General features: G+C 72.3%; 52 protein-coding genes (1 of these 52 cut by a window edge). 34 read left to right on the top strand and 18 right to left on the bottom strand.

Annotated elements, in window-relative coordinates:
- A protein-coding gene (locus N7925_RS05215; protein ID WP_274343188.1) for an amino acid ABC transporter permease crosses the window boundary here: on the top strand, positions 1 to 693 show its 3' portion. Its footprint begins 195 nt before the window's first position; only the last 693 of its 888 coding nucleotides appear in the window; its start codon lies beyond the left edge, outside the window; the stop codon is at positions 691 to 693.
- Positions 694 to 725: 32 nt separating this feature from the next.
- Here N7925_RS05215 and N7925_RS05210 read toward each other — a convergent pair whose 3' ends face one another.
- From N7925_RS05210 to N7925_RS05190, 5 genes are all read right to left on the bottom strand, one after another.
- Complete coding sequence (locus N7925_RS05210; RefSeq protein WP_274343187.1) at positions 726 to 2,321, bottom strand: CocE/NonD family hydrolase; 1,596 nt, start codon at positions 2,319 to 2,321, stop codon at positions 726 to 728.
- Between the two features lie 180 nt (positions 2,322 to 2,501).
- The gene (locus tag N7925_RS05205) at positions 2,502 to 3,710 is read right to left on the bottom strand and encodes a L,D-transpeptidase (protein WP_274343186.1); all 1,209 of its coding nucleotides are present in this window, start codon (positions 3,708 to 3,710) and stop codon (positions 2,502 to 2,504) included.
- Between the two features lie 400 nt (positions 3,711 to 4,110).
- Positions 4,111 to 4,854, bottom strand: coding sequence for a hypothetical protein (locus N7925_RS05200; protein WP_274343185.1), 744 nt, complete (start codon positions 4,852 to 4,854; stop codon positions 4,111 to 4,113).
- Positions 4,855 to 4,968: 114 nt separating this feature from the next.
- Entirely contained in the window at positions 4,969 to 6,045 is a 1,077-nt protein-coding gene (recA, locus tag N7925_RS05195) for a recombinase RecA (RefSeq protein WP_274343184.1), read from the bottom strand.
- Between the two features lie 425 nt (positions 6,046 to 6,470).
- On the bottom strand, positions 6,471 to 7,115 hold the full coding sequence (locus N7925_RS05190) for a response regulator (protein ID WP_018961436.1): 645 nt from the start codon (positions 7,113 to 7,115) through the stop codon (positions 6,471 to 6,473).
- A 288-nt stretch (positions 7,116 to 7,403) separates the two neighbouring features.
- Between N7925_RS05190 and N7925_RS05185 the strand changes: the two genes are divergently transcribed.
- The 6 genes from N7925_RS05185 (at position 7,404) to N7925_RS05160 (ending at position 15,098) form a co-directional block, all read left to right on the top strand.
- Complete coding sequence (locus N7925_RS05185; protein WP_274343183.1) at positions 7,404 to 8,393, top strand: ABC transporter ATP-binding protein; 990 nt, start codon at positions 7,404 to 7,406, stop codon at positions 8,391 to 8,393.
- Positions 8,390 to 9,196 (top strand): ABC transporter permease, encoded by an 807-nt coding sequence (locus N7925_RS05180; protein ID WP_274343182.1) that lies wholly within the window; start codon positions 8,390 to 8,392, stop codon positions 9,194 to 9,196. The genes N7925_RS05185 and N7925_RS05180 overlap by 4 nt, the downstream gene beginning before the upstream one ends.
- A 130-nt stretch (positions 9,197 to 9,326) precedes the next feature.
- On the top strand, positions 9,327 to 11,006 hold the full coding sequence (locus N7925_RS05175) for a sensor histidine kinase (protein ID WP_274343181.1): 1,680 nt from the start codon (positions 9,327 to 9,329) through the stop codon (positions 11,004 to 11,006).
- A gap of 227 nt (positions 11,007 to 11,233) precedes the next feature.
- On the top strand, positions 11,234 to 13,051 hold the full coding sequence (gene ggt / locus N7925_RS05170) for a gamma-glutamyltransferase (RefSeq protein WP_265598313.1): 1,818 nt from the start codon (positions 11,234 to 11,236) through the stop codon (positions 13,049 to 13,051).
- A gap of 136 nt (positions 13,052 to 13,187) precedes the next feature.
- Positions 13,188 to 13,934 carry a glycoside hydrolase family 75 protein gene (locus N7925_RS05165; RefSeq protein ID WP_265598312.1) on the top strand — a complete coding sequence of 249 codons (747 nt, stop codon included), beginning with the start codon at positions 13,188 to 13,190 and terminating at the stop codon, positions 13,932 to 13,934.
- Between the two features lie 48 nt (positions 13,935 to 13,982).
- Complete coding sequence (locus tag N7925_RS05160; protein WP_274343180.1) at positions 13,983 to 15,098, top strand: NADAR family protein; 1,116 nt, start codon at positions 13,983 to 13,985, stop codon at positions 15,096 to 15,098.
- Positions 15,099 to 15,145: 47 nt separating this feature from the next.
- Here the strand turns inward: N7925_RS05160 and map are convergent, their stop codons facing one another.
- Entirely contained in the window at positions 15,146 to 15,913 is a 768-nt protein-coding gene (map, locus tag N7925_RS05155; protein ID WP_265598310.1) for a type I methionyl aminopeptidase, read from the bottom strand.
- 73 nt (positions 15,914 to 15,986) lie between these two features.
- On the opposite strand from map, the gene N7925_RS05150 reads away from it, so the two are divergent.
- From N7925_RS05150 to N7925_RS05115, 8 genes are all read left to right on the top strand, one after another.
- Positions 15,987 to 16,256, top strand: a complete 270-nt coding sequence (locus N7925_RS05150; protein ID WP_018961443.1) for a helix-turn-helix domain-containing protein — start codon at positions 15,987 to 15,989, stop codon at positions 16,254 to 16,256.
- 54 nt (positions 16,257 to 16,310) lie between these two features.
- Positions 16,311 to 16,691: a PPOX class F420-dependent oxidoreductase gene (locus N7925_RS05145; RefSeq protein WP_274343179.1), complete on the top strand. Its 381-nt coding sequence runs from the start codon at positions 16,311 to 16,313 to the stop codon at positions 16,689 to 16,691.
- A gap of 130 nt (positions 16,692 to 16,821) precedes the next feature.
- Positions 16,822 to 18,189 (top strand): hypothetical protein, encoded by a 1,368-nt coding sequence (locus N7925_RS05140; RefSeq protein WP_274343178.1) that lies wholly within the window; start codon positions 16,822 to 16,824, stop codon positions 18,187 to 18,189.
- Between the two features lie 227 nt (positions 18,190 to 18,416).
- Positions 18,417 to 19,259 (top strand): nitrilase-related carbon-nitrogen hydrolase, encoded by an 843-nt coding sequence (locus N7925_RS05135; protein ID WP_274343177.1) that lies wholly within the window; start codon positions 18,417 to 18,419, stop codon positions 19,257 to 19,259.
- Positions 19,256 to 20,539 (top strand): aspartate aminotransferase family protein, encoded by a 1,284-nt coding sequence (locus N7925_RS05130; protein ID WP_265598306.1) that lies wholly within the window; start codon positions 19,256 to 19,258, stop codon positions 20,537 to 20,539. Before N7925_RS05135 ends, N7925_RS05130 begins: the two co-directional genes overlap by 4 nt.
- A gap of 100 nt (positions 20,540 to 20,639) precedes the next feature.
- A complete protein-coding gene (hydA, locus tag N7925_RS05125; protein WP_274343176.1) occupies positions 20,640 to 22,040 on the top strand; it encodes a dihydropyrimidinase in 1,401 nt (466 codons plus the stop codon).
- Positions 22,041 to 22,051: 11 nt separating this feature from the next.
- Complete coding sequence (locus tag N7925_RS05120; protein ID WP_265598304.1) at positions 22,052 to 23,053, top strand: TIGR03842 family LLM class F420-dependent oxidoreductase; 1,002 nt, start codon at positions 22,052 to 22,054, stop codon at positions 23,051 to 23,053.
- Positions 23,054 to 23,146: 93 nt separating this feature from the next.
- Positions 23,147 to 24,727: an NCS1 family nucleobase:cation symporter-1 gene (locus tag N7925_RS05115; protein WP_274343175.1), complete on the top strand. Its 1,581-nt coding sequence runs from the start codon at positions 23,147 to 23,149 to the stop codon at positions 24,725 to 24,727.
- Between the two features lie 70 nt (positions 24,728 to 24,797).
- On the opposite strand, the gene N7925_RS05110 is transcribed toward N7925_RS05115, so the two are convergent.
- The gene (locus N7925_RS05110) at positions 24,798 to 25,559 is read right to left on the bottom strand and encodes a hypothetical protein (protein WP_265598302.1); all 762 of its coding nucleotides are present in this window, start codon (positions 25,557 to 25,559) and stop codon (positions 24,798 to 24,800) included.
- A 224-nt stretch (positions 25,560 to 25,783) separates the two neighbouring features.
- On the opposite strand from N7925_RS05110, the gene N7925_RS05105 reads away from it, so the two are divergent.
- Complete coding sequence (locus N7925_RS05105; protein WP_265598301.1) at positions 25,784 to 26,161, top strand: hypothetical protein; 378 nt, start codon at positions 25,784 to 25,786, stop codon at positions 26,159 to 26,161.
- A gap of 139 nt (positions 26,162 to 26,300) precedes the next feature.
- Positions 26,301 to 27,800, top strand: coding sequence for an amidase (locus N7925_RS05100; protein ID WP_274343174.1), 1,500 nt, complete (start codon positions 26,301 to 26,303; stop codon positions 27,798 to 27,800).
- 10 nt (positions 27,801 to 27,810) lie between these two features.
- Here the strand turns inward: N7925_RS05100 and N7925_RS05095 are convergent, their stop codons facing one another.
- Complete coding sequence (locus N7925_RS05095) at positions 27,811 to 28,782, bottom strand: carboxymuconolactone decarboxylase family protein (RefSeq protein ID WP_274343173.1); 972 nt, start codon at positions 28,780 to 28,782, stop codon at positions 27,811 to 27,813.
- Between the two features lie 167 nt (positions 28,783 to 28,949).
- Here N7925_RS05095 and N7925_RS05090 point away from each other — a divergent pair, with 167 nt between their 5' ends.
- From N7925_RS05090 to N7925_RS05075, 4 genes are all read left to right on the top strand, one after another.
- The gene (locus N7925_RS05090; protein ID WP_274343172.1) at positions 28,950 to 30,113 is read left to right on the top strand and encodes a sensor histidine kinase; all 1,164 of its coding nucleotides are present in this window, start codon (positions 28,950 to 28,952) and stop codon (positions 30,111 to 30,113) included.
- Positions 30,110 to 30,832 (top strand): response regulator, encoded by a 723-nt coding sequence (locus N7925_RS05085; protein WP_274343171.1) that lies wholly within the window; start codon positions 30,110 to 30,112, stop codon positions 30,830 to 30,832. Before N7925_RS05090 ends, N7925_RS05085 begins: the two co-directional genes overlap by 4 nt.
- A gap of 86 nt (positions 30,833 to 30,918) precedes the next feature.
- Positions 30,919 to 33,141: an NADP-dependent isocitrate dehydrogenase gene (locus N7925_RS05080; RefSeq protein WP_274343170.1), complete on the top strand. Its 2,223-nt coding sequence runs from the start codon at positions 30,919 to 30,921 to the stop codon at positions 33,139 to 33,141.
- 123 nt (positions 33,142 to 33,264) lie between these two features.
- Positions 33,265 to 34,878: a molybdopterin-dependent oxidoreductase gene (locus N7925_RS05075; protein ID WP_265598295.1), complete on the top strand. Its 1,614-nt coding sequence runs from the start codon at positions 33,265 to 33,267 to the stop codon at positions 34,876 to 34,878.
- 69 nt (positions 34,879 to 34,947) lie between these two features.
- On the opposite strand, the gene N7925_RS05070 is transcribed toward N7925_RS05075, so the two are convergent.
- The gene (locus N7925_RS05070; RefSeq protein WP_274346398.1) at positions 34,948 to 36,012 is read right to left on the bottom strand and encodes a lipoate--protein ligase family protein; all 1,065 of its coding nucleotides are present in this window, start codon (positions 36,010 to 36,012) and stop codon (positions 34,948 to 34,950) included.
- A gap of 112 nt (positions 36,013 to 36,124) precedes the next feature.
- On the opposite strand from N7925_RS05070, the gene cobF reads away from it, so the two are divergent.
- Complete coding sequence (gene cobF, locus N7925_RS05065; protein ID WP_265598294.1) at positions 36,125 to 36,913, top strand: precorrin-6A synthase (deacetylating); 789 nt, start codon at positions 36,125 to 36,127, stop codon at positions 36,911 to 36,913.
- Positions 36,914 to 37,021: 108 nt separating this feature from the next.
- Here the strand turns inward: cobF and N7925_RS05060 are convergent, their stop codons facing one another.
- Entirely contained in the window at positions 37,022 to 37,219 is a 198-nt protein-coding gene (locus tag N7925_RS05060) for a hypothetical protein (RefSeq protein WP_018961481.1), read from the bottom strand.
- A 330-nt stretch (positions 37,220 to 37,549) separates the two neighbouring features.
- Positions 37,550 to 37,801 (bottom strand): hypothetical protein, encoded by a 252-nt coding sequence (locus N7925_RS05055; RefSeq protein WP_274343169.1) that lies wholly within the window; start codon positions 37,799 to 37,801, stop codon positions 37,550 to 37,552.
- A gap of 343 nt (positions 37,802 to 38,144) precedes the next feature.
- Here N7925_RS05055 and N7925_RS05050 point away from each other — a divergent pair, with 343 nt between their 5' ends.
- Positions 38,145 to 39,713, top strand: a complete 1,569-nt coding sequence (locus tag N7925_RS05050; RefSeq protein WP_274343168.1) for a pyridoxal phosphate-dependent decarboxylase family protein — start codon at positions 38,145 to 38,147, stop codon at positions 39,711 to 39,713.
- 70 nt (positions 39,714 to 39,783) lie between these two features.
- On the top strand, positions 39,784 to 41,175 hold the full coding sequence (locus tag N7925_RS05045) for a lysine N(6)-hydroxylase/L-ornithine N(5)-oxygenase family protein (protein WP_274343167.1): 1,392 nt from the start codon (positions 39,784 to 39,786) through the stop codon (positions 41,173 to 41,175).
- Between the two features lie 76 nt (positions 41,176 to 41,251).
- Here N7925_RS05045 and N7925_RS05040 read toward each other — a convergent pair whose 3' ends face one another.
- Together N7925_RS05040 and N7925_RS05035 are read right to left on the bottom strand one after the other, a co-directional pair.
- A complete protein-coding gene (locus N7925_RS05040; protein ID WP_274343166.1) occupies positions 41,252 to 42,214 on the bottom strand; it encodes an electron transfer flavoprotein subunit alpha/FixB family protein in 963 nt (320 codons plus the stop codon).
- Between the two features lie 60 nt (positions 42,215 to 42,274).
- Positions 42,275 to 43,060, bottom strand: a complete 786-nt coding sequence (locus N7925_RS05035; RefSeq protein ID WP_274343165.1) for an electron transfer flavoprotein subunit beta/FixA family protein — start codon at positions 43,058 to 43,060, stop codon at positions 42,275 to 42,277.
- Positions 43,061 to 43,236: 176 nt separating this feature from the next.
- Between N7925_RS05035 and N7925_RS05030 the strand changes: the two genes are divergently transcribed.
- Positions 43,237 to 44,073 (top strand): TetR family transcriptional regulator, encoded by an 837-nt coding sequence (locus N7925_RS05030; protein ID WP_274346397.1) that lies wholly within the window; start codon positions 43,237 to 43,239, stop codon positions 44,071 to 44,073.
- 137 nt (positions 44,074 to 44,210) lie between these two features.
- Positions 44,211 to 44,579, top strand: a complete 369-nt coding sequence (locus N7925_RS05025) for a Zn-ribbon domain-containing OB-fold protein (protein WP_265603749.1) — start codon at positions 44,211 to 44,213, stop codon at positions 44,577 to 44,579.
- 40 nt (positions 44,580 to 44,619) lie between these two features.
- Here the strand turns inward: N7925_RS05025 and N7925_RS05020 are convergent, their stop codons facing one another.
- Positions 44,620 to 45,315, bottom strand: coding sequence for a type 1 glutamine amidotransferase domain-containing protein (locus tag N7925_RS05020; RefSeq protein ID WP_265598288.1), 696 nt, complete (start codon positions 45,313 to 45,315; stop codon positions 44,620 to 44,622).
- Between the two features lie 333 nt (positions 45,316 to 45,648).
- On the opposite strand from N7925_RS05020, the gene N7925_RS05015 reads away from it, so the two are divergent.
- From N7925_RS05015 to N7925_RS04995, 5 genes are all read left to right on the top strand, one after another.
- Positions 45,649 to 46,494 carry an inositol monophosphatase family protein gene (locus N7925_RS05015; RefSeq protein ID WP_265598287.1) on the top strand — a complete coding sequence of 282 codons (846 nt, stop codon included), beginning with the start codon at positions 45,649 to 45,651 and terminating at the stop codon, positions 46,492 to 46,494.
- Between the two features lie 96 nt (positions 46,495 to 46,590).
- Positions 46,591 to 48,009 (top strand): phytoene desaturase family protein, encoded by a 1,419-nt coding sequence (locus N7925_RS05010; protein WP_274343164.1) that lies wholly within the window; start codon positions 46,591 to 46,593, stop codon positions 48,007 to 48,009.
- Positions 48,010 to 48,054: 45 nt separating this feature from the next.
- Positions 48,055 to 48,588, top strand: a complete 534-nt coding sequence (locus N7925_RS05005; protein ID WP_018955169.1) for an O-acetyl-ADP-ribose deacetylase — start codon at positions 48,055 to 48,057, stop codon at positions 48,586 to 48,588.
- Positions 48,589 to 48,690: 102 nt separating this feature from the next.
- Positions 48,691 to 50,163: an AlkA N-terminal domain-containing protein gene (locus N7925_RS05000; RefSeq protein WP_274343163.1), complete on the top strand. Its 1,473-nt coding sequence runs from the start codon at positions 48,691 to 48,693 to the stop codon at positions 50,161 to 50,163.
- 36 nt (positions 50,164 to 50,199) lie between these two features.
- Positions 50,200 to 50,760 carry a methylated-DNA--[protein]-cysteine S-methyltransferase gene (locus tag N7925_RS04995; RefSeq protein WP_274343162.1) on the top strand — a complete coding sequence of 187 codons (561 nt, stop codon included), beginning with the start codon at positions 50,200 to 50,202 and terminating at the stop codon, positions 50,758 to 50,760.
- A gap of 74 nt (positions 50,761 to 50,834) precedes the next feature.
- On the opposite strand, the gene N7925_RS04990 is transcribed toward N7925_RS04995, so the two are convergent.
- Positions 50,835 to 51,419: a TMEM165/GDT1 family protein gene (locus N7925_RS04990; protein WP_274343161.1), complete on the bottom strand. Its 585-nt coding sequence runs from the start codon at positions 51,417 to 51,419 to the stop codon at positions 50,835 to 50,837.
- A 377-nt stretch (positions 51,420 to 51,796) separates the two neighbouring features.
- Between N7925_RS04990 and N7925_RS04985 the strand changes: the two genes are divergently transcribed.
- Positions 51,797 to 52,201 carry a (2Fe-2S) ferredoxin domain-containing protein gene (locus N7925_RS04985; protein WP_265598282.1) on the top strand — a complete coding sequence of 135 codons (405 nt, stop codon included), beginning with the start codon at positions 51,797 to 51,799 and terminating at the stop codon, positions 52,199 to 52,201.
- 108 nt (positions 52,202 to 52,309) lie between these two features.
- Here N7925_RS04985 and N7925_RS04980 read toward each other — a convergent pair whose 3' ends face one another.
- On the bottom strand, positions 52,310 to 53,038 hold the full coding sequence (locus N7925_RS04980) for an SIR2 family NAD-dependent protein deacylase (protein WP_274343160.1): 729 nt from the start codon (positions 53,036 to 53,038) through the stop codon (positions 52,310 to 52,312).
- Between the two features lie 65 nt (positions 53,039 to 53,103).
- On the opposite strand from N7925_RS04980, the gene N7925_RS04975 reads away from it, so the two are divergent.
- On the top strand, positions 53,104 to 53,304 hold the full coding sequence (locus N7925_RS04975; RefSeq protein ID WP_274343159.1) for a type II toxin-antitoxin system VapB family antitoxin: 201 nt from the start codon (positions 53,104 to 53,106) through the stop codon (positions 53,302 to 53,304).
- A 21-nt stretch (positions 53,305 to 53,325) separates the two neighbouring features.
- Here the strand turns inward: N7925_RS04975 and N7925_RS04970 are convergent, their stop codons facing one another.
- Positions 53,326 to 53,823, bottom strand: coding sequence for an NUDIX domain-containing protein (locus N7925_RS04970; RefSeq protein ID WP_274343158.1), 498 nt, complete (start codon positions 53,821 to 53,823; stop codon positions 53,326 to 53,328).
- A 138-nt stretch (positions 53,824 to 53,961) separates the two neighbouring features.
- On the opposite strand from N7925_RS04970, the gene N7925_RS04965 reads away from it, so the two are divergent.
- Positions 53,962 to 55,080, top strand: coding sequence for a glycerate kinase (locus N7925_RS04965; RefSeq protein WP_274343157.1), 1,119 nt, complete (start codon positions 53,962 to 53,964; stop codon positions 55,078 to 55,080).
- Between the two features lie 304 nt (positions 55,081 to 55,384).
- Here the strand turns inward: N7925_RS04965 and N7925_RS04960 are convergent, their stop codons facing one another.
- A complete protein-coding gene (locus N7925_RS04960; protein WP_265598277.1) occupies positions 55,385 to 56,104 on the bottom strand; it encodes a PucR family transcriptional regulator in 720 nt (239 codons plus the stop codon).
- Positions 56,105 to 56,241 lie beyond the last annotated feature (137 nt).

The following is a 56,241-nucleotide window of genomic DNA, read 5'->3' as shown; positions in this document are numbered from 1 at the left end:
GCGTATACGGGCATCCAGGAACTGCTGCTGCGCGGCCTCGGCAACACCCTCAAGGCGTTCGCGTACGCCGCGGTCCTCTCGCTCGTCCTCGGGGCGGTCCTCGCGGTCGGCCGGCTCTCCGAACACCGGGTGCTGCGCTGGATCTCCACCCTGCTCGTCGAGTTCTTCCGGGCCATGCCGGTGCTGGTGATGATCTTCTTCATCTTCGTGGCGCTGAAGGTCCAGCCGCTGCCCGCCCTGGTCGCCGGACTGACGCTCTACAACGGCTCGGTCCTCGCGGAGGTGTTCCGCACCGGGATCAACTCCGTGGACCGGGGCCAGCGTGAGGCGGCGTACGCGCTCGGCATGCGCAAGACACAGGTCACCACGTTCGTCCTGGCCCCCCAGGCCGTGCGCGCGATGCTGCCGACCATCATCAGTCAGCTGGTGGTCGCACTCAAGGACACCTCACTGGGCTATCTGATCACCTACGAGGAATTCCTCCACGCCGGAAAGCTGATCGCGTCGAATCTCGACTACGATCTTCCCTTCATCCCCGTCGTGATGGTGATCTCTCCGATCTACATCGGGATGTGCATGCTGCTCTCGTGGTTCGCCACCTGGGTGGCCCGCCGTCAGCGGCGCAATCCGAGGACGGAGGCGGTGGGGGTGGCCCCGGCCGAACCGGGAACGCTGCTGCCGGGAGGACAGTAGCCGGGCCCTGCCCGCCCGGCAGCAGTCGGTGATCACTTCTCGCGCAGCGGGACCGAGAGATGACTCGGGTCCGTGCCGGGCGAGGAGAAGGTCAGCTGCGCGCCGGTCGGGTTGTGCTCGATGTACAACGGATCGACGGTGTCGATCACCAGGGCGAGCCGGTGACCGGCCGGGACGTCGTAGGCCGTGGAGTACAGCTCCAGGTCGACGGGGAACGGCCGGCCCGGCGTCTGCCCGTGGAAGGTGTACGGAGCGTTGCTGACCAGCTTGCCGACACCGAGCGGCCCCACGTCGTAGAGATACGCGACGAGGGTGCCGCTCGGTTCTGTGCTGGTGACCGTGGTGTGCAGCACGGACGTGCCCCGGATCCGCTGCTCGGTGGCGTACCGCTCGGACTGCCAGGCGCTCGCGAAGGCGCGCGGCAGCAGGGGTACGGAGACCGTCGGTGGCAGCTTCAGGAACTGGTCCAGCGCGTTGGACAGGATCGTGATGCCACCGTTGGCGCCGGAGTCGACGCCTGCCCACACCTTCTTGGTGCCGTCCAGCGGGATCCGGTTCTTCACGGCCCCGACGGACTTCCAGTCCGGATAGCCCTCGTACCCCCGGTCGGTACGGGACCTGAGCTGGACCGGCAGCTCGGTGTCGATGCCGTTGCGCTCGCCGCGGAGATAGCGGTCGAACCAGCGGCGGGTGCTCGTCCAGGTGTCGTTCGGCAGCCCGAGCAGGCCGGTGGCCTCGGCGGTGGCGTGGTCGCCGGGGCGGAACTCCAGCCGCTTGGGTCCGGTGAGCTTGTCGTAGAACGAGGCGTACTGGTTGGGCGGGAAGATCGTGTCGCCCCAGGCGTTGCCCATCATGATCGCCGCGCCGTTGGCGTTGATCCGGTCCAGATACGTCGCGGGGGAGCGCTTCTTCCCCCAGGCGATCATCTCCGGCTCCTTGTCCAGGTTGGAGCCGAGGAAGTCCTTGAGCGTTTGGTTGAGTTCGTCGCCGGGGCGGCCGGTGACCAGGCCCGCGCCGCCGAGCAGGGCGGCGGCCTGGAGGTGCTGGGTGCGCCCGCTGTAGATCGAGTCGATCAGGTCGGCCCAGCCGCTGAGCGCGGCCACCGCCTTGATCCGCGCGTCGTGCCCCGCCGCCAGCAGGCTGATGCCCGCCCCGTAGGAGACGCCGCCCATGCCGATGCGGTCCGGGTCGGCGGAGGTGTGTTCCAGCGCCCAGTCGATGACGGCGGAGGCGTCCGCGATGTCCGGCGGGCCCGCCACCTCGATCTCCCCGCCCGAGAGCCAGAAGCCGCGTGAGGTGTAACTCACCACGACGTAACCGGAGTCGGCGAGCTTCTGGGCCTGGGCCAGATACTCGATCTGCGGCATGGCCCAGCTCGTCGGGAAGACGATCAGCGGATGCTTCGCCCCGGCCGCGGTCCCGGCGGGCGTGAAGACGTTGCCCTTCAGGGTGACGCCCCCGGAGCCGGGGATGTCGTGGAACGTCAGCCCCTGGGCGGTCGCGCCTGCGGGCACGGTGCCGGGGGCCGCCGTCGCGGCCGGGGCGGCGGCGAGCGCGGCCCCGGCGAGCAGGACGACGGCGGTGGTGATCGAAGCGGTGGTGCGCAGTGCCGGTTTCGGACGTGCCACGGGGTCACTCCTCACGCGTGTCAGTGCAAAGTGACCCGACGGTAACCCCGGTTGTTTACCGCTGGTAACTACCGGGCGCGTTGCGTGAAGGTAACGATTGTTGGACGTGGTGTCAGTAGTGCTCAGGGTCCGGAACGGGCGCTACTGACCCGCTCCGGGCCCGCAGCGGGCGCTACCGGGTCACCTCAGGGCGCTCTTCGCCGCCCAGTCCTCCCACGAGAGGTTCCACGCGCCGTACCCGTTGCCCTCGGCGACCGTGCCCTTGGCCTGCGTGCCGGTCATCTCGAACGGGTCGCCCACCCGCACCTGTCCGTACAGGGCCGCGGCGTCCGCGTCGCTCATCCCGACGCAGCCCGAACTCCGGTTGGCCTGGCCGAAAACGCCCGCGTTCCACGGGGCCGCGTGCACGTACATCCCGGACCAGGTCAGCCGCATCGAGTAGTCGACCATCTTGTCGTAGGCGTCGCCGAGGCCCACCGTCTCGGAGCGCATGTTGATCGTGCCCTCCTTCGACATCAGCACCGCGGTGCCCCGCCAGGAGGCCTTCTCGCCGCCCGGGGTGCCCGCCGACATCGGGATGTCCAGGACTTGCTTCCCGTCCCGGTGCAGGGCGAGCCGGGACCGGTCGAGGTCGACCTTGACCACCTGGGCCGCGCCGATCGTGAACGTCGTCGTGTAGTCGCGGACGAACCAGCCGCCGTCCGCACCCGTGTCGACCCCGTTCAGCTGGGCGTCCAGGGTGACCTTTGTGCCGGGCTTCCAGTACTCCCTGGGCCGCCAGTCGACGCGGTCCTTGCCCGAGTAGTCCTGGAGCCAGCCCCAGGAGCCCTCGGTGTCGTTGGACGTGGAGACCTTCAGGGCCCTCTCGACGGCCGCCTTGTCCTTCACGGGGTGGTCGAAGACGACGGACAGTGGCTGGGCTATGCCCACGGTCGTGTTCTTCCCCGGTGCGAGAAGCAGCTTGTTGACCTTCTCGGCCTCGGCGGTGGCGAACGTGGCCCGGTCGCTGCCGCCGTCCGCGTCCTTGGCCTCGACCGTGTACGCGGTGCCGGGTGCGGCGACCCGATCGGACGTCCAGCTCCGGCCGTCGGCGGATATCTTCCCGGCCAGCGCGCCGCCCTTGCCCGCCGTCACCGACACCGCCTTCAGCTTTCCGTGAGCCAGCGTCACCTTCACCGGTCCGCCCGGGGCCGCCGCCCTGCCCTTGAGGTTCACCGAGACGCTGGTGTCGGGCGCCTTGGCGTCCCCGCCCACCTCGGCGGAGCCCGAGGGGTCTCCCGCGCACGCGGTGAGCGCGGCGGCGAGCAGGGCCGCCGGCCCGGTGAGGGCGAGCCGGGCCCTCCGGCCGGCCGGGACGGAACGACGGATGCGCGGACGTGCGGGACTCACGGAAAAACCTCCAGGGCGGGTGTGCTCACCAAAGGAGAGGCATTTCCCTCATGTCGGGTTCCTTCCTTTCCCCGGAGAAACCTCACTGCTCGGTCCGGAGGACGCTCCACCGTAGGCCGGCACCTCGGAACACGGGAGACCAGCAGTGATGCGTATTCGCCGACCGCCAGGAACTCTCTCACGTGCTTGACCACCTGCTCCCGGACGACAGGGGAGTCGGTCAAGAGTTCCGTGATCACGGTTCGATAGCGTGGATTCTGCATCATGGCACCTGATTTCCCCTCCATCGCCCGGCCTTGAGCGGGTCAACTGTGAGGGCGGGCGGCTTCCCCCGCTCCCGTCCTCAGCATCTGCCCGGCCGGCCGGGCGGGCGCGGCTGCGCCGCTGACGGCGGGCCCGGTCAGCTGCCCGCCCGGTGGGAAGCGGGCGTGCTGGGCACGGGCGCCTGGGCCTCGCGCGTCACATCGCCGACCAGCTCGACGACATCGGGGCCGTACGCACCGGAGTTGACGACCCTCAGCAGCAGGCAGAACGACTTGGCGCCGTGTTTGCGGCGCAGCTTCTCGTAGTTGCGCGTGACGTAGCGGGTGGCCGCCTGGTTGGTGATGGCGCGCTGACCGCAGAACAGGAAGACCGGGCGGGCCTCCTGACTGCCCGTCAAACGTGCGAGCAGGACGTACTCGGAGGTCCCCGGCTCCAGCCGGTAGCGCTCCGAGCCGATCTGGAACGCCACCCGGTCAGGGCCCGCGTCCTGCTCGACGTTGATCCGCACCCCGGGGAGCAGGGTCCGCAGATGCGCGGCCATCCGTTGGTTGGACGTCGGGCCGCCGACGCAGAACTCCGTGCGCTCCCCGAACCCCTGCTGGGCCGTGTCGTGCGTGACGATCTGCGCGTGTGCCGCACAGTCCTTGATGAGGGCGGAGAGTTCGAGCAGGGCGAACGCGTCGTGACGGTGCACCGACCCTTCGGCGCCCGCGTAGCGGTTGACGACGAGCAGGCATGCGGAGTTCGCCGGCAGTCCGAAGAAGGTCTGTTTGCGGCGGAGCCCCCGCCGCCAGAGGTAGGTCCGGGCGAGCCAGCCCAGCGAGGCACTGATCCCGGCGGCTATCACGCCCAGCACGATGTTGCGCACGTCGTCCGTCATGGGCGCGCATGGTATCGGTCATTCGGGTAACCGTTCGAGGCGGTCCTGACGATCCGGCTCCCCCCATAGCTGTCTTTCGTGAAGCGGACCCCGGCCGGGTCGTGTCGATGCCTGTCAGGCGGCGTTTTCCGACGAGACCCGGGCGACATCGGGGGCCGGGGCGGTGCTCGCGTCCTCGGGGACCGCAGTCGCCACCGCTACCCCGATTCCGAGCTTCTCCAGGATCTTCTTCTCGATCTCGTTGGCGAGGTCGGGGTTGTCCTTGAGGAAGTTGCGGGCGTTCTCCTTGCCCTGGCCGAGCTGATCGCCCTCGTACGTGTACCAGGCGCCGGCCTTGCGGACGAAGCCGTGGTCCACACCCATGTCGATCAGACCGCCCTCGCGGCTGATCCCCTGGCCGTAGAGGATGTCGAACTCCGCCTGCTTGAACGGCGGAGCGACCTTGTTCTTGACGACCTTGACGCGGGTGCGGTTGCCGACGGCGTCGGTGCCGTCCTTGAGCGTCTCGATCCGGCGGATGTCCAGGCGCACCGAGGCGTAGAACTTCAGCGCCCGGCCACCGGTGGTGGTCTCCGGGGAGCCGAACATCACGCCGATCTTCTCGCGGAGCTGGTTGATGAAGATCGCGGTGGTCTTGGACTGGCTGAGCGCACCGGTGATCTTGCGGAGGGCCTGGCTCATCAGACGCGCCTGGAGACCCATGTGCGAGTCGCCCATCTCGCCCTCGATCTCCGCACGGGGCACCAGGGCCGCCACGGAGTCGATGACGATCAGGTCGATCGCGCCGGATCGGACCAGGATGTCGACGATCTCCAGCGCCTGCTCACCGTTGTCCGGCTGGGACAGGATGAGGTTGTCGATGTCGACGCCGAGCTTCTTCGCGTACTCCGGGTCCAGCGCGTGCTCGGCGTCGATGAACGCCACCGAGCCGCCGAGCTTCTGCGCGTTCGCCACCGCGTGCAGCGTCAACGTCGTCTTGCCGGAGGACTCCGGCCCGTACACCTCCACCACACGGCCACGCGGCAGACCGCCGACACCGAGAGCGACGTCGAGAGCGGTCGATCCCGTGGGGATGACCTCGATGGGCTCGTTCGGCCGCTCACCCAGGCGCATCACCGCCCCCTTGCCGAATTTCCGCTCGATCTGTGCGAGTGCGGTGTCCAGAGCCTTCTCTTGGTCGGTTCCTGCCATGAGCTTTCACCCGATCCGATGGAGTGGCACGCCGCACGTCGGAGAACGTGAGCGTCTACTGCCGACAACGGACGTGTCGAAGATCCCAAAAGCGAACATCCGATCGAATTTCGTGTCCAGTGAAAGGTACCAAACCGAGGGAAGCGGGACGGATGACGCACCGGACCGCTCCGGACGCAGACCGCGCCGCCCGCTTCCCGCCTGTCGCCGTGTAGTAAAAACCGTCGGAGACGATCGACCGTTGAAGACGAGGAGCTCGATCGGAGTGATCACGCTGGACAGCGTGAGGAGAGTGGTCGCCCACGTCAGCCGCATGTGGCGATAGCCGCTGCCTCGTACGGCCACCCGTGTGACGAGGTGTCGGTGCCTACGAGCAGCCGGCAGCCGTCGGGGAAGATCACGGTTGCGGAGGACGGTGAGCCTGGTCAGTGACGACCGGGTGGGACCAGGCCGGCCTCGTACGCGGAGATGGCCGCTTCCACCCGGTTACGGGCGCCCAGCTTCGCGAGTACCGCGCTGACGTGTGCCTTCACCGTGCCCTCGACGAGGTGCAGCCGGCTCGCGATCTCGGCGTTGGTCAGGCCCGTCCCGAGTCCGGCCAACACCTTGCGCTCCCGTTCCGTGAGCCGCTCCAGTGAGCGGTGAGGGTGTGCCGCCCGGTGTGCGCGCATTCCGGCGATGACCCGGCCGGCGACCCGCGGGGACAGGTAGGCCCCGCCGGCTCCCACCGCCCGTACCCCGTTGAGGAGTTCTCTCGGGTCGTCCGCCTTCAGCAGGAAACCGTCGGCGCCCCCTTCCAGCGCTCGGGTCACGTACTCGTCCTGGCCGAAGGTCGTCAGCATGATCACACCCACCGCCGCTGACTCCCGGTGGAGCCGCGCCGCTGCCGTGAGCCCGTCCAGTCCGGGCATCCGGATGTCCAGCAGGACCACGTCCGGCCGGTGCACGCGCGTGAGTGCGACGGCCTCGTGCCCGTCGCTCGCCTCGGCGACCACCTCGACGTGCGGGTCCCTGGCGAGGATGGCCCGGACGCCCGCCCGGATCATCGCTTCGTCGTCGGCGATCAGCACGCGGACCGGGCAACTTTCCGGTGTCGTCTCTTCCACGTGGCGAGCCTATGGCCGACGCGCGGCTGTGCGAGGGGTGGGCTGCACAGTTCAGCCCGGGGGAGGGGCGCACCCCTGACGAACGGCAGGACGCCGTTGCCTTTCGACCGATGGCCGCCGGGCCCGCGGGGCTTCTAGCGTCGCTCTCGTGAGGGAGTCGCGGCAGCCCCGCTCCGGAGCCGAGCACCATGTGCCGGCCGGGGCGCGCCGCCGGCGGCTTTCCGCGTTCCGCGACCGGCACCGAGGAGACCTGTGATCACCCTTCGAGAACTGACCAAGCGGTACGGGGATACCGTCGCCGTTGACGGTCTGACACTGGACGTCAAGGGTGGTCTGGTGACCGGCTTCCTCGGTCCCAACGGTGCCGGCAAGTCGACCACGATGCGCATGATCCTCGGCCTGGACCGCCCCTCCGAGGGTGAGGCGCTCATCGGGGGAAGGCCGTACTCCTCGATGCGTCACCCGATCCGCGAGGTCGGCGCGCTTCTCGACGCCAAGGCCCTGCACCCGGCTCGCTCCGCGCGCGGCCACCTGGTTGCGCAGGCGCGCAGCAACGGCATCCCGCCGCGCCGGGTGGACGAGGTGCTGGAGATGGTCGGTCTGGCGAAGGTGGCGCGGCGGTCCGCCGGGACGTTCTCCCTCGGTATGTACCAGCGGCTGGGCGTGGCGGGCGCGCTGCTGGGCGACCCGCAGGTGTTCATTTTCGACGAACCGGTCAACGGCCTTGACCCCGACGGTGTCCGCTGGGTGCGGGAGCTCGTGCGGTCCCTGGCCGCGGAGGGGCGGACGGTCTTCCTGTCCAGTCACCTGATGAGCGAGATGCAGCTGACCGCCGACCAGTTGGTCATCATCGGACGGGGGAAGCTGTTGGCCGACACACCGATGGCCGACCTGCTGGCCGGCAGCGCGCTGTCGTCGGTGCGGGTGCGCACGCCCGACGCGGCGGACCTGCGTACGTTGATCGACCATCTCCTGAAGGACGGCGACGTGAACGTGGAGTCGCCCGCGGCGGACGAGCTCGTCGTGAGGGGCCGCAGCGCCGAGCAGGTGGGGGATCTGGCTCACCGGCTGGGACTGCGGCTGCACGAACTGCGGTCCGTCTCCGCGTCGCTGGAACAGGTCTACATGGAACTGACCGCGCAGAGCGTGGAGTACGGAACGGGCGACACGGTGCTCGGTGGCACGGGCGACACGGTGCCCGGTGGCACGGGCGCCGCGCGGACGCGGGGGGCGGCAGCATGAGCACCGGATCGACCGACGTGAGCGACGGCCCCCGTGGCCGCATGGTCTCCGGGCACGCCGGTGGTGGGTTCGTCGGGGCGTTCACCTCGGAGTGGACCAAACTGTGGACCGTCCGCACGCCGTACGTCTGCCTGCTGGTCGGCCTCGTCGCGACCGCGGTCTTCACTTTCTACTACGGGTCGATCGCCCGCATCAACGACAAGCCGATCCAGCCGGTCGGCAACGCCTCGGTGTCCTCGGTCGTCCTCACCCAGTTCGCTCTGGTGATTCTGGCGATGACGACGGTGACGAGCGAGTATTCCACGAGCAGCGTGCGCACCTCGCTGCTGTGGGTGCCGGTCAGGGCCCGCGTACAGCTGGCCAAGGCGCTGTTGAGCGCTTTGGTGGGCTTCGTCACCGCAGTGGTGTGGGCGGTGCTGGGCATCGCCCTGGCCTGGACCCCCTTTCAGGGGCACGCCGACTTCGAGCTGTCGAAAGCGGCGTACCAAACCGTCGCCATGGGCGTGTACTCCGCGCTCATCTGTGTGCTGACGGTAGGGGTGTCGTTCGCTCTGCGGACGGCGGCCGGCACCGTGGCCATGATCTTCTTCGTGGTGTCCGCACTGCCCAGCATGCTGCTCGGACTGGGGGGTCCGGTACTACTGGCCATCAACGAGTACCTGCCGCAGACCGTGGGCGGATATTTCATGCTGGGTGACGGCGAAGCCCCGTTCCCGGACGCCGTGAGTCTGCTGATCCTGCTGGTGTGGGCCGCCGCCGCCCAGATGGCCGGTCTCCTCGTGCTGCGACGGCGAGACGCCTGACAGCGGCGGAATCGCCCCGGACGCCTGTACCGGTGTACCGAGCGCATCCCCCTGGCCGGGCGTCCGGGCGCGTCCCTCAGAATCGCCCCTGACAGGTGAGAACAACCAGCGAAAGGGCTGCCGACGCACCATGCTGCACCCGCGTACAACCCCAGCCAGGTTCGCGCGCGCCGGCGACGTGGCTCTCTGGGCTGTGCTCGCCGCCACCACCGGCTACGGGTTCTGGGACGCGGCCACGGCTTCCCTGACGATGGACCTGCTCCTCCCTCTGGCCGTCCTGGCCGTGGCCGTGCCATGGTCCCGTAGCCGTCCGGCAGCCGCCGTCGTGCTCGTCAACGGCTTGTGCGTCGTGGGCCTGGCCGACACTGCGACACCAGGCAACGCCCACGTCCTGTCGCTGGCCGCACTGAGCTGTCTGTTCGGCGCCCGCGTCGCCGCGGCACGGCGCCCGCTCCTGGTGCTCGCCGGGTGCGCCGCTGTCGATCTCGCGACCTGTGCCGTGCTGCGCGCGCAGCCGGTGTGGTGGTTCTACGCGCTGACCGTCCTGCCCGCGGCTCTGCTGCTGCCCTGGCTCGGGGGACGGCACTGGCGTGGCCGGCGCCAGATCGTGCGGGAGGGCTGGCGCCTGGCCCGCGGCCTGGAAGAGCGGCAGCACCTGGTCGCGGAGCGGGCGCGGCTGACCGAACGCGCGGGGATCGCGGCCGACATGCACGATTCCCTCGGCCACGTCCTGAGCCTGGTCGCCCTGCGCGCCGGGGCCCTGGAACTCTCGCCCGACCTCACCGACCGCGACCGCGCCGACCTCGCCGATCTGCGCGGGACAGTCGCGGACGCGGTGGAGCAATTGCGGGAAACCGTCGCGATCCTCCAGGACCCGCCCGGCAGGGACGCGAGTGCGGGCCTGCCGGTCAACGACACGGTCGAGGACCTCCTCTCGCGGGCGGCAGCCTCTGGAGTGCCGGTGCGCTGGGAGCGGCGCGGGGCCTCGCCCTCCTTGTCCTCCCCGGTCGAGCGCGGGATGTACCGGGTGGTGCAGGAGGCCGTCACCAACGCGACGAAGCACGCGCCGGACTGTCCGATCAGCGTCCGGATCATCCACGAGTCCGACCGTACGCGCGTGAGCGTCATGAACGCCGTCCCACCGGCGCACACGAGCGTCGGCCCGGCAAGTGGCACCGGCCGAGGACTCATAGGACTTCACGAGCGTGTGAGCGTCCTCGGCGGCTCCCTGCGAACCGGACCCCACGAACGCGGGTTCAACGTCACCGCCGTGCTCCCGCACCAGGCGACCGCCCGCACCGCGATACCGGCGCCGGGACCAGGGACGGTCCCCGGTACGCCGGTCGAGCCCCGACGGCCCACGTTGCCGTCGGAGACCGCTTTTCAGCCGGGCCCGGACACCGCCGCCCCGGGCACGGTCCTACCGGAGTCCGCCAAGCGGCTCGCCTCCGTACGGAGCGACGCCCGTCGTCGCTCCGCCGTCGCCTTCGTAGCACCTGCCGTCGCAGCCGTCTTCTTCGTGCCGTCCGCCGCGTACCTGGCCTGGCAACTGACGGCGAGCGTGCTCCCGCCCTCCCACTTCGACGAGCTGTCCGTCGGCCGGCCACGCGCCGAACTCGCCCCTCTGCTGCCGGCCCGCGTTTACCCCTACCCGTCCGACCTGGCCCGCTCCGTGTCCCGGCCGCCCGGCGCCCGTTGCGAGTTCTACCGTTCCGGCCGCGATCTGTTCGACGAAGTCGACCTCTACCGGCTCTGCTGGTCCGGCAACACACTGTTGACCAAGAACACCGTGCCCGCACGACGTCCCTGACGTCCTCACGGAGTGAGGACCACGACCCGACACCTGAGCCCGGGGCGCCGGGGCCTGGCGTGGGAGGGGTTCTGGTTTCGGCTATCACGCCCAGCACGACGGTGCGCACGTCGTCCGCCACGGGCGCGCAGGGCATCGGTCATCCGGGTAACCGTTCGAGGCGGTCCTGACGATCCGGCACCCCCGGGGCTACCCTGCGGCGGGAGATCCGTTGACTGGAGGTACGTATGCGCCGTTCCGTCGGCCGGAACACGTCGCTGTTGGCCGTCCTCGCCGTGGTCGCGTCGGTGGGAGCCGCCGCCCCGGCGGCCTCGTCACCGTCCGCCGCCCCGCGTCCCGCGCCCCCCAAGTCCCCGGTGGCGGCGGGCCACGGGGGAGCGGTGGCGAGCGTCGACCCGGACGCGTCGGCCGCCGGGATCGAGGTGCTGCGGAAGGGTGGCAACGCGGTGGACGCCGCCGTGGCCACGGCAGCCGCGCTGGGCGTGACCGAGCCGTACTCGGCGGGCATCGGCGGCGGTGGCTACTTCGTCCACTACGACGCGGAGAAACGCACCGTGCGGACGATCGACGGCCGCGAGACCGCGCCCCGCAGCGCGGACGCCTCCCTCTTCCTGGAGAACGGCAAGCCGATCCCCTTCGAGGAGGGCGTGACCAGCGGCCTCGGCGTCGGCACGCCCGGCACCCCGGCCACCTGGGAGCGGGCCCTGGACGCGTGGGGCAGCAAGTCCCTGCGTACGCTGCTGAAACCGGCCGAACGCCTGGCCCGGGACGGCTTCGTCGTGGACGGCACCTTCCGCTCGCAGACGGCCGCCAACCAGGCCCGGTTCGCCGACTTCCCGGCCTCCGCCGAGCTGTTCCTGCCGGGCGGCGAACTCCCCGCCGTCGGCTCCGTGTTCAAGAACCCCGACCTGGCCCGTACGTACGCGAAGCTCGGCCGCGAGGGCGTCGGGGAGCTGTATCGGGGCGAGTTGGCCGACGACATCGTCCGTACGGTGCGCAAGCCGCCCGTCGACCCGGACGCCACCCGCGTGGTGCGCCCCGGCGATCTGACCCGTGAGGACCTCGCCGCCTACCGGACCCTGCGCAAGGACCCGACGAAGGTGAACTACCGGGGCCTGGACGTCTACGGCATGGCCCCCTCCTCGTCCGGCGGCACAAGCGTCGGTGAGGCCCTCAACATCCTGGAGTCCACCGACCTTTCGCGCGCCGACCGGGTGCAGTACCTCCACCGCCTGATCGAGGCGAGCCGGATCGCGTTCGCCGACCGGGGACGCTGGGTCGGCGACCCCGCGTTCGAGGACGTCCCCACGAAGGAACTGCTGAGCCAGCGGTTCGCCGACGCGCGGGAGTGCCTGATCCGGGACGACAAGGCGCTGACCAGCCCGCTGGCACCGGGCGACCCGCGCGACCCCGTGCGGTGCGGCAGCGGCGGCACAGCCGCGCCCACCACGTTCGAGGGCGAGAACACCACCCACCTGACGACGGCCGACAAGTGGGGCAACGTCGTCGCCTACACCCTGACCATCGAGACCACCGGGGGCAGTGCCATCACCGTGCCCGGCCGCGGCTTCCTGCTCAACAACGAACTGACCGACTTCTCCTTCGCGCCCGCCAATCCGGCCGTGCACGACCCGAACCTCCCGGGGCCGGGCAAGCGGCCGCGCTCGTCGATCTCCCCGACCATCGTGCTCAAGCACGGCAAGCCGGTGCTCGCCCTCGGCTCGCCGGGCGGGGCCACGATCATCACGACCGTGCTCCAGTCGCTCACCGGACACCTGGACCGGGGACTCCCCCTGGTCGACGCGATCGCCGCGCCGCGCGCCAGCCAGCGCAACGCGCCGACGACGGAGATCGAGCCGGACCTGTGGAACAGCCCGGTCCGCGCGGAGTTGGAGAAGCTCGGCCACGCCTTCAAGCAGAACCCGGAGATCGGGGCCGCCACCGGGGTGCAGCGACTGCCCGACGGCCGCTGGCTGGCGGCGGCGGAAAAGGTGCGCCGCGGCGGCGGCTCGGCCATGGTGGTGCATCCGGGCGGCGGTCACTGAGCCGACCGGACCGAGCACGGGCCCGGGGCCGGTCATCACGCGGAACAGCGCGCGGTGCCGGCCCCGCGGCCTTGGCGTGCCGGCAAGGGGACCCGTACGGGGGTCCCTCGGTCTACGGGAAGGGTCCCTCCGCACCATGCGCACCCGCATGCTCGCCCTGACGTCCGCCGCCTGCGGCGCCGCGCTCCTCGGAGCGGCGGCCCTGCCCGCGTCCGCCACCGCCACCGCCACCGGCCCCGGGGCCGGTAGCGGCCAGGAGCCGGAAGCGGCCGGAGCGTCCGCCGTCGAAGGGGACGCGACCGCCGCGACGGCCGCCGAACTGCTGGCCGAGATCCGCGCCTGCACCCGGATCTCGAAAGGCGCCTACCGCACGGACAGCGGCAGCCCCGAAGCGACGGTGCCCGTCTGCGGCACCAGGGACGCCGTCTTCTGGAAGGCGGACATGGACATCGACTGCGACGGCCGGAAGACGAAGGCCTGCAACCGGAAGACCGATCCCTACTTCCTGCCGGAGACCGCGTTCCAGAGCTCCCGCGGCGAACCCCTGGACTCGGCCGCGCTCCCCCATGTGGTCGTACCGGGCCCGAGCAAGGTGTGGGACTACCGGAAGTCGGGGCTCACCGGCGGCAGCGTCGTGGCGGTCGTGTACCGGGACCGGGTGCGGTACGGCGTGATCGGCGACACCGGCCCCACGCGCATCATCGGGGAGGCGTCGTACGCCATGGCGAAGACCCTCGGCATCGATCCCGACCCGTCGACCGGAGGCGCCGAGTCCGGCGTCACCTACATCGCGTTCAAGAACTCCCGCATTTCCCCGATCGAGAGCCGCGCGCGGGCGCGGAGCCGGGGAGCGGAACTGGCCCGGGAGTTCGTGGGGCGCTGATCTCGCGGGCGAGGGCCCGCGCGGGGCACGGCCCGCCACAATGACCCCATGATCGGCCATCGCATCACCCATCGCACGGCGGACGGCGTCCGCATACCCGGCACATGGCGTCACGCCTTCATCAACAACGGCGGGACGTACTTCCTCACCGACCTGTTCATCTACGCGGACGGGCTCATCGACTGCTGGGGCCTGGCCACCGTCGAGGAGTTCGAGCGGAAGCTCCTCTCCGGCTGGGTGGCCACCCGCCTCCCGGAGGGGGCCGAGGCGTCCGCGCACGGCCTGGCCGCGTGGACGTTCGGGAAAACGTACATCTGGCTCACCCCGGAGCTGCTGCTCGCCGAGGTCCGGGACACCCTCGACGAGCTGAACGGCCGGCCCGACTCCACCGGCCGGTGCCTGGCCGCCGTGGACACCTTCCTGGCCGACCGGACGGAGGAGAACCGGGCCGCCGCACGCGCCGCCTACCTCGCCGTCCCGGAGACCCGGCGCCACTACGCGCTGGGGGACATGGACCGCAAGGACCAGCCCCTGCGTGCGCTGGTGGCAGGGCCGGGCGGCACGCTGGAAGGCAGCCCCGACGGAGTCATCACGGAGGAGATCCACGGAGAGGCCATCGCCTACTTCGAGGAGCGCGCTCGGCTGATCGCGCAACTGCCCTCCCGCACTCCCGCGGACGGACCGGCGGCGTCGCACGCGGCCGCGATCCACCTGCCGCACTCCTACCCGAGGCAGCGCGCCGAGAGCCCCGGCAAGGTGGCACTGCGCAACGACTACCCCGCGCCCATCGACGTGGACGGCACGCCCTACCCCTCGGTCGCCCACGCCTACTGGGCCCTGTCGGTCGCCGATCCCGCCGAGCGGGCGGCCGTCGCCGCGGCGGAGACCGCCTACGCCGCGAGCGGCCTGGCCGCCGACCGCGTACGGCGCGACGGCTGGGAGCACGCCCGTAGCGCCGTCATGACCGCACTCCTGCGCGCCAAGTTCTCCCAGCACCCGGACCTCGCGGAGATCCTCCTCGCCACCGACGACGCCACCCTCGTCTACGACGACGCGGACTCCACCTTCTGGGGCGACAACGCCGGGCGGGGGCGCAACTGGTCCGGCCGGCTGCTCGAACTCGTCCGTTCCGAACTGAGCGCCCGGCGCGGCGGGATCCTCTGACGGGAAACCTCCGGGGCGGCGCCCGGGAGCCGCCCCGGGCGGGCCGCCTACAGCGCGGTCAGGACGCGCGGGCCGTCGTTCGTGATCGCGACCGTGTGCTCGGCGTGCGACGCACGGCTGCCGTCGGTGGTCCGCAGCGTCCAGCCGTCCTCGTCGTGGCGGAACTCGTCGCCGCCACCGCCGATGAGCATGGGCTCGATCGCCAGGACCATGCCGTGCCGCAGCTCCATGCCGCGCCCCGGCCGACCCTCGTTCGGCACGGACGGGTCCTCGTGCATGGTCCGGCCGATGCCGTGGCCGCCGTACCCGTCCAGGATGCCGTAACCTGCCTTGCGGCAGACCGTGCCGATCGCGTGGGCGATGTCGCCGATCCGGTTGCCGACCACGGCCGCGCCGATCCCGGCGGCCAGGGCCTCGTTCGCCGCGTCGATGAGCCGGGTGTCGGCGGTGCGGGCCTCGCCCACGGTGAAGCTGATCGCCGAGTCACCGGCCCAGCCGCCCAGGAGGGCTCCCGCGTCCACGCTGACCAGGTCCCCGTCGCGCAGTGGGTCGGCCGAGGGGATGCCGTGTACGACCGCGTCGTTGACCGAGACGCAGACCACGGCCGGGAACGGGGTGGGCGCGAAGTGCGGCTTGTAGTTCAGGAAGGGCGAGGAGGCCCCGGCCGCGCTCAGCACCTGGCGGGCCGCCTCGTCCAGTTGGCGAGGGGTCACGCCGACCGCCGCCACCTCCCGCGCCCGGGTCAGGATCTGCGCGACGACCCGGCCGGCCTCGCGCATCGCTGCGATGTCTGTGTCCGTCTTGATGTGCACCATGCCCATTACTATACCGGTCGAACCGGTATAGTAATGACGGTATAGAAAGAGTATTCCGTAGTACGATGGGTGCATGGTTCGCACCCCTCTGACACCCGAAGAGCGCCTGCGCGGCGAGCGGCTCGGCGCACTGCTCCGCGCGGCGCGCGGGGAGCGCAGCATGGCAGCCGTCGCCGCGAGCGCCGGAATCTCCGCGGAGACCCTACGGAAGATCGAGACCGGCCGCGCACCCACGCCCGCCTTCTTCACCGTGGCCGCCCTCGCCGGTGCGCTGGGCCTCTCCATGGACGAGATCCTCGGCCGCTGCGCGCCGGAACCGGCCGCCGTCCCGCTGATCGCGTAGTCCGGGCCGTGCCCTGCCCTGCGGGACGCCCCTCGGGGCGCGTAGGGTCGCGCCGTGACTCTCCAGGACTTCGCGCGCAGCGAATACGTCAGCCTGACCACGTACCGGAAGAACGGCACACCCGTCGCCACGCCCGTCTGGGCCGCCGCCGAGGGCGATGTGCTGTACGTCTGGACCCGCTCCGACTCGTGGAAGGTCAAGCGGCTGCGCAACAACGGCACAGTCGTCGTCACCGTCTGCGACGTGCGCGGCAGGATCGCCGAAGGGGCCCCCAGCGCGGAGGGCACGGCGAAGCTCCTCGACGAGAACGGCACCCGCGCGGCGCGCAAGCTGCTGGCGCGCAAGTACACCTGGAAGTTCTGGCTCGTCGACTGGCCCGCGACGGTCGCCCGGCTCGGCAAGCGCCCGCACACCGGGATCGCCATCACCTTCTGAGTCCCCTTCCGGGCCCCCTCGTGCTCCCGCCGCATCGTGCCCGAAAGCTGCGCGTAGCCGCCCCGTAACACGCCTGCGGTCGAATGCCTCCGGACGGGAAGGCTCCAGTCGACGGCCGGCGAGGGCGACAATGACGGTGCATCAGCAGGCTTACGCAGTAGGGGCGTTCGCGCAGTACCTGCGAGAACTGGTGGCACGACTGGACCCCGGACGCGGCTGGTACGGGGTCTTCGCCCGGCGCGACCCGGTCGGCATGCGGTCCTGCCTGGACGGGGTGGAGATCCCACCCTGGGACGTGGTGGAGTCGTTGCTCGCGGACCTCGCAGCCCTGCGCGGCGCCCGGTTCGCCGAGCAGGTCTCGGTCCGGGCCGCCGCGCTCTACTCCGCGTCCGCGGCCACCCACGACCGGCGGCCCGGCGGACGCCAGGAGCTCGTCCACCGGCTGGGGTTGATGGTCCGCGAGCAGCACCGGGCGGCGGAACGCCTGCGCGGCACAGGGCCCGGCGGCCCGGACCCGGCCGAACCGGGAGCGCTGGCCTGGGCCCGCGACGACCACGAGCGCGCCACCGCCCGCTGCGCCGAGCTGCGGGGGCGACTGGCGGCCGTGACGGTCCCCGAGGTCCGGCCGCGGGTCGAGGACGCCTCCGGGCCGCCGGCCGGGGGCGTCGAGGGGGTCCGGCCCGACGCCTCGGCCTTCACCGCCGATGCCCCCGACACCCCGGCCCCCACCGCCCCCGCTCCCCGGCGCAGGAAGCCGCGCGGAGCCCGGTTCGCCGGCCTGGAGGTCGATGAGGAGGCGGAGGACGCCGGCTACGCCCCCTCGCCGCTGCCCGGTCCGCCCGTGCCCTCCCGCTCGGGTCCGTCCGCCCCGCGCGGCGCCCGCTTCGGCGCGGGCGCGGGGGAGGAGGGGCGCGAGGGCCGGGGCGCGGCCGGGCGGGTCCGTGCGCCGGGCGCCCTCCCGGATCCGGCCGCCGGGCAGGCCGTCGCCGGGGCCGTCGCCCAGCTGGTCCGGCTGCGCGCCGAGGGCCGCGGCGGTGAGGCGCACGTGGTGCTCTGCGAGGTCGCGGCCTGGCCCGCGCCCCGGCTGCCGGTGCTCGCGGTGGCCCTGTACCGGGCCGGGCTCGCCGCCGACTGGACGACCCTGCTCTGGGAGGTGTCCTCGCTGCCGCCCGCCGGATTCGCCGCCGCGGCGGGCGCGCTGGCCGCCGCCGGGCGCGAGGCGGACTGCGGGCTCCTGCTGCGCCAGGGCGTCGCCCGGCCCGCCGCCGAGGTGGCCGAGGCGGTGCTCGCCCTGGACGGCGCCGGCCGGGAGCGGGAGGCGCGGGACCTGCTCGGCGCCTTCGTCCGCGTACGCACTCCGCAGGAGGCCGCCGAGCTGGCCGGGACCGGTGGGACCCGGCTGCTGCCCCTGCTCCTAGCGGCGGCCCGCGTGGTGTCGGCGGAACGGGAGTGGGACCTGGTGCACGCGCTGCGGGTGGCGGGCGTGCCGGGCGTCTGAGGTTCCCGGGCGTGTGCCGACGCCCCCGGGGGTGCCCGGAACACCACCGGAGACCGGGGCCGTAGGCGTTGTGGACCGGTCGGGTGCGAATCATGATCGACTCCGCCGGTTCACGGCGATGGTCTTGCCCCGCCGGACGGCGGGGCTTACGTTCTCCATCCATGCACCGATCTACGTGCGTAGAGAACGCGTGCAGGCTCTCTGACGCCGCGTCGAAGGAGCAGCTCATGTCCCACGTCGTACGCGCCGCACTCGTCCAGGCGACCTGGACCGGCGACACCGAATCCATGATTGCCAAGCACGAGGAACACGCGCGCGAGGCCGCCCGGCAGGGCGCGAAGATCATCGGCTTCCAGGAGGTGTTCAACGCCCCCTACTTCTGCCAGGTCCAGGAGCCCGAGCACTACCGCTGGGCCGAGCCGGTCCCCGACGGGCCGACCGTCCGGCGCATGCGGGACCTGGCCCGTGAGACCGGCATGGTGATCGTCGTCCCGGTCTTCGAGATCGAGCAGTCCGGCTTCTACTACAACACCGCGGCCGTGATCGACGCCGACGGCTCGTACCTCGGCAAGTACCGCAAGCACCACATCCCGCAGGTCAAGGGATTCTGGGAGAAGTACTACTTCAAGCCCGGCAACGCCGGCTGGCCGGTCTTCGACACCGCCGTCGGCAAGGTCGGGGTGTACATCTGCTACGACCGGCACTTCCCCGAGGGGTGGCGCCAACTGGGTCTCGGAGGGGCCCAGTTGGTGTACAACCCGTCGGCCACCTCACGCGGACTCTCCAGCCACCTCTGGCAGTTGGAGCAGCCGGCCTCCGCCGTCGCCAACGAGTACTTCGTCGCCGCGATCAACCGGGTCGGCCAGGAGGAGTACGGCGACAACGACTTCTACGGCACCAGCTACTTCGTCGACCCGCGCGGCCAGTTCGTCGGGGACGTGGCCAGCGACAAGGAAGAGGAACTCGTCGTCCGCGACCTGGACTTCGACCTGATCGAGGAAGTCCGCCAACAGTGGGCGTTCTACCGGGACCGACGGCCCGACGCCTACGACGGGCTGGTGGAGCCGTGACCGGACTGCACGAGCGCCACCTCGCCGTCAGCCCCGCATGGCTGGCCCTCTACTACCGCCACCCCCTGGAACTCACCCACGGCGAGGGCCGCCACGTCTGGGACGCGGACGGCAACCGCTACCTGGACTTCTTCGGCGGCATCCTCACCACGATGACCGCCCACGCCCTGCCCGAGGTGACCAAGGCGGTCGCCGAACAGGCCGGGCGGATCATCCACTCCTCCACCCTCTACCTCAACCGCCCCATGGTGGAGATGGCCGAGCGGATCGCCGCCCTCTCCAAGATCCCCGACGCCCGGGTCTTCTTCACCACCTCCGGCACCGAGGCCAACGACACCGCGCTGCTGCTCGCCACCGCGTACCGCCGCTCCAACCAGATCCTCGCGATGCGCAACAGCTACCACGGCCGCTCGTTCTCCACGGTCTCCATCACCGGCAACCAGGCCTGGTCGCCCACCAGTCTGTCCCCGCTCCAGACCCTGTACGTCCACGGCGGCGTCCGCAGCCGGGGCCCGTACGCCGAGTTGAGCGACGAGCGGTTCATCCAGGCGTGCGTCGCCGACCTGGAGGACCTCCTCGGGCACACCCGCCGGCCCGCGGCCCTGATCGCCGAACCCATCCAGGGCGTCGGCGGCTTCACCTCCCCGCCCGACGGCCTGTTCGCCGCGTTCCGGGAGGTCCTGGACCGGCACGGGGTGCTGTGGATCTCGGACGAGGTGCAGACCGGCTGGGGCCGTACCGGTGACCACTTCTGGGGGTGGCAGGCGCACGCCGAGAACGGGCCGCCGGACATCCTCACCTTCGCCAAGGGCATCGGCAACGGCATGTCGGTCGGGGGAGTGGTGGCCCGGGCCGAGGTGATGAACTGCCTCGACGCCAACTCCATCTCCACCTTCGGCGGTTCACCGATCACCATGGCCGCGTCGCTCGCCAACCTCGGTTACGTCCTGGAGCACGACCTCCAGGGCAACGCACGGCGCGTCGGCGGGCTTCTCATGGAACGGCTGCGCTCCATCGCCGCGGCGTCGCCCGCCGTGCGCGAGGTGCGCGGCCGGGGCCTGATGATCGGCATCGAGCTGGTGAGGCCCGGCACCGACGAGGCCGACCCCGAAGCCGCCGCGGCCGTCCTCGAAGCGGCCCGCGCGGGCGGACTGCTGATCGGCAAGGGCGGCGGCCACAGCACCAGCGTCCTCAGGATCGCCCCGCCGCTGACCCTGACCGTCGCCGAGGCCGAGGAAGGCGCGGCGATCCTCGCGGACGCCCTGCACGCGGCGGGCTGAGCGCCGCCCGGCGGAGCCCGTACGTACACGAACCGCGCGGGGCGGCCCCGCCCGTACGCCCAGAGGGCCGGCGGGGCCGCCCCGAGTTAAGGAGCTACCCATGAGCCGCACCGTCATCCACGGTGGCCTGGTCATCACCGCGTCCGACGAGATCCACGCCGACGTGCTCGTCGAGGGCGGCCGGATCGCCGCCCTCGCCGCCCACGGAACCGACGCCGCCGAGAGCTGGAGCGCCGACCGGCGGATCGACGCGACGGGCAAATACGTCATCCCGGGCGGCGTCGACGGGCACACCCACATGGAGATGCCGTTCGGCGGGACGTACGCCGCCGACACCTTCGAGACCGGCACCCGGGCCGCCGCCTGGGGCGGCACCACCACCATCGTCGACTTCGCGATCCAGAGCGTGGGCCGCTCCCTGCGCGACGGGCTCGACGCCTGGTACGCCAAGGCCGACGGCAACTGCGCCATCGACTACGCCTTCCACATGATCCTCGCGGACGTGAACCCCTCCTCGCTCAAGGAGATGGACCTCCTCGTCTCCGAGGGCGTCACCTCCTTCAAGCTGTTCATGGCCTACCCCGGCGTCTTCTACAGCGACGACGGCCAGATCCTGCGCGCCATGCAACGGGCCTCCGGAAACGGCGGGCTGATCATGATGCACGCCGAGAACGGCATCGCCATCGACGTCCTCGTCGAGCAGGCCCTCGCCGCCGGCCACACCGACCCCCGCTACCACGGGGACGTCCGCAAGGTCGCCCTGGAGGCCGAAGCCACCCACCGCGCCGTCCAGCTCGCCCGGGTCGCCGGATCCCCCCTCTACGTCGTCCACGTCTCCGCCGACGAGGCCGTCGCCGAGATCGCCGCCGCCCGCCACAAGGGCCTCCCCGTCTTCGGCGAGACCTGCCCGCAGTATCTGTTCCTCTCCACCGACAACCTCGCCGAGCCCGACTTCGAGGGCGCCAAGTACGTCTGCTCCACCCCGCTGCGCCCCAAGGAACACCAGGAAGCCCTGTGGCGGGGCCTGCGCAACAACGAACTCCAGGTCGTCTCCACCGACCACTGCCCGTTCTGCTTCTCGGGCCAGAAGGAGATGGGCCGCGGCGACTTCTCCAAGATCCCCAACGGCATGCCGGGCGTCGAGCACCGCATGGACCTGCTGCACCAGGCGGTCGTGGACGGGCACCTCACCCGCCGCCGCTGGATCGAGATCGCCTGCGCCTCCCCGGCCCGGATGTTCGGCCTCTACCCGAAGAAGGGCACCATCGCCCCGGGCGCCGACGCCGACATCGTCATCTACGACCCGAACGCCGAACAGACCCTCTCCGCCGAGACCCACCACATGAACGTCGACTACTCGGCGTACGAGGGCAAACGCATCACCGGCCAGGTCGAGACCGTGCTCTCGCGCGGCGAACTCGTCATCACAGGAAGGAAGTTCACGGGTCGAGCCGGACACGGCATGTACACCCCCCGCGCCACCTGTCAGTACCTGGACTAGGAGATCCCGCCATGGACTTCGGACTCGTCCTCCAGACGGACCCGCCCGCCTCCGCCGTCGTCGGCCTGATGCGGCGCGCCGAGCGCAACGGCTTCCGCTACGGCTGGACCTTCGACTCGGCGGTGCTCTGGCAGGAGCCGTTCGTCATCTACAGCCGCATCCTGGAACACACGGAGAAGCTGACCGTGGGCCCGATGGTCACCAACCCCGGCACCCGCACCTGGGAGGTGACCGCCTCCACCTTCGCCACCCTCAACGACATGTACGGCAACCGCACCGTCTGCGGCATCGGGCGCGGCGACTCCGCGATGCGCGTCGCGGGCCGCGCTCCCAACACCCTGGCCCGGCTCGGCGAGGCCATCGACGTCATCCGGGACCTCGCGGAGGGCCGGGAGGCGACGGTCGACGGGCAGCCGCTCCGGATCCCCTGGGTGAAGGACGGGAAGCTGCCGGTGTGGATGGCGGCGTACGGACCCAAGGCCCTGGCCCTGGCGGGGCAGAAGGCCGACGGCTTCATCCTCCAGCTCGCCGACCCCTTCCTCACCGAGTGGATGATCAAGGCGGTACGGGACGCGGCCTCCGACGCCGGACGGGACCCGGACTCCGTCACCATCTGCGTCGCCGCCCCCGCCTACGTCGGCGACGACCTCGACCACGCCCGGGAGCAGTGCCGCTGGTTCGGCGGGATGGTCGGCAACCACGTGGCCGACCTGGTCGCCCGCTACGGCGAGCACTCCGGCCTGGTGCCGGAAGCGCTCACCGCGTACATCGCCGGACGCTCCGGCTACGACTACAGCCACCACGGGCGCAGCGGCAACCCGGACACCGCCTTCGTCCCGGACGAGATCGTCGACCGGTTCTGTCTGCTCGGTCCCGCCGAGGCGCACATCGAGAAGCTCCGGGCGCTGCGGGACATGGGCGTCGACCAGTTCGCGCTGTACAACATGCACGACGCCCGGGAGACGACCATCGACGCCTACGGGGCCGAGATCATCCCGGCCCTCACCGCGTGACCGCCTGACCGCCCGACCTTTCGCCATTGTCCCCACGCGCACCACCCGCACCGCCCCGCACGGCACCGCTCCCGAGCGAAGGGCCCGTCCGCCATGACCGCCGCCGTCCCACCAACCCCACCAACCCCACCGACCCCACCGACCCCACCCACCCCACCGACCTCCCCGAGCGACGCGATACCCGGCCCGGCCGCGTCCGGCCGGGTCGAACTCGCCCACGGATACGTCCCCGACGACCCCCGCTTCGCCAACGACGACCTGCTGCCCGTCCCCGTCGAGCGCCGCACCTGGACGACGTACAACTTCGCGGCCCTGTGGATCGGCATGGCCCACAACATCCCGTCCTGGCTGCTCGCCTCCGGTCTGGTGGCGCTCGGCATGGACTGGAAACAGGCCGTCTTCACCATCGCGCTCGCCAATGTGATCGTGCTGGCCCCGATGCTGCTCACCGGGCACGCCGGTCCCAAGTACGGCATTCCCTTCCCGGTCCTGGCCCGAGCCTCTTTCGGACTGCGCGGCGCGAACCTCCCCGCCCTGATCCGGGCCGCCGTCGCCTGCGCGTGGTTCGGCATCCAGACCTGGATCGGCGGCGTCGGCATCTTCACGCTGCTCGGCAAGCTCTTCGGCGGCTGGTCCGGCGCGGCGGAGGTCGGCGGGCAGCCGTGGACCCTCTGGCTCTGCTTCGCCCTTTTCTGGGCTCTCGAACTGGCCATCATCTACCGGGGGATGGATGCCCTGCGCCGCTTCGAGAACTGGGCGGCGCCCTTCGTCCTGGTCGGTGCTGTCGTCCTGCTCGTCTGGGTCGCGGTCAAGGCGGGCGGCTTCGGCCCGCTGCTGGACCAGCCGTCCGCGCTCGGCTGGGGCGCCGACTTCTGGCCGGTCTTCTTCCCCTCGCTGATGGGCATGATCGCCTTCTGGTCGACGCTCTCCCTCAACATCCCCGACTTCACCCGCTTCGGCGCGGGCCAACGGGCCCAGATCCGGGGGCAGTCGCTCGGGCTGCCGACCACCATGACGTTCTTCGCGCTGCTCTCGGTCTTCGTCACCTCCGGATCGCAGGCGGTGTACGGGGTGGCCATCTGGGACCCGGTCCAGCTCGTGGCCCGTACCGACAACGTCTTCGGGCTGGTCTTCGGCCTGGTCACCGTGCTGATCGCGACGATCTCGGTGAACATCGCGGCGAACGTGGTCTCACCGGCGTACGACCTGGCGAACCTCGCGCCGAAGTTCATCAGCTTCCGGACCGGGGCGCTGATCACGGGCGTGCTCGGGGTCGTGATCATGCCGTGGAAGCTCACCGAGACGCCCGAGTTGTACATCTTCACCTGGCTGGGCCTGGTCGGCGGACTGCTCGGCACCGTCGCGGGGATCCTGATCGCCGACTACTGGATCGTCCGCCGGACCGTCCTCGATCTGGCCGACCTCTACCGGCCCGGCGGCAGGTACTGGTACCGGAGCGGCTGGAACTGGCGGGCGGTGGCGGCCTTCGCGGTCGGCGGCGTCCTCGCGGTGGGCGGCTCGCACTCGGCTCCCGGCAAGGGACCCTTCCCCGCCGACGGACTGATCCCGTTCCTGCAACCGCTGGCCGACTACGGCTGGGCGGTCGGGCTGGCCTCCTCGCTGCTCCTGTACGTCGCGCTGACCCGCCGGGAGAGTCCGGTGGTGACGGGCTGAGTCACGCAGCCGGGGCGTAGCAACCCGGCCGACTGGTGGCCGGCCTGTCCGTAGCGCTCTGGACGGTGCCTCAGACGGGTTTGACGCTGCGGCCCAGCAAGGCCGTGACGTCCACCGTCTCGTCCGCCGAGGGGGTGGCCGTGGGCACGGGCCGGTCGAATCCGGAGAAGTCCACGGTCCCTTGCTCGTCGGCGTTGCGCACGGTGATCCGCACCGGGTACGGCGTGCCCTCGGCGGCCACGTAGGCCGTCAGGCGTTCGTTGCCCTCGGCGCGGGTCACCGGAACCACGGGCGCACCGTTCACCTCGGTCTTCTCGCCCTTGGTCAGGGTGGACCGGCCGGCGGTGTCGGCGTTGTCCGTGATGAGCTCGCGGAAGGTGTCGAGATCGCAGACCTCGGTCACGCTCAGCAGCCGGGGGTTGTCGGCCTCGGCTTTCATGTAGCGGCCGTCGAGGATCGCGTCGAAGGTGGAGCCGCCGATCGGCACATGCTGCTTCCAGAAGGCGGCATCCGGCTTCAGCCAGACGTCGTCGCCGCGCTTCACGATCTCCACCGAGCCCTCGTCGCCCATGTCGACGCCGCCCGTGCAGTTTCCCTCGCGGTCCAGGGTGAGGTCCAGGCTCATGTCCGGGCCGCTCCCGTCGAGACTCCCCCGCGCGCTCAGATGCAGGGAGTCGACGTCGAGCAGGGCGTCGCGAGAGCGGTCGGCGATCTCCTCGGCGGAGAGCGAGTCGATGTCGTCGTCAGCCTGCGCGACCACCCCACTCGTCAGGGTGAGGGCAACCGTCGCGGCCCCTGCCGCCGCGCGTGCGGCCCAACGGTGTGCGCTCACATCGCCTCCTCGAAAACGCCCCGGTCAGGGGGTGCGCTCCATGAGAACCGGCACATTCGAGCGTACGCCGCGAGCCGGGGAGCCGCCCGGCGCACACACGGAGCGTGAGAGGTGAACGCGTTTCTCGTCACGGAGGGTGGGCAGAGCTGCGGTGATCCCGCCCGGGATCACCGTAAGCACGCACCACGTCACGCACCACGTCACGCACCACGTAAGGAGAACCAATGAAGCTGTTCACGGGGAAGCGGCCGTTCACGGGGAGCGACCGGTTCCGGTCGGCCCGGCGGGCCGTCGCCGCAGCCTCCATGGCGGCAGCGCTGGCGGTCCCCGTCACCGCGGCGACGGCGACCGCCGCCCCGGCCGCGATCCCGCCCGGCCTCTCCTGCGAGACCGGCAAGCACGCCATCGACGACTACACGGGCTTCGCGCTCTGTCGCAACAACGGCAGCCAGACGCAGATCTTCTGGGTCCACCTCGTCTGCGGCTGGTCCCCGGACGTCGACGGCGAGCACGTCACCCTCAGGCCCGGCGAGTCCAGCCAGTCCACCGCCCACTGCGGAAGCCTGGGCACCGGCATCGGCGAGATCCACGTCCGCCCGTGACCTCGTGGCGATAGGCCCGGACCCCCGTTCCGGCCGGAACGGTTGAGCGTGCCGCCTCCTCTCGTTACCCTCCAGTAAGTACGTGTGGGCGCAGCCGGGACGACCGGTGGGCCCGCACCACGAGGGAGGCGGCACGCCCATGTCCTCAGCGGAGCCCACCGAAGCGCAGGCCACCGAGCAGACCGGCCCGGCCGTACGGGAACCCGGACACGGTCCCCGCCCCACCGCCCCCGTTCCGCCGCCGGGCCCGGGGCCCGGACTCGCGGAGAGCGCCCGTCGGCTCGCCAACGCGGCCACCACCTCCACCGCACTCGTGGCCGACGCCCTCGCCCGCATCGAGGCCACGCAGCCCACCCTCAACGCCTTCCGCCACCTGCGCGCCGAAGCGGCTCTCGCCGAGGCCGCGGAGGCCGACCGGCGGCTCGCGGCGGGGGAGCGGCTGCCGCTCCTCGGCGTGCCGGTCGCCGTCAAGGACGACACCGACGTGGCGGGCCTGCCCACCCACTTCGGCTGCGACGGGGAGCGGCCCCCGGCCGCCTCCGACAGCGAGGCGGTCCGCCGGCTGCGCGCCGCCGGAGCCGTCGTCGTCGGCAAGACCAACTCCTGCGAACTGGGCCAGTGGCCCTTCACCGAAGGCCCCGCCTTCGGGGCCACCCGCAACCCCTGGAACACCGCGCACACCCCGGGCGGTTCCTCCGGCGGATCGGCGGCGGCCGTCGCCGCCGGACTCGTCCCCGCCGCCCTCGGCTCGGACGGCGCCGGATCCGTGCGCATCCCCGCCGCGTGGACGCACCTCGTCGGCATCAAACCGCAGCGCGGGCGCATCTCGGTCCACCCGCACAGCGACGCCTTCCAGGGGCTCACTGTGAACGGCACCCTCACCCGTACGGTCGCCGACGCGGCGCTGCTCCTGGACGCCGTCGCCGGCGCGCACCCCGAGGACCTCCACCGCCCGCCCGCCGTGCGCGCCGCCGACGCCGCCCGCCGCGACCCGGGCCGCCTCCGCATCGCCCTCGCCTGGCGTCCCCCGCTCACGCTCACCGGCGCCGGACCGGACCCGGAGGTGCGCCGGGCCGTCACCGCGCTCGCCGAGACCCTCGCCCGGCTCGGCCACCACGTCGAGGAGGCCCGCCCCCGGTACGGGCTGATCGGCCTCGCCTTCGTGCCCCGCGCCACCGCGGGCATCGCGGAATGCGCCGCCCGCCACCCCGAACCGGCCCTGCTCGACCCGCGCACCCGCAGCGCCCTGCGGACCGGGACACGGCTGGGCGGGCGGGTGGTGCGGGCCGCCCGCGCCCGTGAAGTGCGCCAGCACCGCAGGATCGGCGCCCTCTTCGACGCCTCCGGCTTCGACGTGCTGCTCACTCCCACCACGGCCGCGCCGCCGCCCCGGATCGGCGCCTTCGACCGCCTCAGCGCCTGGCGCACCGACCTCACGATGGCGGCCGCCTGCCCCTACGCCTGGCCGTGGAACGTCCTCGGCTGGCCCGGGGTGAACGTCCCGGCCGGCTTCACCCGGTCCGGGCTCCCGGTCGGCGCCCAGCTCCTGGGCCCCTCCCGCAGTGAGGAGCGGCTCATCGCGCTCGCCGCCCAGCTCGAGGACGATCTGCGCTGGTACGAGCATCGCCCACCGGCCTGACGGCCAGGGCTCACCCCTGGGCGGTCAGCCCCGCCTCCACCCGCTCCACGGCCAGCATCGCGCCGAACGCGACCAGATGGACCAGACAGTGATCGGTGAACGGCTCCACCCGCCAGGCCTTCACGTCCTCGGCCGTGATCCGGTACGGGGCCCGCGCCGCGAGCAGCGCCAGCCGGGCCCCCGGCCGCTCCGCCCGGTCCGGCAGCCCGTCACCGGTCAGCGGCAGCGGCGTGAACCCGTCCCAGGCCGCTACCGATTCCCGTACGAGCACGGCGTCCCGCTCGTCCAGCAGCCCGGCGCCCGCGTGGGCCGCCGCCCGCAGGGCGCCGAAGGCCGCGCCCACCGGGGTGCCCGCGGCCCAGGGCGGCTGCGGGCCCTCGGTTCCCAGCAGCGGAAGGCTCAGCCCCGGCTCCGGCCGGCCGCGCACCGCGCGGACCAGGGCCCGCCCCGCCTCGCTGTCCAGCAGCTCGGCCGGGTCCGCGCCGCCGGACACCGCCTCCTCGTCGATGAGGGCGGAGACGATCCGGTTGATGAAGTGGAAGGCCAGGGCGGAGCCCACGAACTCCGGTGCGTCGGCGGCGGCGAAGGGCCAAGGCCCCCGCATGTCCTGCCCCCAGGTCAGCAGTCGCGCGTGCTCCGGATCGGCCGGCCGTCCGCCCCGGGCCAGCGATCCGGCCAGCTCCCGGTCGCCACCCGCGTACAGCAGCAGGGTGTGCGCGCCCACGCAGAACGGGCAGCGGTTGGCCAGCGACACCCCGTACGTCACCAACTCCTTCTCCGTACGGGAGGCGTGGCCCGACAGCAGGGACTCCCGCATCAGGGCCCAGGCCCCCGCCATCAGATCGGGCGCGGCGGACAGCGCGACGAAGGGCAGAGCGCCTTCGATGCCGAAGTCGCGGGTCAGCTGGGCGTGGACGGCGGCGGCCGTTCCCGTCGTCCGCTCGGCGGGTTCGGGCGAGGTGAAGCGGAAAGGTGAGGTCATGCCCCGGATACTGGCGGCCGCGAGCCCTCCGGGGCGTCGTACGGGGGGAGACACCCGGGGCTGATCCGGGCGGACCGCGCGGGCGCCCGGCTACTCCCCGGGGAGTAGCCCCGGGGCCCTCTCCGAGGAGGACGCGGCCGCCACCGTACCGGCGTTAGGCTCCGCCCATGCAGGGGGACGGGGCACGACGGGCGTATCTGCTGGACGGGGCGCTCGCCGCCGCCATCGCCGCGGCGGTCACCGCGGTGGCCTGGGCGGCCTCCTCGCCGAGCGCCCTCGACCTGTTGCTCATCGGGACGGGTTCGCTCGCCCTGGCCGGACACCGGCGCGCCCCGCGGGCGGTCCTCGCGGTGACGGCCCTGTGCCTCCTTGGGTACGTCGTCCATGCCCAGCCCGGCAGTTGGGCGGCTTTCCCGGTCGTCGTCGCCGTCCACGCGGCGGCCCGCAGCGGGCACCGGGCCTTCGGCATCGCGGCCGGGGCGGTCTTCCTGGCCGGGTACCTCGGCGCCCTGCTCGCCTCCGGGCCGGGCGCGGGGGAGACCGTCGAGCGTGCGCTGCTGCTGCTCGGCTGGTTCCTCTGTGCCTCGGTCACCGGACTGATCGACAAGAACTGGCAGGCCTATCTGCACCAGACGGAGCAGCGTGCGCTGGACGCCGAACGCACCCGCGAGGAGACGGCGTTGCGTCGGGCCGGTGAGGAACGTCTGCGCATCGCGCGCGAGTTGCACGACTCCCTCACTCACTCCATCTCGATCGTGAAGCTCCAGGCGGGCGTGGCCGTCCACCTCGCCCACAAGCGCGGAGCCGCGGTCGACCCCGCCCTGCTCGCCATCCAGGAGGCGGGCGGCGAGGCCATGCGCGAACTGCGCGCCACACTGGAGGTCCTGCGCACGGACGGGCCGGAGGAGCCCTTGTCCCCGGGTGCGGGCCTGGCGCGCATGGGCGAGCTGACCGAACGTGCCCGGGCGGCCGGGATCACGCTGTCCGTCCGTACCGACGGCGCCGCGCGCCCCCTGCCCGAGGACGTCGACCGCACCGCGTACCGCATCGTCCAGGAAGCCCTGACCAACGTCGCCCGGCACGCGGGCCGGGCGAGGACCGCCGTGCGGATCGGCTACACGGAGCGGATCCTCACCGTCGCGGTCCTCGACGAGGGCCCGTGCGCGCCCGCCGCCACCATCACCCCGGGCACCGGACTCACCGGCATGCGCGAACGCGTCGCGGCCCTCGGCGGCACCCTGGTCGCGGCCCCTCGACCGGACGGCGGATTCGCCGTCCACGCGGAACTGCCGCTGACCCTTCCGCTGCCCGGCGCCGTGAGCACCCGGTGAGGGCGCGCGGCCCCCTGCGCGTCGCGATCATCGACGACCAGGCCCTGATGCGCGCCGGATTCCGGGCCCTGCTGGAAGCCGAGGAGGACATCGAGGTCGTCGGAGAGGCCGCGGACGGCCGCGCCGGACTCGACCTCGTCCGCGAGCAGACGCCCGACGTGGCGCTCCTGGACATCAGCATGCCCGTGATGACCGGGATCGAGGCCACCCGCGCGATCACCGCCGACCCCCTCCTGGCCCCGGTGCGCGTCGTCATCCTCACCAACTACGGACTGGACGCCTACGTCTTCGAGGCGCTGCGCGCCGGAGCCGCGGGCTTCCTCCTGAAGGACACCGAGCCCGCCGAACTGCTCCGGGCGATCAGGGTCGCCGCCGCCGGCGACGCCCTCCTCTCCCCCGCGATCACCCGCAGGCTGATCGGCGAGTTCGTCGCCCGCCCTCCGGACCGCGCCACTGCCCCCGGACTGGAGTCCCTCACCCGACGTGAGCGCGAGGTCACCGCGCTCGCCGCCCGGGGCCTCAGCAACGACGAGATCGCCGTCCACATGGTGGTCAGCCCCTTCACCGCCAAGACCCATGTGAGCCGCGCCATGATCAAGCTCGGCGCCCGCGACCGGGCCCAGCTCGTGGTCTTCGCCTACGAGTCCGGGCTGGTCGAGCCCCGGTCGCGGACCGGCGATGGCCCGACTCCGGGACACGGACGCGTCCACGGTGTGTGAAGCCGTGCGGGGGCCTTGTGGAGCCTGGCACCGTGAAGAGATATCTTGATGTCAAGCAATGTTGCAGACGTGGAGCGGAGCACCCGGTGACTGACTCGACCATCATCTATACGCACACCGACGAGGCCCCTGCCCTGGCGACCTACTCGTTCCTGCCCGTCGTCGAGGCCTATGCCTCGACCGCAGGCGTCACGGTCGAGCGCCGTGACATCTCCCTCGCGGGCCGGATCATCGCCAGTTTCCCGGAGCACCTCAAGGCCGAGCAGCGTATCGATGACGCTCTCGCCGAGCTCGGCGAGCTGGCCAGGACGCCCGGCGCGAACATCATCAAGCTGCCGAACATCTCGGCGTCGATCCCGCAGCTCAAGGCCGCCATCGCCGAGCTCCAGGAGCAGGGCTACGCGCTTCCGGACTACCCGGACGACCCGCGGACCGACGAGGCCGAGGACGTTCGCGCCCGGTACGACAAGGTCAAGGGCAGCGCCGTGAACCCGGTGCTGCGCGAGGGCAACTCCGACCGCCGCGCCCCCGCGTCCGTCAAGAACTACGCCAAGGCCCACCCGCACCGCATGGGCGCCTGGAGCGCCGACTCGAAGACGAACGTCGCCACGATGGGCGTCGACGACTTCCGCTCCACCGAGAAGTCCGCGGTCATCGCCGAGGACGGCTCGCTCCGTATCGAGCTCCACGGCGACGACGGCGCCACCACCGTGCTCCGCGAGTCCGTACCCGTCCTCGAGGGCGAGGTCGTCGACGCGGCCGTCATGCGCGTCGCCGCGCTGCGCGAGTTCTTCACCGCGCAGGTCGCCCGCGCCAAGGCCGAGGGCGTGCTGTTCTCCGTGCACCTCAAGGCCACCATGATGAAGGTCTCCGACCCGATCATCTTCGGCCACGCGGTCCGCGCCTTCTTCCCGAACACCTTCGCCAAGTACGGCGACCAGCTCGCCGCGGCGGGCCTCACCCCGAACGACGGCCTGGGCGGCATCCTCAAGGGCCTGGACTCGCTGCCGGACGTCGGCGCCGACATCCAGGCGTCCTTCGAGGCCGAGCTCGCCGAGGGCCCCGCCCTCGCGATGGTCGACTCCGACAAGGGCATCACCAACCTGCACGTCCCCAGCGACGTCATCGTCGACGCCTCGATGCCCGCCATGATCCGCACCTCGGGTCACATGTGGGGTCCGGACGGCGACGAGGCCGACACCATCGCCGTCCTCCCGGACAGCAGCTACGCCGGTGTCTACCAGGTCGTCATCGACGACTGCCGCGCCAACGGCGCCTTCGACCCGTCGACCATGGGCTCCGTGCCCAACGTCGGTCTGATGGCGCAGAAGGCCGAGGAGTACGGCAGCCACGACAAGACCTTCGAGATCCCCGCCACCGGCACCGTGCGCGTCGTCGACGCGAGCGGCGCGGTCGTGCTGGAGCAGGCCGTCGGCGCCGGCGACATCTTCCGGATGTGCCAGACCAAGGACCTGCCGATCCAGGACTGGGTCAAGCTCGCCGTCACCCGCGCCCGCGCCACCGGCAACCCGGCCGTGTTCTGGCTGGACGAGACCCGCGCGCACGACGCCAACCTGATCGCCAAGGTCACCACGTACCTCGCCGACCACGACACGGACGGCCTGGACATCTCCATCAAGTCCCCGGTCGAGGCCACGGCCTTCTCCCTGGAGCGCATCCGCCGCGGCGAGGACACCATCTCCGTCACCGGCAACGTGCTCCGCGACTACCTCACCGACCTCTTCCCGATCCTGGAGCTCGGCACCAGCGCGAAGATGCTCTCCGTCGTCCCGCTGATGAACGGCGGCGGCCTCTTCGAGACCGGCGCGGGCGGCTCGGCCCCCAAGCACGTCCAGCAGCTCGTCAAGGAGAACTACCTCCGCTGGGACAGCCTGGGCGAGTTCCTGGCCCTCGCGGTCAGCTTCGAGCACCTGGCGACCACCACGGACAACGCGCGGGCGCAGGTCCTGGCCGACACCCTGGACCGGGCGACGGGCACCTTCCTCAACGAGGACAAGTCCCCGAGCCGTCGCCTCGGCGGTATCGACAACCGCGGCAGCCACTTCTACCTGGCCCTGTACTGGGCCCAGGAGCTGGCGGGGCAGACCGACGACGCGAAGCTCGCCGAGGCGTTCGCGCCGCTCGCCAAGACGCTGGCCGAGCAGGAGGAGACCATCGTCGCCGAGCTGATCGCGGTGCAGGGCTCCCCGGCCGAGATCGGCGGCTACTTCCAGCCCGACCCGGCCAAGGCCGAGGCGATCATGCGCCCGTCCGCCACGTTCAACCAGGCCATCGCGTCCCTCGCCTGACCTGGTGGGAGGCGGATCCGTCCGCCTCACCGCCCCGCCCCGGCAGGCTCCGCGCCCGCCGGGGCGGTTCGCGTTCGGAGCCCGTACGGGTGAAGGACCAATCCGCCGGGGCCGGGGCTCCGAATGACGACCGTGAGTATCACCCGGAAAACCCTGACCCGCTCCACGCTGGCCGCCCTGAGCGGACTGCTCGCGGGCTTCGCCTCGCTGGCCGTCGCCGAGCTCGTCTCGGCGGCCGTCCGGCCCGAGGCGAGTCCGGTGACGGCGGTCGGCGGAGCGGCCATCGACCGGACGCCCGCCGGTGTGAAGGACTGGGCGATCCGGAACTTCGGCGAGGACGACAAGCTCGTCCTGCAACTCGGCATCGTGCTCACGCTCGCCCTCTTCGCCCTCGCCGTCGGCCTGTTGGCGCTGCGGCACCGGCGGGCCGGCTCCGCGGCCGTCCTGCTCTTCGGCGTGGTCGGCGCGGCGGCCGCCGTCAGCAGGCCGGACTCCACGGGCCTCGTGGACGGTCTGCCGTCGCTGCTGGGGGCGGTCATGGGGGCCGGGCTGCTGTACGTCCTCATCGGCCGGCTCACCAGCCCGCACCGCGACACCGGCGACGAGCAGGACCGCGAGCAGGCCAACGAGCCGGAGCACGAGGCCGGTTGGGACCGGCGGGGCTTCGTGATCGCCGCCACCGCCGCGGCCGCCGCGTCCACGGCGGCCGGTGCCGTCGGCCGCGCGCTGAACAGCCGAAGCAGCCAGAACGCCGTAGCGTCCCGCGAGTCCGTGACACTGCCGAAGCCGGCCTCGCCCGCGAAGCCGATCCCGGCGGGCGCACAGCTCAGGGTCCGCGGCATCAGCCCCTTCACCACCCCGAACGACTCCTTCTACCGGGTGGACACCGCGCTCGTGGTTCCCAAGGTCGACGCGGGCTCCTGGCGGCTCCGCGTCCACGGCAAGGGCGTACGCAGGGACCTGGAGTTCACCTACCAGGACCTGCTGGAACGCCCCTTGATCGAACGCGAGATCACGCTCTGCTGCGTCTCCAACGAGGTCGGCGGACCCTACATCGGTCACGCCCGGTGGATCGGCGTGCGCCTGGCCGACCTGCTCAAGGAGGCGGGCGTCAAGCCGCCGTCCCGAGGCGGCCAGGCCGACCAGATCATCGCCCGCTCGGTGGACGGCATGACGCTCGGCACCCCCGTCGAGGACGTCATGGACGGCCGGGACGCGATGCTCGCCGTCGGCATGAACGGCGAACCGCTGCCCTTCGTCAACGGGTTCCCCGTCCGGATGCTCGTCCCCGGCCTGTACGGGTACGTCTCCGCCTGCAAGTGGATCGAGGACATCGAACTCACCACGTTCGACGACTACGACGCCTACTGGGTGAAGCGCGACTGGGCGCGCGAGGCCCCGATCAAGACCCAGTCCCGGATCGACACCCCCAAGCCCTTCGGGCGCCCGAAGGCCGGCACGGTGATGGTGGCCGGAGTGGCCTGGGCCCAGCACCGCGGCATCGAGAAGGTCGAGATCCGGGTGGACGACGGTCCCTGGCGGCCGGCGCAACTCGCCGAACAGGGCACCGTCGACACCTGGCGCCAGTGGTCCTACCCCTGGAAGGCGACCCCCGGTGGCCACACCCTGACCGTCCGCGCCACCGACCGCACCGGCGAGCTCCAGACCGAGGAGCGCACCAAGACCGTCCCCGACGGTGCGAGCGGCTGGCACTCCGTCGTGGTGACCGTCGACTGACCGGTCAACCACTCGGGGGGGAGCAGCCGTGCGCCCGGCGCGGGCCCCGGAGGGATGCCCGGGACGTACCTACGGCACCCTGGCCGTCCACTCCGGCGTACCGAACTTCGTCCGTACGAGCTCCTCGGCGCGCGCCAGCTCGGCGTCCGTCACGCTGCCCGCGGTGAGCCCGTGACGCTTGCGGAACGATTCGATCATGCGCTCGATGACGGTCTGGCGGGGGAGCCCGGTCTGCCGTCGCAGCGGATCGACGCGCTTCTTCGCGGAGCGGGTGCCCTTGTCGGACATCTTCTCCTTGCCGATCCGCAGCACCTCCAGCATCTTGTCGGCGTCGATGTCGTACGCCATGGTCACGTGGTGCAGCACGGCTCCCGGTCCGCCGTCCGGCCCGACCATCCGCTTCTGCGCGGCCCCGGCGATCTTGCCGACCTCGGTGGCGATGTCGTTGAGCGGCTGGTACCAGGCCTTGATGCCCATGTCGGCGAGGGCTTCGAGGACCCAGTCGTCCAGGTAGGCGTAGCTGTCGGCGAACGACAGCCCGGAGACCAGGGACTGCGGGACGGCGAGCGAGTAGGTGATGGTGGAGCTGGGCTCGGCGAACATCGCGCCGCCGCCGGAGATCCGGCGTACGACGTTCACGCCGTGCCGCTCGACGCCCGTCGGGTCCACCTCGTTGCGCAGCGACTGGAAGCTGCCGATGATCACGGCGGGGGAGTCCCACTCCCAGACCCGCAGTGTCGGCGGCCGGAGCCCCGCCGCGACCTCGGCGGTGATGACCTCGTCCAGCGCCATGTGCAGGGCGGGCGACTGCGGGGCCTCGTGGATCAGCTGCCAGTCGTAGTCGCTCCACTCCGTGGCCTGCGCGAGCGCCCGGCGTACGGCGATGGCGACACCCTCCGCGCTCAGCCCGAGCATCACCGTGAAGTCGGGCAGCGCCGCCTCGATCCGGGCCGCGAGCCCGGCCGTGTCGGTGTTGGCCGGGGCGCCCTCCAGCGCCGCGTCGATCGCCAGGATCGCCTCGTCGGGTTCGAGGAAGAAGTCCCCGGCGACACGGACGTTCCGCAACGCCCCGCCCGCCACCTCCAGGTCCACCACGACCAGCTTGCCGCCGGGAACCTTGTACTCACCGTGCACAGCCATGCCTCCGCCCTAGGGTCCCGGCGCACCGTTGTGAGCCGGACACAAACGTCCATAACGCATGCGCGGGACCGGTTCATCCCGCCCACCCCTGGCATGATCGGCCGACATGAGCGTCGCACCCCGTCACCTCCTCGTCATCGGCATGGGCGCCGGCGACCCCGACCACCTCACGCTCGCCGCGGTGAAGGCCATGCGCCGGGCCGACGTCTTCTTCGTGCTGGGAAAGGGCAAGGAGAAGGACGCGCTGACCCGGCTGCGGCGGGACGTCCTCGACGCACACCTGACCGGCCCCTACCGCGTCGTCGAGGCCGAGGACCCGTGGCGGGACCGCACCCAGCAGGACGCCGGGCGCTACACCTCGGCGGTGCACGACTGGCGCCACCGCCGCGCCGACATCTGCGAACACCTGATCGTCGAGGAGCTCGCACCGGGGCAGTGCGGAGCCTTCCTGGTGTGGGGCGACCCGTCCCTGTACGACAGCACCCTCGCGATCCTCGACGACATTCTGGGCCGGGGCACGGTGGAATTCGGCCATGAGGTGATCCCCGGCATCAGCAGCGTCTCCGCCCTCGCCGCCCGGCACCGCGTCACCCTGAACCGGGTCGGCCGCCCCGTCCACATCACTCCCGGGCGTCGTCTCGCGCAGGGATTCCCCGAGGACTGCGACCTCGTCGTGATGCTCGACGGCCACGAGAGTTTCACGCAGCTGACGGGCAGGGGGTGGTGGATCCACTGGGGCGCCTACATCGGGACCCCGGAAGAGATCCTGGTCTCCGGCCCGCTCGACGAGGTGGCCGGCCGGATCAGCGGGCTGCGCGCGGAGGCCCGCGAACGGCACGGCTGGATCATGGACACCTACCTGCTGAGCCGGACGCCCGGCGCGGGCGGCGACTGACGGCCGATGACTGACGGGTCCACGTCGAGGCGCGGGCGGCGAGGGCCTCCGCACCTCGTCGTCGGACCGGCGTCAGGACCGTCAGGACCGTCAGGGGTGTCAGGGGTGTCAGCGCCGGGTTTCATGCGCCCTGATCACACCGAGCCCGTGCCCCAGGCTCGGGCATTCGGCGGTGAGGTCGTCGCCCCGCACCAGGTAGTCGTGCACCCGGCCGTCCGCCGGTCGTTCGATCGCGCGATACAGCGTGCCGTTCACGGTGATCGTCCAGTCGTCGCCGTCCTGGGCCCACCCGACTGTCTTCTTCATCTGGCGTTTTCCGTTTCCTCGGTCGGCCTCGCCGCGGGTCGGCGGCCGTGTAGTGGGAAGAAGAACGGCTTGTGACGCTCGGTGGTTCCGCAGTCGCTACGCCATTCGGTTACATCTGTGTCACTGTCATGTCCAGTGGACGCGATCGACCTGACTGGCGGTCAGCACGCAGCTGGCGAACGGTCGAACGAACGGAGAACGTGCGTGGGCTCGGCGGGCTGGGAAGCGGCGGCCATTGGGTGTCTGCCCCGGCAGACGTGCCCGCGAGTCCGAAGACCGGCCCGAGGTCGCCCTGCTGGAGACGACCAAGTGGTTTCACATCAACTACCACTAGCTGGAACCGGAGTTGCGGCCGGACACGGTGTTCACCGCCGCCTCCGCCAAGCAGGTCGCCCGTTCGCGGGCGACCTGCGTAGGGGAGCGGGCCGCCTCCAGGCTGATGACGTCGGCGTCGAGGCGCTTGCCGGGCAGGGCGCCGGCCGCACGCGACTGCGGCCTGAAGACCCGTGGCCGGCCCGAGACCCGGGTCGCCCTGGAGAGTCTGTTCGCCGCCGCGCGGGAGATCCGCGCGGAGCTGCCCACCGAAGCGGTGTGATGCGAGCGCGGTGCGAAGCGGCCGTCACCCGCGCCGGGCCCCGCCGCCTCGCGCCGGCTTGGGCTGCCGGCTCCGTCCCGACTACGCTCGGGGGAACGGTAGTTCGGACGCCGGTGGATCGCCCCGTACGGCGGGAACGCTTTCCCTCGCACGGCCGGAGTTAGGTTAGCCTAACCAGCGAATACCGGTGGTGGATCTTTCCGCGACCGGTGCCGCCCCGTGCCCGGGGCGGCACACCCGCACGACCCGCCGCGCACTCCGACCGAAGGGCTTCGCCATGTTGCGTGCTCAGGACCTGCCGTCCTGCGAACTCCCCGTGGAGCGTGGGGTGTGAGCGACGGTACGCAGCCGGGTCCCGGCCCGGCAGGTCCGCGGAAGGGGCTCGTCGCGGGCGGCGCGCACGGGCCGGGCCGGCTACGGGCCCTCACCGCGATCGTCCTGGACGCGCTGGAGAAGGCCGCCCCGGCCCGGGGCGGCCCGCTGCCCGCCGGAGGGCCCGAGGGCGTGGCCCTGAACACCCTCGCCCTCTGCGCCCCGGTCCTGCCGGAGGAGGGCATCGGGTCCGAGGCCGCGCTCGGGGAGCTGGTCCGCGCGGTAGCGGAAGGCGCCGCCGACCCGGCCGACCCCGCCTGCGTCGCCCATCTGCACTGCCCGCCGCTCGCCGTCGCCGTCGCGGCGGACCTGGCCGGGGCAGCCCTCAACCCCTCCATGGACTCCTGGGACCAGGCGCCCGCCGCCGGGGTGATCGAAGAGCTGACCACGGCCGCACTGGCCCGCCTGGTCCACCCGGAGGCCCCCGCCCCCGACGCCCTCATCACCAGCGGCGGCACCGAGTCCAACCTGGTCGCCCTGCTCCTCGCCCGGGAGCGGGCAGCCTCCGGCGTCCTGCGGGTGGTGACCGGCGCCAACGCCCACCACAGCGTCCACCGCGCAGCGTGGATGCTCGGTCTGCCCGCCCCCGTGGTCATCGCCTGCCGCGACGGCCGGATGGACCCTGCCGCCCTCGACGACGCCCTGGCCGCCCTCGGCGGGGCGCCGCTGCTGGTCGTCGCCACCGCGGGGACCACCGACGAGGGGCGCATCGACCCGCTGCCGGAGATCGCCCGCGTCGCCGAGCGGCACGCGGCCCAGCTCCACGTCGATGCCGCCTACGGCGGTCCGCTGCTGTTCAGCGAGCGGCTGGCCCCCCTGCTCGCGGGCCTGGAGCAGGCCGCCTCCGTAACGTTCGACCTGCACAAACTCGGCTGGCAGCCGGTCGCCGCCGGAGTGCTGGCCGTCGCGGACGCCGCGATGCTCGCGCCGCTGTCCCTGCGCGCCGACTACCTCAACGCCGACGACGACACCGAGGCGGGACTCCCGGATCTGCTGGGCCGCTCGATCCGCACCACCCGGCGCCCCGACGCCTTGAAGATGGCGGTCACCTTCCGGGCGCTCGGCCGCCGGGGGCTCGGCGAACTGGTGGAGCACTGCGTGCGTACGGCACAGGAGTTCGGCCGGGCCGTCGACGCCCGCCCCGCGCTGCGCCGCCGCCCCGGCGACATCGGGATCAGCACCGTGCTGTTCCGCCCCGCGGTGGCCGACGCGCTGCCGGACGAGGCCGGCGACGCCGTGGTCGCCGCTGTCCGCCGTACCCTGCTCGCCGAGGGGCGCGCCGTCCTCGGCCGTGCGGTGGCGGAAGACCGTGACGGCCCGCGCCGCCTGTGGCTGAAGGCCACACTGCTGCACCCGGACGCGGCGACTGCCGACCTGCTGCCCCTGCTCGACCTCGTCACGGCGGCGGCGGACCGTGCGGTGGCCGAAGCCCGGGTGGCCGGAGCTCGGGTGGTCGAAGCTCGGGTGGTCGAAGCTCGGGTGGCCGAAGATGCCGATGCCCCCGTGGCGGAAAGGCTGTCGCCATGACGCGCACGACGCGCACGACGCGCCCGGGACGACCTCCCGCCGCCCCAGCGACCCCCGCCGGAGGAACCCGATGACGCCCGGACCGCGCACGCCGCCCCTCGACCTGCTGGGCGTGGGGGCAGGGCCCTTCAACCTTTCGCTCGCCGCGCTCGCCGACGGCGTTCCCGGGCTGCGCACCGTCTTCCACGAACAGCGTTCCGCCTTCCACTGGCACCCCGGGCTGCTGATCGAGGGCGCAACACTCCAAGTGCCTTTCCTGGCAGACCTGGTGAGCCTCGTCGAGCCCACCAGCCCCTGGTCCTACCTCAATTACCTCAAGACCCGCCGCAGGCTGTTCCCCTTCTACTTCGCCGAGCAACTCCACATCCAACGCTCCGAGTTCGACAACTATCTGCGCTGGGTGAGTACCGAGCTTCCCGCAACCCGCTTCGGCCACCGGGTCGACACGGTGGCCTGGGACCCCGGACAGGACGCATTCGCCGTTGAGTTCACCCGGCTGGGACCCGACGGGGAGACGCTCACCACCGGGCTCGCCCACGCCCGCAACCTCGCCCTCGGCGTCGGCACGGCCCCCCACGTCCCCGAACCGCTGCGGGAGCTGGTCCGGGACCCGGCCGCGCTGGTGCTGCACTCCGCCGACTACCTCTCCCAGCGGAACCGGCTGCTGGCCGCCCGCCACATCACCGTCGTCGGCTCGGGCCAGTCGGGTGCCGAGGTCCTGCTGGACCTGCTGCGGTCCCGGCCCGAGGGGGCGGAGGGCCTGACCTGGCTGGCCCGTACGCCCGCGTTCGCGCCCATGGAGTACAGCAAGATCGGCCTGGAGCAGTTCACCCCCGACTACACCCGCTACTTCCACGGGCTTCCGCAGGCGACCCGGGACCGGCTGCTGCCCCGTCAGTGGCAGTTGTACAAGGGCGTCAGCGGGGACACGCTCGGGGACATCCACGACGAGCTGTACCGGCGCAGCCTCGGCGGAAGCTGGCCCGACGTCACCCTCACCCCCGGCATCGAGGTCACCGGCGCTGCCGCCACCGGGGCGGGGCGCATCGAGCTGGACGTCGAGCACGGGCAGCAGGAGGCGCGCGGCCGGCTCGTCACGGACGCCGTGGTCCTCGCCACCGGATACCGGGAGCGCCCCGTCGACACGCTGCTCGCCGCTCTCGACCCGTACATCGTCCGCGACGAGGCCGGGCGTCCGCAGGTCGACGCGGCCCAACGGCTCGTTCTGGCACCGGAGACAGCCGGCTCCGTCTTCGTGCAGAACGCCGAACGGCACACGCATGGCGTCGGGGCACCGGACCTGGGCCTGGCCGCCTGGCGTTCCGCCGTCATCGTCAACGCGCTGACGGGCAAGGAGTTCTACCCGCTGCCCGAACGCACCGCCTTCACCACGTTCGGCCTCGGCGCACAGGACCGCGACGACCGGGATCCCGCCTCGCGTCCGGCCGGGGAACGGCGGTGACGACGGTGCCGGAACGGCCGCGGGCCGCGCGGTGGGGTTCACCGTGCGGCCCGGGGCGGGGTGTTCTGCGTGGGGGTCAGCCCTTGCGGGTGTTGATCTCTTCGGTGAGCTGGGGCACGACCGTGAAGAGGTCGCCGACGACGCCGTAGTCGACGAGCTCGAAGATCGGGGCCTCGGCGTCCTTGTTGATCGCGACGATCGTCTTCGAGGTCTGCATACCCGCCCGGTGCTGGATCGCGCCGGAGATCCCCGAAGCGATGTACAGCTGCGGCGAGACCGACTTGCCCGTCTGCCCGACCTGGGAGGTGTGCGGGTACCAGCCCGCGTCGACCGCGGCACGCGACGCACCCACAGCCGCCCCCAGGGAGTCCGCGAGCGCCTCGATCAGCGGGAAGTTCTCCGCACCGTTGACCCCACGGCCACCCGAGACCACGATCGCCGCCTCCGTCAGCTCCGGGCGGCCCGTCGACTCACGCGGCGTCCGCCCGGTGACCTTCGTTCCCGTCGCCGTCCCACCGAACGACACCGCCAGCGCCTCCAGGGCGCCCGCGGCCGGGGCCGGCTCCACGGGCGCCGAGTTCGGCTTCACCGTGATCACCGGAACACCCCGCGACACCCGGGACTTCGTCGTGTACGAGGCGGCGAACGCGGCCTGCGTCGCGACCGGGCCCTGCTCACCGGCCTCCACATCGGTGGCATCCGTGATGATCCCGGATCCGACCCGCAGAGCGAGGCGGGCCGCGATCTCCTTGCCCTCGGCGGACGACACCAACAGCACCGCCGCCGGCCCGACCGCGTCGAACGCGGCCTGCAGCGCGTCCACCTTCGGCACCACCAGGTACTCCGCGAACTCCGGGGCATCCGCGGTCAGGACCCTCACCGCACCGTGCTCACCCAGCACCGCGGCGGTCGCCTCGGCGCCGGCACCCAGCGCCACCGCGACCGGGTCACCGATCCGACGCGCCAGCGTCAGCAGCTCCAGGGTGGGCTTACGGACCGCACCGTCCACGTGATCGACCAGAACAAGAACTTCAGCCATGGCAACGCACTCCAGACGAGAAAGGACGAGAGAGAGGAACAGCGGGGAGGGACATGCGGGCTAGATGAACTTCTGGCCCACGAGGAACCCGGCGAGCTGCCTGCCGCCCTCACCCTCGTCCTTCACGATCGTGCCCGCCGTCCGCGCCGGACGCTCCGTGGCGGAGTCGACCGCCGTCCACGCACCCGCGAGACCGACCTCGTCCGCCTCCAGGTCCAGATCGCCCAGATCCCAGGACTCGACCGGCTTCTTCTTCGCCGCCATGATCCCCTTGAACGACGGGTAGCGGGCCTCACCGGACTGGTCGGTCACCGACACCACCGCCGGGAGCGAGGCCTGAAGCTGTTCGGACGCGGTGTCACCGTCACGACGCCCGGTCACCACACCCCCGTCCACCGCGACCTCCGACAGCAACGTCACCTGCGGCACACCCAGACGCTCCGCGAGGAGGGCCGGCAGCACCCCCATCACACCGTCCGTGGACGCCATCCCACAGATCACCAGGTCATACCCGGCCTTCTCCACAGCCTTCGCCAGCACCAGCGACGTACCCATCACATCACTGCCGTGCAGATCGTCGTCCTCGACGTGAACCGCCTTGTCCGCACCCATCGACAACGCCTTGCGCAACGCGTCCTTGGCATCCTCCGGACCCACCGTCACCACGGTGATCTCCGCATCGTCCGCCCCGTCAGCGATCTGCAACGCCTGCTCGACCGCGTACTCGTCCAGCTCCGACAACAGACCGTCGACATCCTCACGGTCCAGCGTCAGGTCATCGGCGAAACGCCGGTCACCGGTCGCGTCGGGCACGTACTTCACACAGACAACGATCCTCAAGCTCACGCCGGCTCTCCTGCCTACCTGGGTGTGGTCCCACGGTCCCACCTGGTGTCATTCGTATGGATGGACAGGTTATGGCACTCAGTACCCTCTGTAAAGGTACGCAGTGCCAAAATACTCCTTCCGGTGCTACGTTTCGCCGCATGAGCGAGGCACGAGGACCCGAGAAGAAGGCACCCATGCGGGAGGTGCTCGCGCAGGCGGCCTTCCAGCTCTTCCTGGAGCGGGGCTTCGAGCGGACGACCGTGGACGACATCGTGGCGCGGGCCGGAGTGGGCCGGCGTTCGTTCTTCCGCTACTTCCCGTCCAAGGAGGACGCGGTCTTCCCGGATCATGAGCGCTGCTTCGCCGAGATGACCGAGTTCCTGGCCGCCGTCGACGACAGCGACCCGGTCGGCGCGGTGTGCGACGCCGCCCGCATCGTGCTGCGCATGTACGCGGCCAACCCGGAGTTCTCCGTACAGCGTTACCGCCTCACCCGGGAGGTGCCGGGGCTGCGGACGTACGAACTGTCGGTGGTGCGCCGTTACGAGCAGACTCTCGCCGGGCATCTGCGCGGCCGGTTCGGAGAGGGCGGGGACGGGGAGTTGAGGGCTGAGGTGATCGCCGCTTCGGTGGTCGCCGCGCACAACAACGGGCTTCGACTGTGGCTGCGTTCGGGCGGCGAGGGGGACCCCGAGGCGGCCGTCGATCATGCGCTCGCCCTGGTGTGCGAGGTGTGGCGGCGGGCCGCGGCGGAGGCGGGCGCGCCGTCGCCGGAAGGGCGGGGTGGGGGAGAGGAAGCGCTTCCGGGCGGTTCCGTGCCCGGCTCGAACGCGCCCCTCCCCGCGGCTCCCTCGTCCGCCGGCTCCGTTCCCCCTTCCCTCTTTCCCCCTTCGCCCTCTCCTCCTTCCCCCTTTCCTCCTTCGCCCTTCCCCGTCTCCGGCGACGGTGAGGTGATCGTGGTGGTCGCGCGGAAGGGCACCCCGATGTGGCGTGTCGTGCAGCAGATCGAGGCGGCTGTCGGCGAGAACTGAGTACCAATGGGCACTCAGTGCCTTTACTGTCCGGCACTGAGTGCCATATGGTGCGGACGCGCCCGCAGTGCAGGTGCGGCGCGTCCGAGTCGAGCGCAGGGGGTCGAGCCGTGTCCCAGACAGCAACGGGCACCGTAATGGGCACCGTCCAGAAGGCGCACGAGGAGTGCGGCCTCTCCTACAACCGCTGCCGCTGGTGCGGCACCGCCTCGTTCCGGCGGCTGCTGTGCCCGGTGTGCGCGTCGAGCGAACTGGAGCCCGAGCGCACTGCCGGCCACGGCGTGGTCGTCCGGACCGCCGTGGTCCACCGCTACACCGAGGCGGCGCGCAACGAGTCCCTCGTGCGGTTCTCCGAAGGGTTCGTCTTCCGCTGCCGGATCGTGGGGGCGGCTCCGCACCTGGTGACGGTCGGTGCGCGCGTCCGGCCCGTCTCCGGGGACGAGCCGGAGACGGGCGAGGTGGTCCTGGAGCTCTGTGAGCCGCCCGCGCGGCGCGACTGGGTCTGAACGTCACGGCCGGCCGGGCGGAGAACCGCCGATCGGCCGGTCAGCCCAGCCGGTTGAGCATCTCGGCGGCCAACGGGGCCGAGGAGGCCGGGTTCTGACCGGTGATCAGGTTGCGGTCGGTGATGACGAACGGCGCCCAGGGCTCGCCCTCCTGGAAGTCCGCTCCCAGCGCCACCAGCCGGTCCTGGAGCAGCCACTTGGCCTTGTCCGCGAAGCCCGCCTGGGTCTCCTCGGCGTTGGTGAAGCCGGTCATCCGGTACCCGGCGAACGCGGATGCGCCGTCGGGGCCGGTCGCGGCCAGCAGCGCCGCCGGGCCGTGGCAGACCACACCGAGCGGCTTGCCCGAAGCCAGCACCCGGGCGAGCAGCCGCCCGGAGACGGGATCCACCGCGAGGTCCTCCATCGGGCCGTGGCCGCCGGGGTAGAAGACGGCGTCGTACGCGTCCGGGTCCACCTCCTCCAGTGCGACCGGCCGCCGCAGCTCCTCGAACGCCTCGAGACCGGCCGCCACCGCGTCGGCGCCCTCCTGGCCGCCGTTGACCTCGGGTGCCAGGCTGCCGCGGTCCACGGTCGGGACGACGCCGCCGGGGGTCGCGACGACCACCTCGTGCCCGGCGTCGGCGAAGGCCCGGTACGGAGCCACGGCCTCCTCCGCCCAGAAGCCCGTGGGGTGGGCCGTGCCGTCCGCCAGGGTCCAGTGGTCCGCGCCGGACACCACGAAAAGAATCTTTGCCATGTCGTACATCTCCGTTGGTCGGGGTGGCTGACCAGGCCGACGGTAGGCCCGGTCGGGCCAGGATCCGCCTCCCGCCCACGTGTGCCGGAAAGAGGCTCCCGACGGGGCGGCGGCGATCGGCCGTCCGGCGGATCGCCTGCCCCCGGCGGACGGTCCGAATCATTCCGGTCACACGGGGGGCTCCAGGCCCCTCGATCGAACGCCGGCGGACCCGGCCCCCTGTCCCTGGTCGTACGGGCGCGGGCACGGTCCGGAACCCAGGTCCGTTCCCGCCGGAGATGTCCGCATTCACCCGGGGGACGACGGCTCGTACGGCCGTGCTTAGCTGGAGCCATGATCGATGACTTCCTGTACGGGACCGCCGGGCACACCGGACCGCAGGCCGAGGTCGAGGCCGCCGTGCGCGCCGCCGCCGCGGCCGAGATCATGCCGCGCCACCGGAAGCTCGCCGCCCACGAGATCATCGAGAAGAGCGGCCCCCACGACCTGGTCACCGCCGCCGACCGGCTGGCCGAGGAACACCTCACCGCCGCCCTCACCAAGCTGCTGCCCGGCTCGGTCGTCGTCGGCGAGGAGTCCGTGCACGCCGACCCGGCGGTCTACGACGCCCTCGGCGGCGACGCCCCGGTCTGGATCGTCGACCCGGTCGACGGCACCCGCCAGTTCGTCCGGGGCGAGGCCGGCTTCTGCACCCTGGTCGCCCTCGCCCTCCACGGCGAGGTGCACGCCTCCTGGACGTACGCACCGGTCCGGGACGAGATGGCCATCGCCGTACGCGGGCGGGGCGCCACGCTCAACGGGGTGCCGATACGCTCCGGGGCGCCCGCACCCGGCGCCGTGCTGAACGTGGCGATGTCGCACCCCGACTACACCACCGAGGCCCAGAAGCGGGCCCTGCTCGGCCTGCGCACCGAAGGTATCGCGGCCCGCCCCTGCGGCTCGGCCGGCCTCGAGTACCTCGCCGTCGCCCGCGGCGCCCTGGACGCCACCGCCTTCAACTGGGAGTACGCCTGGGACCACGCCGCGGGCCTGCTCCTGGTCACCGAGGCGGGCGGCGTCGAGTCGACCCTGTCCGGTGCCCCGTTCCGTATCGCGGGCGGTAACGACCTGCCGTTCACGGCGGCCCGCGACGAGGCTACCGCCCAGCGCGTCCTGGCCGCCCTGCGCACGGACGGCTGACCCGCCCGGCCGGGAACCCGGGGTACCCGCGTCCGCACGGTCGGTGGCGGCGAATACCCTGGGTGTCCGTCTGCCGGCCGACGAAGGAGTCCCAAGGTGCCGTCGATGCTCGATGCGGTCGTGGTGGGCGCGGGTCCCAACGGGCTGACCGCCGCGGCCGAACTGGCCCGCCGGGGCTTCGCGGTGGAGGTCCACGAGGCGCACGACACGGTCGGCGGGGGAGCCCGCACCGAGGAGCTGACCCTCCCGGGGTTCCGGCACGACCCCTGTTCCGCCGTGCACCCCCTCGGGATCGGCTCGCCCGCGTTCCGGGGCATGCCGCTGGACCGGCACGGCCTGCAATGGCTGCTTCCCGAGGTCGACCTCGCCCACCCTTTCCCGGACGGCACCGCCGCCGTGCTCACCCGCTCCGTCGGCGAGAGCGCGATGTCGCTGGGGGCCGCCGACGCCGGTGCCTACCGCCGCCTCATGGCCCCTTTCCTCGGCCGCTGGGACACCCTGGCCGCCGACTTCCTGCGCACCCCGTGGGACGGCCTGCCCCGGGAGCCCTACCGGCTGGCCCGCTTCGGCCTGCTCGGCCTCCAGCCCGCCACCTGGGTCTCCCGCCGCTTCCACGGAGAGAAGGCATCCGGCCTCTTCGCCGGGCTCGCCGCCCATGCCATTGCTCCCACCAGCGGATTCGCCACCTCGGCCATCGCCCTCGTCTTCGCGCTCGCCGCCCACGAGAACGGCTGGCCGGTGCCGCGCGGCGGCTCCCAGGCCATCTCCGACGCCCTCGCCTCCTACCTCCGCGAACAGGGCGGCACGATCCGCACCGGCAGCGAGGTCAAGCGCCTGGACGAGCTCCCGCCCGCCCGGGCGTACGTCTTCGACACCTCACCCTCCGCCCTCGCCCGGATCGCGGGCCTCGGCTCGGCGTACCACCGCTACCGCTACGGCGCCTCAGCCTTCAAGATCGACTACGCGCTGTCGGGCCCCGTCCCGTGGACCGCGTCCGAGGCGCGCCGCGCGGGCACCGTCCACATCGGCCCCGACGCCGGGACCATCGACACCGCGCTGAAGGCGGCCGTCGAGGGCCGCGACCCGAGCGTCCCCTTCCTCATCACCGCCCAGCCCAGCCTGACCGACCCCTCCCGGGCCCCCGAAGGACGCCATGTCTTCTGGGTGTACGGGCACGTCCCGGCGGGCTGGGAGGGCGACGCGACCGACGTCATCGAACGCCAACTGGAGCGCTTCGCCCCGGGATTCCGCGACCTGGTGCTCGCCCGTGCCCTCGCGGGCCCGCCCCAACTCGCCGCACGCAACGCCAACTACATCGGCGGCGACATCGCGTGCGGAGCCTTCGCCGGTCTCCAGACGCTGATCCGCCCCAAGCTCGCCCGCGTCCCCTACGCCACCGCGCACCCCGCGGTCTTCCTCTGCTCCTCGGCCACTCCGCCCGGGCCCGGGGTCCACGGCATGTCCGGCCACCACGCCGCCAAGGCCGTATGGCGCAGGCTGCGGGCCTCCTCCTGAACGGACCGGGCGGCGAAGGCCCCCGGCGCGCGGCATGATGTCCGCATGAGCACCTCTGTCTCCCCCGCCGTACGTCTGGTCCGCGGCGACATCACCGACCAGTCCGTCGACGTCATCGTCAACGCGGCGAACTCCTCGCTGCTCGGCGGCGGTGGAGTCGACGGCGCCATCCACCGGCGCGGCGGGCCCGACATCCTCGCCGCCTGCCGTGAACTGCGCGCCTCGCACTACGGAAAGGGACTGCCCACCGGGCAGGCCGTCGCCACCACCGCCGGACGCCTCGACGCCCGATGGATCGTGCACACGGTCGGCCCGGTTTTCTCCGGTGCCCAGGACCGCTCCGCTCTGCTGGCCTCCTGCTACCGCGAATCCCTGCGCCTGGCAGCCGAGTTGGGGGCCAGGTCCATCGCGTTCCCGGCGATCTCCACCGGCATCTACGGCTGGCCGATGGACGACGGGGCCAAGATCGCCGTGCGTACGGTCCTGGCGGAGACCGTGGAGCCGGTGGAAGAGGTGCGCTTCGTCCTCTTCGACGCCCACGCGTACGTGGAGTTCGAGGAAGTCCTCGCGATGCGCTGAGACCACGCCCCGCGGCCACCGGGAGGGCTGCCGGATTTCCGCGCGAGGGCCCTGTCGGATTTCCGCCAGCCAAGCCCCTGACCGGTGCACCATCCTGGAGCCATGCACACCGACACCGAGCGCTGCGTGCGGGCCGTCCAGTCCAAGGACGCCCGCTTCGACGGCTGGTTCTTCACCGCGGTCCTGACCACCCGGATCTACTGCCGCCCCAGCTGCCCCGTCGTGCCGCCCAAGGTCCGCAACATGACCTTCTACCCCAGCTCCGCCGCCTGCCAGCAGGCCGGATTCCGGGCCTGCAAACGGTGCCGCCCCGACACCAGCCCCGGCTCCCCCGAGTGGAACGCCCGCGCCGACTCGGTCGCCCGTGCCATGCGCCTGATCCGGGACGGGGTCGTCGACCGCGAGGGCGTGCCCGGGCTCGCCTCCCGGCTCGGCTACTCCGCACGGCAGATCGAACGCCAGCTGCTGGCCGAGCTGGGCGCCGGCCCGCTCGCCCTGGCCCGCGCCCAGCGGGCGCAGACCGCCCGCCTCCTCATCGAGACGACCGCGCTGCCCATGGCCCAGGTCGCGTTCGCCGCCGGCTTCTCCTCGATCCGCACCTTCAACGAGACGGTGCGCGAGGTCTTCGGCCTGGCCCCCGGCGAACTGCGCACCCGAGCCGCCCGGGGCCCCCGGCCGGCCGCCGTACCGGGCGTCATCGTGCTCCGCCTCCCGTACCGGGCCCCGCTCAACCCCAGCAACCTCTTCGGCCACCTCGCCGCGACCGCCGTCCCCGGCGTCGAGGAGTGGCGGGACGGCGCGTACCGGCGCACCCTCACCCTCCCGTACGGGCACGGCGTCGTCGCCCTGAGCCCCGCGCCCGACCACATCGCCTGCCGGCTCTCCCTCACCGACCCCCGCGACCTCACCCGGGCCATCAGCCGCTGCCGCTGGCTCCTCGACCTGGACGCGGACCCGGTCGCCGTCGACGCGCAACTGCGCATCGACCCGCTGCTCGCCCCGCTGGTCGACGCGGGACCCGGCCGCCGGGTGCCCCGCACCGTGGACGGTGCGGAGTTCGCCGTACGCGCCGTGCTCGGCCAGCAGGTCTCCACCGCCGCCGCCCGCACCCACGCCGCCCGGCTGGTCACCGCCCACGGCGTCCCGGTCGAGGACCCCGAGGGCGGGCTGACGCACCTCTTCCCGACCCCGGAGGCGCTGGCGGGACTCGACCCTCAGGCCCTGGCCCTGCCGGGCACCCGCCGCACCACCCTCACCACGCTCGTCGCCGCCCTCGCGGAGGACCGGCTGCGGCTCGACACCGACACCGACTGGGAGCAGGCCCGCGCCGAACTGGCCGCCCTGCCCGGTTTCGGCCCCTGGACGGTCGAGTCCATCGCCATGCGGGCCCTCGGCGACCCCGACGCCTTCCTCCCCACCGACCTCGGCATCCGCCGGGCGGCCGAGCGGCTGGGCCTGCCGGCCACCCCCGCCGCCCTCACCGCACGGGCCGTCGACTGGCGCCCCTGGCGGGCGTACGCCGTGCAGTACCTCTGGACGGTGGACGACCACCCCATCAACCACCTGCCCGCCTGACGCCTGACGCCTGACGCTGACAAGGACACGGCTCCCATGACCACGACCACGACCACGATCACCCCCACCCCCACCCCCACCTCACCGGTGTCGGTGACCAAGCAGCACACGGTCCTCGACAGCCCCTACGGCCCGCTCACGCTCGTCGCCACCGACGGCGTCCTCTCCGCCCTCTACATGACCGACCAGCGCCACCGCCCGCCCCAGGAGACCTTCGGCATCCCGGACCCGGAGCCCTTCGGTGAGACGATCCAGCAGCTCACCGAGTACTTCGCAGGGGAGCGCACCACCTTCGACCTCCCGCTGAACCTGGCGGGCACGCCGTTCCAGCGGACCGTCTGGGCGGAGCTGCTGAAGATCCCGTACGGCGAGACCCGTACGTACGGCGAGCTGGCCGAGGGGCTCGGCAAACCGGGCGCCTCGCGGGCGGTCGGACTGGCCAACGGCAAGAACCCCGTCGGGATCATCGTGCCGTGCCACCGGGTGATCGGAGCCTCCGGGAGTCTCACCGGCTACGGCGGCGGCCTGGACCGCAAGCAGCGGCTGCTCGCCTTCGAGAGCGGGGGAGCGGGGGGCGGGGTGCAGGCGCTGTTCTGAGAGCGGGCCGGGGGCCTGCCGAAGCCGGTACGCCCCCGGCCCCGCGCTCCTCAGCCCGTTCCTCAGCCAGTTCCTCAGCCGGTGAAGATCTCCACGGCCGTCCAGACGGCCAGGCCCAGCATGCAGATCCCGCCGATGCGCTGCACGGTCTTCAGCGGTACGCGCTTCGCGATGAACCGCCCCGCCAGCAGCGCCAGCGCCGACACGGACATCAGGGCGGCGGCCGCCCCGATCGCCGTGGACCAGGTGCCGTTGCTCGCCGCGAGGTTGGCGGTGGTGATCTGTGTCAGGTCGCCCCACTCGCTGATGAAGACCGCCATGAACGCGGTCGTGTACACCGGCCAGAACCCGGTCACCGTCTTCACCTCGGCGTCCTCGTCGTCGTCCCCGCCGCTCCCGCGCAGCAGCATGAACGCGCCGAACGCGAAGAGCGAGGCCGAGACGAGCTTGACGGTCCAGTCGGGCAGCAGTCCGATGAGGCTGCCCGCGCCGACGGCGATGGCGACGTGGACGACGAACGCGGACGAGGTGCCGAACCACACGTAGAGGGGCCGCATCCGCGTGCCCATGGCCAGCGACGTGAACATCGTCTTGTCGGGGAGCTCCGCGAGGAAGATCAGCCCGAAGGCGGTGATGATCGCCAGAGGGTCGAGGTGCATTCCGGGTGGCTTTCTGTTCGAGCCGGGCCCCGGATCTTCGCGAAGCGCCGCTCGGGCTTTTCGGAGGACCACTCGGCCCGGCATGACGGCTCCGCCCACAGGACGTGGACGTGTCATACAGGACCGAAGGTCTCGCCCGCCCGTGGCAGTCCTTCACAGGACACACGAGCCCGGCCACCGGGAACCCGAAGGCTCCAGTATGTCGACGACCGGTTTGCGGGGCTACTCCCCTTCGCAGCCGTCAACACTACCCCACCCGGCCGGGCCCGGGTGCTGGTGTTCGAACCGTGAGCGCCTCGGTAGCATCGTGATGATCACCCGGCCGGTGGCGGTCCGCCGCCATCCGGCTCCACCCCACCGCGACGGGAAGTGCACCCATGAGCCGCCGCCCCCGCAAGGACGTGCCCGCCCAGGGCGCCCCCCGGCCCACCGTCAGCGTCTGCCGGGGCTGCTGCTGCGGCACGGCGAAGATCCCGGGCGTCGACCACGCGGCCCAGCTGACCCGGCTGCGCACCGGCCTGGAGGGCGCCGCCACCGTACGGGCGGTCGAGTGCCTGGACGCCTGCGAGCAGGGCAACGTCATCGTCGTGCAGCCCTCCGCCGAGGGCCGCCGCGCCGGGGGCCGGCCGGTCTGGCTGGGCCTCGTCAACGACGAGCACGCCGAGCAGGACATCGTGACGTGGGCGACGGCGGGCGGCCCGGGGCTCGCGGACGCCCCGGACATCCTCGACCTCTACGTCTTCCAGCCCTCGCGCCGGGTCCGGGCGGGTCTGGACGGCTGAGACCGCCTCCCCGGACGGTCACCGGCCGTGGTCGCGACAGCGTACTGAGCGGCCAGCGCGACAGCGTACTGAGCGGCCAGGTCCGGCCCGCGGGCCCGTAGAGCCGGGTCAGCCGTCCGAGCCGCCCAGCCCGGCCAGCAGCCTCGGCAGCGAGACGCCGATCGGCTCCCGGACGATCTCGTCGGCGAGTTCGTCGTACGGGGTCGGCTCCGCGTTCACCACGACCAGCCGGGCCCCGTGCTCAGCGGCGATCCCGGCGAGCGAAGCGGCGGGCTGCACCTGCAGCGTCGTACCGACCGCCATGAACACCTCGCACGCCTTGGCGATCGCCATCGCATCGGCGAGCACCTGCGGGTCCAGCCGCTCGCCGAACATCACCGTCGCCGACTTCAGAATCCCGCCGCAGGTCGTGCACGCCGGATCGGCCTCGCCCGCCTCGACCCGCTCCAGGGCCACGGCCATCGAGGACCGAGCGTGACAGCGCGTGCAGACCACCCGGTGCGCCGTGCCGTGGAGTTCGAGGACCTTGCGGTCGGGCAGGCCGGCCCGCTGGTGCAGCCCGTCGATGTTCTGCGTGATCACCCGGACCGGTACGCCGGACCGCTCCAGCTCGGCGACCGCCCGGTGGGCGGCGTTCGGCTCGGGCTTCCGGAGGGCGGCGTCGCGGCGCATCAGCCACGAGCGGCGGCGGATCGCGGCGTCGGCCATGTAGAAGTCGTACGTGACGAGCTTCTCCGCCTCCGGATCCGTGCGCCACACCCCGTTGGGACCCCGGTAGTCGGGGATTCCCGAATCGGTGGAGATGCCGGCACCGCTGAGGATCGCGACGAGAGTCATGGGGGCGAGCCTAGAGAAACGGAAACCCCGCGTGCGACCGCGATTCGCCGGTGTAAGGTCCGCGCATGGCCAAGGTGACCGTCAGTCTGGATGCCGAACTCGTCGTCGAAGCGATGGTGCTCGCGGGGGTCGGGAACCCCCAGGACGCCGTCGAGCTCGTGGTGCGCGACTACATCGCGCGCGGTCACCGCACGGAGGCCCTGGTCGCCGACCGCGAGGGGGCGGTGCGCGACGTGGAGGTCAAGCCGGAGGCACAGCAGGGCTGATCGCCGGGTGGGGGACCGGGCCTACGCGATCGGCTCGCCGTCCTCCAGTTCCACGGCCCCGCCGCCGGACACCAGAACTTCCAGCGCCGCTCGGACCCTGCCCCCGAGCGTGCCGAGCAGAAAACCGTCCAGATCGGCGGGCGCCACCAGCCGCCAGGACAGCAGCTCATCCTCCTGGAGCCGGATCGCCGCCAGCTGGTCCGCGGTGAGCACCCCGCCGTCGTACAGATACGCCACGATCGGCGGGCGGCCGGGGCCCCGCACCCAGTCCACGGCGAGCAGCCGCCCCGGAGCCACGTCGAGGCCGATCTCCTCCGCCGTCTCGCGCCGCGCGGCCTGCCGGGGCCCCTCACCCGTCTGGGACTCGACGGTCCCGCCGGGCAGTGCCCAGCCCTCGCGGTAGTTCGGCTCGACGAGGAGGAGCCGTCCCTCCGCGTCACGGAAGAGGGAGGCGGCGCCGGACAGGACTCGGGGAAGCCCGGCGATGTACACGGCGTAGTCGGCATCGGGAGTCGTCACGGCCGACAGCGTAGCGGCGCGGGCCGCACCACACGGCCGTGGACGGCCATGGGCAGATCAGGGGACGTGCGGATAGGGTCGGGGCGGCGCGACTGCCTGTTCGAAAGCAAGGGATGCAAGGTGACGGACGGAGCAGATATGAGGACCGCCCGCGTGCTCGTGGCGGCGGACAAGTTCAAGGGCTCGCTCACGGCCGTGCAGGTCGCGGAGCGGGTGACGGCCGGGCTGCGGCGCGTCGTCCCCGATGTGCGGGTGGAGACCCTGCCGGTCGCGGACGGCGGCGACGGTACGGTCGCGGCGGCGGTGGCCGCCGGATTCGAGCGGCGGGAGGTCCGGGTGACCGGTCCTCTCGGGGACCCGGTGACGGCGGCATACGCGCTGCGCGGGTCCACCGCCGTGGTGGAGATGGCCGAGGCCTCGGGCCTCCAGCACCTGCCCGACGGAGTGTTCGCCCCGCTCACGGCCACCACGTACGGCTCGGGCGAGCTGCTGCGGGCCGCCCTGGAGGAGGGGGCGACGACGATCGTGTTCGGGGTCGGCGGCAGCGCCACCACGGACGGCGGCGCGGGCATGCTCACCGCCCTCGGGGCCCGCTTCCTGGACGCGGAGGGCAAGCCCGTGGCCCCCGGCGGCGGCCCTCTCGCGGAGCTGGCCGAGGCCGACCTCTCGGGGCTCGCCCCCCGGCTGGCGCGCATCGACCTGATCCTGGCCAGCGACGTGGACAACCCGCTGACGGGGCCCAAGGGCGCGCCCGAGGTGTACGGCCGTCAGAAGGGCGCGAGCGAGGAGGACATCGCGGTCCTCGACGCGGCCCTGGCGCACTACGCCTCGATCCTGGGCCCGGACATGGCGTCCCTGCCCGGCGCGGGCGCGGCCGGAGGCATCGGCTACGGGGCACTCGTCGCCCTCGGCGCCCGCTTCCGCCCCGGCATCGAGGTGATGCTCGACGTGCTCGGCTTCGCCCCCGCGCTCGCCCGCGCCACGCTGGTCATCACGGGCGAGGGCTCGCTGGACGAGCAGACGCTGCACGGCAAGGCCCCGGCCGGGGTCGCGGCCGCCGCCCGCGCGGCCGGGATCGAGGTCGTCGCGGTCTGCGGCCGGCTCGCCCTGTCCCCGGAGGCACTGGAGAAGGCGGGCATCCGCCGCGCCTACGCCCTGGCCGAGCTGGAACCGGACCCGGCGGTGTCCATGGCCCAGGCCGGGCCGCTGCTGGAGCGGGCTGCGGAGTCGATCGCCCGGGACTTCCTGCTGCGCTGACGCGGAGCGGCCGACGGCGGATCAGGCCTACGCGGGCCAGGCGTACGCGGGCCAGGCGTACGCGGGCCAGGCGTACGCGGGCCAGGCGTACGCGGACCACTCGTCCGAGGGCCAGGCGTCCGAGGGCCAGGCGTCCGAGGGTCAGGCGTCCGAGGGCCAGGCGTCCGAGGGCCAGGCGTCCGAGGGCCAGGCGTACGAGGGTCAGGCGTCCGAGGGTCAGGCGTCCGCGGGTCAGGCGTACGAGGGGAGGGGCCCGGGGACAGACGCCGGGCCCCTCCCGCACGCCGGGCCGTCGCTCCGCGCCTCACGGCGGCGCCGACGACAGTCTCAGTACGTCCAGCGCCAGCACCAGGTCGACCAGCTCACGCGGCCGGGACAGCGAACGCGCGGTCAACCGCTCCAGCCGCCGCAGCCGGTTGAACACCGTGTTGCGATGACACCGCAGCCGTACCGCGGCCCGCCCCACCGAACCCTCGCACTCCAGCCACACCTCCAGCGTCCCCACCAGCACCGCACGCTCCGCCGGAGCCAGCGCCAGCAGCGGACCGAAGACCTCCGCGAGAAGCCGGGACGACAGCTCCGGGCCGCTCACCAGCAGGGCCGTCGGCAGCCGCTCGTCGAGCCGTACGACCTCCCGGCTGCCGGGCGCGCACGTCAGCAGCGCCGTGTCCGCGAGCCGCCGTGCCGAGCCCAGCTGCCCCGGCGATCCCACCACCGGGCTCATGCCTCCCGGCCCCGCACCGTGCTCCGCGAGCCGCGCCACTGCCCCGGCCGGTCCCGCCGCGCCCAGCAGCACCACCGCGACGGCCCCGTCCCCCGCACCGCACCACCACCAGCGCGCCCCGTCCCCGTCCGGGCCCTCCGCCACCGCGGCCTCCGGTACGGGTGTGCCCAGCACCACCACCGCGTAGCGCCCCCGTTCCGGCAGCCCGAGGCCGCGCGCCGCACGCTCCACCAGGTCCGGCGGCGCCCCGCCCGCCAGCAGCGGGCCGAGCAGCGCCCCGTACCGCGTCCCACGCCGCATCCGCCGCTCCGTCCCCCGGGTCCGGGCGTCCCTGATGACCGATGAGGATGCCAGCGGCCGTACGGGCGGGCCCCCGCCCGTCACCGCGTCTGTGCGCGTGCACAACGAGGCCCTTCGTCGGCTGGTCGCCCGCATCG

It is taken from the genome of Streptomyces sp. CA-278952, from assembly GCF_028747205.1.
Taxonomy (GTDB): domain Bacteria; phylum Actinomycetota; class Actinomycetes; order Streptomycetales; family Streptomycetaceae; genus Streptomyces.
This window is presented reverse-complemented; position numbering and strand designations above follow the sequence as displayed.

What these genes read in the sequence shown, in the direction of transcription:
- N7925_RS05095 (WP_274343173.1), bottom strand. Translation starts at nt 28,782, where the DNA reads ATGACCTCACCTTTCCGCTTCACCTCGCCCGAACCCGCCGAGCGGACG.
- N7925_RS05005 (WP_018955169.1), top strand. Translation starts at nt 48,055, where the DNA reads ATGAGCACCTCTGTCTCCCCCGCCGTACGTCTGGTCCGCGGCGACATC.
- N7925_RS05025 (WP_265603749.1), top strand. Translation starts at nt 44,211, where the DNA reads ATGGGCACCGTCCAGAAGGCGCACGAGGAGTGCGGCCTCTCCTACAAC.
- N7925_RS04990 (WP_274343161.1), bottom strand. Translation starts at nt 51,419, where the DNA reads ATGCACCTCGACCCTCTGGCGATCATCACCGCCTTCGGGCTGATCTTC.
- N7925_RS05105 (WP_265598301.1), top strand. Translation starts at nt 25,784, where the DNA reads ATGAAGCTGTTCACGGGGAAGCGGCCGTTCACGGGGAGCGACCGGTTC.
- N7925_RS05030 (WP_274346397.1), top strand. Translation starts at nt 43,237, where the DNA reads ATGCGGGAGGTGCTCGCGCAGGCGGCCTTCCAGCTCTTCCTGGAGCGG.
- N7925_RS05180 (WP_274343182.1), top strand. Translation starts at nt 8,390, where the DNA reads ATGAGCACCGGATCGACCGACGTGAGCGACGGCCCCCGTGGCCGCATG.
- ggt (WP_265598313.1), top strand. Translation starts at nt 11,234, where the DNA reads ATGCGCCGTTCCGTCGGCCGGAACACGTCGCTGTTGGCCGTCCTCGCC.
- N7925_RS05135 (WP_274343177.1), top strand. Translation starts at nt 18,417, where the DNA reads ATGTCCCACGTCGTACGCGCCGCACTCGTCCAGGCGACCTGGACCGGC.
- N7925_RS04965 (WP_274343157.1), top strand. Translation starts at nt 53,962, where the DNA reads ATGAGGACCGCCCGCGTGCTCGTGGCGGCGGACAAGTTCAAGGGCTCG.
- N7925_RS05200 (WP_274343185.1), bottom strand. Translation starts at nt 4,854, where the DNA reads ATGACGGACGACGTGCGCAACATCGTGCTGGGCGTGATAGCCGCCGGG.
- N7925_RS04985 (WP_265598282.1), top strand. Translation starts at nt 51,797, where the DNA reads ATGAGCCGCCGCCCCCGCAAGGACGTGCCCGCCCAGGGCGCCCCCCGG.
- cobF (WP_265598294.1), top strand. Translation starts at nt 36,125, where the DNA reads ATGAGCGTCGCACCCCGTCACCTCCTCGTCATCGGCATGGGCGCCGGC.
- map (WP_265598310.1), bottom strand. Translation starts at nt 15,913, where the DNA reads ATGGTGCACATCAAGACGGACACAGACATCGCAGCGATGCGCGAGGCC.
- N7925_RS05000 (WP_274343163.1), top strand. Translation starts at nt 48,691, where the DNA reads ATGCACACCGACACCGAGCGCTGCGTGCGGGCCGTCCAGTCCAAGGAC.
- N7925_RS05015 (WP_265598287.1), top strand. Translation starts at nt 45,649, where the DNA reads ATGATCGATGACTTCCTGTACGGGACCGCCGGGCACACCGGACCGCAG.
- N7925_RS05100 (WP_274343174.1), top strand. Translation starts at nt 26,301, where the DNA reads ATGTCCTCAGCGGAGCCCACCGAAGCGCAGGCCACCGAGCAGACCGGC.
- N7925_RS05140 (WP_274343178.1), top strand. Translation starts at nt 16,822, where the DNA reads ATGACGGTGCATCAGCAGGCTTACGCAGTAGGGGCGTTCGCGCAGTAC.
- N7925_RS05060 (WP_018961481.1), bottom strand. Translation starts at nt 37,219, where the DNA reads ATGAAGAAGACAGTCGGGTGGGCCCAGGACGGCGACGACTGGACGATC.
- N7925_RS05165 (WP_265598312.1), top strand. Translation starts at nt 13,188, where the DNA reads ATGCGCACCCGCATGCTCGCCCTGACGTCCGCCGCCTGCGGCGCCGCG.
- N7925_RS04975 (WP_274343159.1), top strand. Translation starts at nt 53,104, where the DNA reads ATGGCCAAGGTGACCGTCAGTCTGGATGCCGAACTCGTCGTCGAAGCG.
- N7925_RS05115 (WP_274343175.1), top strand. Translation starts at nt 23,147, where the DNA reads ATGACCGCCGCCGTCCCACCAACCCCACCAACCCCACCGACCCCACCG.
- N7925_RS05020 (WP_265598288.1), bottom strand. Translation starts at nt 45,315, where the DNA reads ATGGCAAAGATTCTTTTCGTGGTGTCCGGCGCGGACCACTGGACCCTG.
- N7925_RS04980 (WP_274343160.1), bottom strand. Translation starts at nt 53,038, where the DNA reads ATGACTCTCGTCGCGATCCTCAGCGGTGCCGGCATCTCCACCGATTCG.
- recA (WP_274343184.1), bottom strand. Translation starts at nt 6,045, where the DNA reads ATGGCAGGAACCGACCAAGAGAAGGCTCTGGACACCGCACTCGCACAG.
- N7925_RS05090 (WP_274343172.1), top strand. Translation starts at nt 28,950, where the DNA reads ATGCAGGGGGACGGGGCACGACGGGCGTATCTGCTGGACGGGGCGCTC.
- hydA (WP_274343176.1), top strand. Translation starts at nt 20,640, where the DNA reads ATGAGCCGCACCGTCATCCACGGTGGCCTGGTCATCACCGCGTCCGAC.
- N7925_RS04960 (WP_265598277.1), bottom strand. Translation starts at nt 56,104, where the DNA reads ATGCGGCGTGGGACGCGGTACGGGGCGCTGCTCGGCCCGCTGCTGGCG.
- N7925_RS05175 (WP_274343181.1), top strand. Translation starts at nt 9,327, where the DNA reads ATGCTGCACCCGCGTACAACCCCAGCCAGGTTCGCGCGCGCCGGCGAC.
- N7925_RS05040 (WP_274343166.1), bottom strand. Translation starts at nt 42,214, where the DNA reads ATGGCTGAAGTTCTTGTTCTGGTCGATCACGTGGACGGTGCGGTCCGT.
- N7925_RS05120 (WP_265598304.1), top strand. Translation starts at nt 22,052, where the DNA reads ATGGACTTCGGACTCGTCCTCCAGACGGACCCGCCCGCCTCCGCCGTC.
- N7925_RS04995 (WP_274343162.1), top strand. Translation starts at nt 50,200, where the DNA reads ATGACCACGACCACGACCACGATCACCCCCACCCCCACCCCCACCTCA.
- N7925_RS05160 (WP_274343180.1), top strand. Translation starts at nt 13,983, where the DNA reads ATGATCGGCCATCGCATCACCCATCGCACGGCGGACGGCGTCCGCATA.
- N7925_RS05075 (WP_265598295.1), top strand. Translation starts at nt 33,265, where the DNA reads ATGACGACCGTGAGTATCACCCGGAAAACCCTGACCCGCTCCACGCTG.
- N7925_RS05045 (WP_274343167.1), top strand. Translation starts at nt 39,784, where the DNA reads ATGACGCCCGGACCGCGCACGCCGCCCCTCGACCTGCTGGGCGTGGGG.
- N7925_RS05150 (WP_018961443.1), top strand. Translation starts at nt 15,987, where the DNA reads ATGGTTCGCACCCCTCTGACACCCGAAGAGCGCCTGCGCGGCGAGCGG.